Origin of the sequence: Neobacillus sp., from assembly GCF_031988165.1 — a bacterium.
Taxonomy (GTDB): domain Bacteria; phylum Bacillota; class Bacilli; order Bacillales; family Cytobacillaceae; genus Neobacillus; species Neobacillus rhizosphaerae.
Map to the genome: position 1 here is coordinate 1 of NZ_DALZYO010000036.1, position 57,671 is coordinate 57,671.

General features: G+C 38.9%; 52 protein-coding genes, 1 pseudogene and 1 riboswitch (1 of these 54 running past the window's edge). Of the genes and pseudogenes, 20 read left to right on the forward strand and 33 right to left on the reverse strand.

What is annotated here, in order from left to right:
* Window positions 1-612 precede the first annotated feature (612 nt).
* Window positions 613-1,074 carry a DinB family protein gene (locus RTR43_RS19265; RefSeq protein ID WP_312474133.1) on the reverse strand — a complete coding sequence of 154 codons (462 nt, stop codon included), beginning with the start codon at window positions 1,072-1,074 and terminating at the stop codon, window positions 613-615.
* A 224-nt stretch (window positions 1,075-1,298) separates the two neighbouring features.
* Window positions 1,299-2,183 (reverse strand): LysR family transcriptional regulator, encoded by an 885-nt coding sequence (locus RTR43_RS19270; protein ID WP_312474025.1) that lies wholly within the window; start codon window positions 2,181-2,183, stop codon window positions 1,299-1,301.
* A gap of 184 nt (window positions 2,184-2,367) precedes the next feature.
* On the opposite strand from RTR43_RS19270, the pseudogene RTR43_RS19275 reads away from it, so the two are divergent.
* Window positions 2,368-3,101: pseudogene (locus RTR43_RS19275) on the forward strand (SDR family NAD(P)-dependent oxidoreductase).
* A gap of 360 nt (window positions 3,102-3,461) precedes the next feature.
* On the opposite strand, the gene RTR43_RS19280 reads toward RTR43_RS19275, so the two are convergent.
* The 4 genes from RTR43_RS19280 to RTR43_RS19295 form a co-directional block, all read right to left on the reverse strand.
* Window positions 3,462-3,899 carry a YaiI/YqxD family protein gene (locus tag RTR43_RS19280; RefSeq protein ID WP_312474027.1) on the reverse strand — a complete coding sequence of 146 codons (438 nt, stop codon included), beginning with the start codon at window positions 3,897-3,899 and terminating at the stop codon, window positions 3,462-3,464.
* Window positions 3,900-4,314: 415 nt separating this feature from the next.
* On the reverse strand, window positions 4,315-4,788 hold the full coding sequence (locus RTR43_RS19285; RefSeq protein ID WP_312474029.1) for a hypothetical protein: 474 nt from the start codon (window positions 4,786-4,788) through the stop codon (window positions 4,315-4,317).
* Complete coding sequence (locus RTR43_RS19290; RefSeq protein ID WP_312474031.1) at window positions 4,785-4,994, reverse strand: helix-turn-helix transcriptional regulator; 210 nt, start codon at window positions 4,992-4,994, stop codon at window positions 4,785-4,787. Before RTR43_RS19290 ends, RTR43_RS19285 begins: the two co-directional genes overlap by 4 nt.
* Window positions 4,995-5,505: 511 nt before the next feature.
* Entirely contained in the window at window positions 5,506-5,679 is a 174-nt protein-coding gene (locus RTR43_RS19295) for a hypothetical protein (RefSeq protein WP_312474033.1), read from the reverse strand.
* Window positions 5,680-5,836: 157 nt separating this feature from the next.
* Here RTR43_RS19295 and RTR43_RS19300 point away from each other — a divergent pair, with 157 nt between their 5' ends.
* Window positions 5,837-6,766, forward strand: coding sequence for an SDR family oxidoreductase (locus RTR43_RS19300; protein WP_312474035.1), 930 nt, complete (start codon window positions 5,837-5,839; stop codon window positions 6,764-6,766).
* Between the two features lie 446 nt (window positions 6,767-7,212).
* Here RTR43_RS19300 and RTR43_RS19305 read toward each other — a convergent pair whose 3' ends face one another.
* From RTR43_RS19305 to RTR43_RS19315, 3 genes are all read right to left on the reverse strand, one after another.
* Window positions 7,213-7,701, reverse strand: coding sequence for a methylated-DNA--[protein]-cysteine S-methyltransferase (locus RTR43_RS19305; RefSeq protein ID WP_312474037.1), 489 nt, complete (start codon window positions 7,699-7,701; stop codon window positions 7,213-7,215).
* A 66-nt stretch (window positions 7,702-7,767) separates the two neighbouring features.
* The gene (locus RTR43_RS19310; RefSeq protein ID WP_396954601.1) at window positions 7,768-8,295 is read right to left on the reverse strand and encodes a bifunctional transcriptional activator/DNA repair enzyme AdaA; all 528 of its coding nucleotides are present in this window, start codon (window positions 8,293-8,295) and stop codon (window positions 7,768-7,770) included.
* Window positions 8,296-8,350: 55 nt separating this feature from the next.
* The gene (locus tag RTR43_RS19315) at window positions 8,351-9,121 is read right to left on the reverse strand and encodes an isocitrate lyase/PEP mutase family protein (protein ID WP_312474041.1); all 771 of its coding nucleotides are present in this window, start codon (window positions 9,119-9,121) and stop codon (window positions 8,351-8,353) included.
* A gap of 322 nt (window positions 9,122-9,443) precedes the next feature.
* On the opposite strand from RTR43_RS19315, the gene RTR43_RS19320 reads away from it, so the two are divergent.
* Entirely contained in the window at window positions 9,444-10,076 is a 633-nt protein-coding gene (locus tag RTR43_RS19320; RefSeq protein WP_312474043.1) for a histidine phosphatase family protein, read from the forward strand.
* 133 nt (window positions 10,077-10,209) lie between these two features.
* Here RTR43_RS19320 and RTR43_RS19325 read toward each other — a convergent pair whose 3' ends face one another.
* On the reverse strand, window positions 10,210-11,079 hold the full coding sequence (locus tag RTR43_RS19325; protein ID WP_312474045.1) for a thermonuclease family protein: 870 nt from the start codon (window positions 11,077-11,079) through the stop codon (window positions 10,210-10,212).
* A 259-nt stretch (window positions 11,080-11,338) separates the two neighbouring features.
* A complete protein-coding gene (locus tag RTR43_RS19330; protein WP_312474047.1) occupies window positions 11,339-12,208 on the reverse strand; it encodes a cation diffusion facilitator family transporter in 870 nt (289 codons plus the stop codon).
* A gap of 402 nt (window positions 12,209-12,610) precedes the next feature.
* Here RTR43_RS19330 and RTR43_RS19335 point away from each other — a divergent pair, with 402 nt between their 5' ends.
* Entirely contained in the window at window positions 12,611-13,360 is a 750-nt protein-coding gene (locus tag RTR43_RS19335) for an SAM-dependent methyltransferase (RefSeq protein ID WP_312474049.1), read from the forward strand.
* A gap of 195 nt (window positions 13,361-13,555) precedes the next feature.
* Here RTR43_RS19335 and RTR43_RS19340 read toward each other — a convergent pair whose 3' ends face one another.
* The 9 genes from RTR43_RS19340 to RTR43_RS19380 form a co-directional block, all read right to left on the reverse strand.
* A complete protein-coding gene (locus RTR43_RS19340; RefSeq protein ID WP_312474050.1) occupies window positions 13,556-14,158 on the reverse strand; it encodes a molecular chaperone TorD family protein in 603 nt (200 codons plus the stop codon).
* A gap of 15 nt (window positions 14,159-14,173) precedes the next feature.
* Window positions 14,174-17,272, reverse strand: coding sequence for a molybdopterin-dependent oxidoreductase (locus RTR43_RS19345; RefSeq protein ID WP_312474052.1), 3,099 nt, complete (start codon window positions 17,270-17,272; stop codon window positions 14,174-14,176).
* On the reverse strand, window positions 17,265-18,560 hold the full coding sequence (gene nrfD / locus RTR43_RS19350) for an NrfD/PsrC family molybdoenzyme membrane anchor subunit (protein WP_312474054.1): 1,296 nt from the start codon (window positions 18,558-18,560) through the stop codon (window positions 17,265-17,267). Before nrfD ends, RTR43_RS19345 begins: the two co-directional genes overlap by 8 nt.
* A gap of 43 nt (window positions 18,561-18,603) precedes the next feature.
* Complete coding sequence (locus RTR43_RS19355) at window positions 18,604-19,500, reverse strand: 4Fe-4S dicluster domain-containing protein (protein WP_312474056.1); 897 nt, start codon at window positions 19,498-19,500, stop codon at window positions 18,604-18,606.
* A 16-nt stretch (window positions 19,501-19,516) separates the two neighbouring features.
* Window positions 19,517-19,723 carry a twin-arginine translocase TatA/TatE family subunit gene (gene tatA / locus RTR43_RS19360; protein WP_312474058.1) on the reverse strand — a complete coding sequence of 69 codons (207 nt, stop codon included), beginning with the start codon at window positions 19,721-19,723 and terminating at the stop codon, window positions 19,517-19,519.
* Between the two features lie 254 nt (window positions 19,724-19,977).
* Window positions 19,978-22,092: an ATP-binding protein gene (locus RTR43_RS19365; RefSeq protein ID WP_312474060.1), complete on the reverse strand. Its 2,115-nt coding sequence runs from the start codon at window positions 22,090-22,092 to the stop codon at window positions 19,978-19,980.
* Window positions 22,092-23,090, reverse strand: a complete 999-nt coding sequence (locus RTR43_RS19370) for an ABC transporter substrate-binding protein (RefSeq protein ID WP_312474062.1) — start codon at window positions 23,088-23,090, stop codon at window positions 22,092-22,094. Before RTR43_RS19370 ends, RTR43_RS19365 begins: the two co-directional genes overlap by 1 nt.
* 387 nt (window positions 23,091-23,477) lie before the next feature.
* Window positions 23,478-24,302 carry an MBL fold metallo-hydrolase gene (locus tag RTR43_RS19375; RefSeq protein ID WP_312474063.1) on the reverse strand — a complete coding sequence of 275 codons (825 nt, stop codon included), beginning with the start codon at window positions 24,300-24,302 and terminating at the stop codon, window positions 23,478-23,480.
* Window positions 24,303-24,317: 15 nt separating this feature from the next.
* A complete protein-coding gene (locus RTR43_RS19380) occupies window positions 24,318-25,283 on the reverse strand; it encodes a quinone oxidoreductase family protein (protein ID WP_312474064.1) in 966 nt (321 codons plus the stop codon).
* Between the two features lie 298 nt (window positions 25,284-25,581).
* Between RTR43_RS19380 and RTR43_RS19385 the strand changes: the two genes are divergently transcribed.
* The 6 genes from RTR43_RS19385 (at window position 25,582) to RTR43_RS19410 (ending at window position 31,557) form a co-directional block, all read left to right on the forward strand.
* The gene (locus tag RTR43_RS19385) at window positions 25,582-26,172 is read left to right on the forward strand and encodes a guanylate kinase (RefSeq protein WP_312474065.1); all 591 of its coding nucleotides are present in this window, start codon (window positions 25,582-25,584) and stop codon (window positions 26,170-26,172) included.
* Between the two features lie 366 nt (window positions 26,173-26,538).
* Window positions 26,539-28,167 (forward strand): spore germination protein, encoded by a 1,629-nt coding sequence (locus tag RTR43_RS19390; protein WP_312474066.1) that lies wholly within the window; start codon window positions 26,539-26,541, stop codon window positions 28,165-28,167.
* Between the two features lie 47 nt (window positions 28,168-28,214).
* Window positions 28,215-29,312, forward strand: a complete 1,098-nt coding sequence (locus tag RTR43_RS19395) for a GerAB/ArcD/ProY family transporter (RefSeq protein ID WP_312474068.1) — start codon at window positions 28,215-28,217, stop codon at window positions 29,310-29,312.
* A complete protein-coding gene (locus tag RTR43_RS19400; protein ID WP_312474069.1) occupies window positions 29,309-30,601 on the forward strand; it encodes a Ger(x)C family spore germination protein in 1,293 nt (430 codons plus the stop codon). The genes RTR43_RS19395 and RTR43_RS19400 overlap by 4 nt, the downstream gene beginning before the upstream one ends.
* Window positions 30,594-30,782, forward strand: coding sequence for a hypothetical protein (locus RTR43_RS19405; protein ID WP_312474071.1), 189 nt, complete (start codon window positions 30,594-30,596; stop codon window positions 30,780-30,782). Before RTR43_RS19400 ends, RTR43_RS19405 begins: the two co-directional genes overlap by 8 nt.
* Window positions 30,783-31,026: 244 nt before the next feature.
* Window positions 31,027-31,557 (forward strand): phosphatase PAP2 family protein, encoded by a 531-nt coding sequence (locus tag RTR43_RS19410; RefSeq protein ID WP_312474073.1) that lies wholly within the window; start codon window positions 31,027-31,029, stop codon window positions 31,555-31,557.
* 5 nt (window positions 31,558-31,562) lie between these two features.
* Here the strand turns inward: RTR43_RS19410 and RTR43_RS19415 are convergent, their stop codons facing one another.
* Both RTR43_RS19415 and RTR43_RS19420 read right to left on the reverse strand, forming a co-directional pair.
* On the reverse strand, window positions 31,563-32,603 hold the full coding sequence (locus RTR43_RS19415; RefSeq protein WP_312474074.1) for a sensor histidine kinase: 1,041 nt from the start codon (window positions 32,601-32,603) through the stop codon (window positions 31,563-31,565).
* Window positions 32,600-33,274 (reverse strand): response regulator transcription factor, encoded by a 675-nt coding sequence (locus tag RTR43_RS19420; RefSeq protein ID WP_312474076.1) that lies wholly within the window; start codon window positions 33,272-33,274, stop codon window positions 32,600-32,602. The genes RTR43_RS19415 and RTR43_RS19420 overlap by 4 nt, the downstream gene beginning before the upstream one ends.
* A gap of 284 nt (window positions 33,275-33,558) precedes the next feature.
* On the opposite strand from RTR43_RS19420, the gene RTR43_RS19425 reads away from it, so the two are divergent.
* A complete protein-coding gene (locus RTR43_RS19425) occupies window positions 33,559-34,158 on the forward strand; it encodes an NADPH-dependent FMN reductase (RefSeq protein WP_312474078.1) in 600 nt (199 codons plus the stop codon).
* 81 nt (window positions 34,159-34,239) lie between these two features.
* Here the strand turns inward: RTR43_RS19425 and RTR43_RS19430 are convergent, their stop codons facing one another.
* Both RTR43_RS19430 and RTR43_RS19435 read right to left on the reverse strand, forming a co-directional pair.
* The gene (locus RTR43_RS19430; protein ID WP_312474081.1) at window positions 34,240-35,262 is read right to left on the reverse strand and encodes an HAAS signaling domain-containing protein; all 1,023 of its coding nucleotides are present in this window, start codon (window positions 35,260-35,262) and stop codon (window positions 34,240-34,242) included.
* Window positions 35,249-35,596 carry a PadR family transcriptional regulator gene (locus RTR43_RS19435; RefSeq protein ID WP_312474083.1) on the reverse strand — a complete coding sequence of 116 codons (348 nt, stop codon included), beginning with the start codon at window positions 35,594-35,596 and terminating at the stop codon, window positions 35,249-35,251. The genes RTR43_RS19430 and RTR43_RS19435 overlap by 14 nt, the downstream gene beginning before the upstream one ends.
* Window positions 35,597-35,964: 368 nt before the next feature.
* Between RTR43_RS19435 and RTR43_RS19440 the strand changes: the two genes are divergently transcribed.
* Complete coding sequence (locus RTR43_RS19440; RefSeq protein WP_312474085.1) at window positions 35,965-38,004, forward strand: Na+/H+ antiporter; 2,040 nt, start codon at window positions 35,965-35,967, stop codon at window positions 38,002-38,004.
* Window positions 38,005-38,293: 289 nt separating this feature from the next.
* Here the strand turns inward: RTR43_RS19440 and RTR43_RS19445 are convergent, their stop codons facing one another.
* The 3 genes from RTR43_RS19445 to RTR43_RS19455 are packed head-to-tail and all read right to left on the reverse strand — an operon-like array spanning window position 38,294 to window position 41,620.
* Entirely contained in the window at window positions 38,294-39,052 is a 759-nt protein-coding gene (locus RTR43_RS19445; protein ID WP_312474087.1) for a YqjF family protein, read from the reverse strand.
* 44 nt (window positions 39,053-39,096) lie between these two features.
* The gene (locus RTR43_RS19450; protein ID WP_396954600.1) at window positions 39,097-40,488 is read right to left on the reverse strand and encodes an FMN-binding glutamate synthase family protein; all 1,392 of its coding nucleotides are present in this window, start codon (window positions 40,486-40,488) and stop codon (window positions 39,097-39,099) included.
* Window positions 40,489-40,522: 34 nt separating this feature from the next.
* Complete coding sequence (locus tag RTR43_RS19455; protein ID WP_312474089.1) at window positions 40,523-41,620, reverse strand: GerAB/ArcD/ProY family transporter; 1,098 nt, start codon at window positions 41,618-41,620, stop codon at window positions 40,523-40,525.
* A gap of 235 nt (window positions 41,621-41,855) precedes the next feature.
* Here RTR43_RS19455 and RTR43_RS19460 point away from each other — a divergent pair, with 235 nt between their 5' ends.
* A complete protein-coding gene (locus RTR43_RS19460) occupies window positions 41,856-43,475 on the forward strand; it encodes a spore germination protein (protein ID WP_312474091.1) in 1,620 nt (539 codons plus the stop codon).
* A 352-nt stretch (window positions 43,476-43,827) separates the two neighbouring features.
* Here the strand turns inward: RTR43_RS19460 and RTR43_RS19465 are convergent, their stop codons facing one another.
* Together RTR43_RS19465 and RTR43_RS19470 are read right to left on the reverse strand one after the other, a co-directional pair.
* The gene (locus RTR43_RS19465; RefSeq protein ID WP_312474094.1) at window positions 43,828-44,934 is read right to left on the reverse strand and encodes a GerAB/ArcD/ProY family transporter; all 1,107 of its coding nucleotides are present in this window, start codon (window positions 44,932-44,934) and stop codon (window positions 43,828-43,830) included.
* A 66-nt stretch (window positions 44,935-45,000) separates the two neighbouring features.
* Window positions 45,001-45,234: a hypothetical protein gene (locus tag RTR43_RS19470; protein WP_312474096.1), complete on the reverse strand. Its 234-nt coding sequence runs from the start codon at window positions 45,232-45,234 to the stop codon at window positions 45,001-45,003.
* A gap of 219 nt (window positions 45,235-45,453) precedes the next feature.
* On the opposite strand from RTR43_RS19470, the gene RTR43_RS19475 reads away from it, so the two are divergent.
* Complete coding sequence (locus RTR43_RS19475; RefSeq protein WP_312474098.1) at window positions 45,454-46,656, forward strand: Ger(x)C family spore germination protein; 1,203 nt, start codon at window positions 45,454-45,456, stop codon at window positions 46,654-46,656.
* A 154-nt stretch (window positions 46,657-46,810) separates the two neighbouring features.
* Here the strand turns inward: RTR43_RS19475 and guaC are convergent, their stop codons facing one another.
* Window positions 46,811-47,794 (reverse strand): GMP reductase, encoded by a 984-nt coding sequence (guaC, locus tag RTR43_RS19480; protein WP_312474100.1) that lies wholly within the window; start codon window positions 47,792-47,794, stop codon window positions 46,811-46,813.
* Between the two features lie 230 nt (window positions 47,795-48,024).
* A complete protein-coding gene (desA, locus tag RTR43_RS19485) occupies window positions 48,025-49,056 on the reverse strand; it encodes a Delta(5) desaturase DesA (RefSeq protein ID WP_312474103.1) in 1,032 nt (343 codons plus the stop codon).
* Between the two features lie 240 nt (window positions 49,057-49,296).
* On the opposite strand from desA, the gene RTR43_RS19490 reads away from it, so the two are divergent.
* Window positions 49,297-50,742, forward strand: coding sequence for a DEAD/DEAH box helicase (locus RTR43_RS19490; RefSeq protein WP_312474105.1), 1,446 nt, complete (start codon window positions 49,297-49,299; stop codon window positions 50,740-50,742).
* A 79-nt stretch (window positions 50,743-50,821) separates the two neighbouring features.
* On the opposite strand, the gene RTR43_RS19495 is transcribed toward RTR43_RS19490, so the two are convergent.
* The gene (locus tag RTR43_RS19495; protein WP_312474107.1) at window positions 50,822-52,369 is read right to left on the reverse strand and encodes a GNAT family N-acetyltransferase; all 1,548 of its coding nucleotides are present in this window, start codon (window positions 52,367-52,369) and stop codon (window positions 50,822-50,824) included.
* 319 nt (window positions 52,370-52,688) lie between these two features.
* On the opposite strand from RTR43_RS19495, the gene RTR43_RS19500 reads away from it, so the two are divergent.
* From RTR43_RS19500 to RTR43_RS19510, 3 genes are all read left to right on the forward strand, one after another.
* Complete coding sequence (locus RTR43_RS19500) at window positions 52,689-53,654, forward strand: LacI family DNA-binding transcriptional regulator (RefSeq protein ID WP_312474110.1); 966 nt, start codon at window positions 52,689-52,691, stop codon at window positions 53,652-53,654.
* Between the two features lie 468 nt (window positions 53,655-54,122).
* Complete coding sequence (locus tag RTR43_RS19505) at window positions 54,123-54,932, forward strand: Cof-type HAD-IIB family hydrolase (RefSeq protein WP_312474112.1); 810 nt, start codon at window positions 54,123-54,125, stop codon at window positions 54,930-54,932.
* Window positions 54,933-54,980: 48 nt separating this feature from the next.
* A complete protein-coding gene (locus RTR43_RS19510; RefSeq protein WP_312474114.1) occupies window positions 54,981-55,169 on the forward strand; it encodes a hypothetical protein in 189 nt (62 codons plus the stop codon).
* 92 nt (window positions 55,170-55,261) lie between these two features.
* Here the strand turns inward: RTR43_RS19510 and add are convergent, their stop codons facing one another.
* A complete protein-coding gene (gene add / locus RTR43_RS19515) occupies window positions 55,262-56,269 on the reverse strand; it encodes an adenosine deaminase (protein ID WP_312474117.1) in 1,008 nt (335 codons plus the stop codon).
* Window positions 56,270-56,334: 65 nt separating this feature from the next.
* A riboswitch (purine riboswitch) is annotated at window positions 56,335-56,434 on the reverse strand.
* 167 nt (window positions 56,435-56,601) lie between these two features.
* On the opposite strand from add, the gene RTR43_RS19520 reads away from it, so the two are divergent.
* Entirely contained in the window at window positions 56,602-57,297 is a 696-nt protein-coding gene (locus tag RTR43_RS19520) for a response regulator transcription factor (protein WP_312474138.1), read from the forward strand.
* Window positions 57,290-57,671, forward strand: the 5' portion of a protein-coding gene (locus RTR43_RS19525) for a sensor histidine kinase (RefSeq protein ID WP_312474119.1). The gene runs 623 nt beyond the window's last position; 382 of the gene's 1,005 nt are visible here — the first part of the coding sequence; its start codon is at window positions 57,290-57,292; the stop codon falls past the right edge of the window. The genes RTR43_RS19520 and RTR43_RS19525 overlap by 8 nt, the downstream gene beginning before the upstream one ends.

The window sequence follows — 57,671 nt, forward strand, 5'->3', positions numbered from 1 at the left end:
GAAGGACACTAGCCGCTAGGGTGCTGGAGCTAGACAATTCTCGAAGTCGATTCGATATAAATTCTTATATTATAAGAAAATCCTGATTGAGTAAAAAAAATTAAATTCATCGCAAGAGCAAAAACAACCATTCATGCAACAAATGTTCATCTAGGCATTCAAATAACAAAACAGCACCTTTCCATCAAATTAGAGGGTGCTGTTACTTTTTTCGCAAAAACCTCATTTACTTATGATGCGGTTCACCGTAACATAAATAAATGGACCCTATAGAATTAGTAACGTTTGGTGGATCTGTCTTTTAGAACATAAGAAACTTAGGCTATTAAATAAAGAGAGCAGTCCCAAAAACCGTCCCTTTTTGAGGCAGATCTTTACACTGATTGTTTAGTAATCTTTCTTCAGTATAATGGTTTAATTTCTTCGATAAGTTCTTTCTCCTGTAGTACTACCTTTTCTTGCACCTTTGCGGTGAATAGTGACTGACACTGTTCGCTATCAGTTTACTAAAATACATATTTATGGCTTCAAATCATATTTATAGCAGGCATCACCCTCTACTTGCTACTTTTATGTATTCCTCACCGGTCTGTCTCTAAATCTTTTTACTTGTTATTTTTTCAACTTAGTGATCATTTTCTTGATAATGCGAATTTGACCTCTGTGGCTTAGTTCATCCTCGAATACATGAAACCATTTAAAGTAATTGTTTGCGGGACGATCCCACCAAAAAGGAGTTTGTTCAAATAACCATTCATCTGGCAGGGCTTTAAATCTTTCGATTGTAGTGTTTCTAACATCAGCCAATTCCTGGAGATAATAATCTATTGTTTTCCCTTTAAAATGCTCCCTTCCTAAGCTTCCTAATTCCAGCCCCGGATTTAAACGACTGAGCTCATCATTGGTGAAGTCCCGATTTTCAAAGGTTTCAATCTGATACGCCTTTTCTACGGTTGCCATATGAGCAAGCAGCATCCCGATAGAGTTGGCATCCTCATCATAAAGAAAATCCAACTCAGCAACCGTTAAATCTTTAACAGCATTTATTGTCGTAACTCTCGTATAATTCATCATCGAAACTAACTTGCTGAACTCCAAACCTAAGCCATCCTTTTGATCAATTACATATAATCTTTCAATATCTAAAGTCACATCTCTCACTCCTATTTTCCAAAAATAATTCCACTAGTTTTAATTCTGCTAATAAATCGGAAAATCCTTTAAAATGGTCCCTGACCCATTTTGTTTTCAGCAAGGAGCGACGTGTAGTTCCACCTTAATACCGGGAGAAGGAATAATTAAAATTCATTTTGAAGTCTGTGAATAAACCTTTTTGAAATTTGCGAAGGATGCTTTCCCTTATGGAGAACCCAGCCGTAATGAACAGGCTTTAAATCGGGTAATTCCAACTCTATAGGGACAATTTCAGAAAAGTTATCCGTGAAGGAATAATCTAACCCAACTGTAATAGCTAACCCATGCTTCACTGCGTCTTGGATCGCCTTTGTATTGTTGGTTGTAAAAAGAATATTCACATTTCCATATCGAGAAATGAAATCTTTCATATTTGCCAAAATTTGTTTATCATCATACAACACCAAAGTTTGTCCAACTAATTGGTCGGGCGTTAATTTTTTTTCTAAGGCGAAAGGCGATTGTTTATTTACACCTACAACCATTTTCCCTTCTAATAGCTTTTCAAAAGTCAACTCCTCAAATTTTTCCATAAGGTTTTCTGATAATACGATTAACCCAATATCGATCTTGCTGTGTTCTAGATCATTCAGTATTTCTTTAGGTCCCTTTTCAAAAATTTCTATATTCACATGGGGGAAATCTTGTTTAAATTTCGAAACAACATCTACGAGTAAATGCATAGGTCCTGGTATTGTCGCTATTTTTAGTTCGCCACTCAAGGTATTGCTGTAGCTTTGCGCCTCTTCTTTTAGTTCATTCATCTTTAATAAGATTTCATTTGCCTTCTTAATGATCTGTTTTCCTTCTATTGTTGGGATGGCACCCAAACCACGTGAACGAGTAAATAAAGTAATACCTAGTTCTGTTTCGAGTAAGGAAATCGACTGGCTTATTGCAGATAACGTGACGTGAGCATTTTGGGCAGCTTTTGTAAAAGAACCCGTTTTCGCAACCTCAACAATATATTCCATTTGTTCAAAGTTCATTGGTAATACCCCTTATTAAGTAATTCTTAATTATAGATAAATATAACTAAATTTTATTTAAGTTTAAAGCGAGTTAAACTATTACTTGATAGTAGTTATCAACTGAATGGCAGAACCCATTGTGCACTTCCGATTAGGGACTGTTTTTTCAGTGTCATACAACAAGGAATGGGAGGAACAATTTATGAACAATAAAAGAGTGGCAGTTATCACAGGCGGTGCAAGTGGAATAGGTAAAACAACAGCCTTGAAATTTGCAAGTAAAGGGGATCAAGTGGTAGTCGCTGACTTTAATGAAGGGGCAGGCAGCGAAACAGTTGAATTAATTAATGCAAATGGCGGCGAAGCTATTTTTGTCAAAACAGATGTATCAAAATTCGAAGATGTTGAGGCACTCATTGAAAAAACAGTTGCTGTCTTTGGCAGAATTGATGTTATGTTTAATAATGCCGGCATCGGGCGAATTACACCTGTCTTAGATCAAAACTTAACTGACTATCATAGTGTCATTAATGTGAATCAACACGGAGTTGTCCATGGGATTATTGCAGCAGGTAAGAAAATGAGAGAATTAGGAATTAAAGGTGTTATTATTAATACTGCTTCTGTCTTTGGATTTTTAGCATCGCCAGGAACTTTTGCGTATCATGCATCCAAGGGTGCGGTGATCATGATGACCAAATCCGCTGCTTTGGAATTCGCGTCGTTGCGGTTGCACCAGGTGCAGTTGACACCCCTATTATTCAGGGTTATAAAGATCAGGGATTAATCGATTCCATGAAAGCAAAAGTAATCGGAAATAAATTAACACAACCTGAGCAGATAGCAGATACCGTGTATTTACTTTCATTAAAAGAAGCAAGTGCAATCAATGGTAGTGTTGTCATGGCTGATGAAGGATATGCTTCTTTTAAATAAATGCTGGTAATCTTAAAAGACTAACCCCCGTTCAGACCGTTGAACGGGGGTTAACTTTTTTTGTTAATAACGCTGAACCGGAATAAGTATCGGCAACAATGTTTCAAAAAAGCGAAGTGGTACAAAATGCTCCATGAAATCTATTATGGGTATGCTAGCCTAAAGAAAATTTTACTCAGAAAAATAGGTTCATTTGTTTTTTTATAGAACATTGATAGCTGGTGAATGATAGTATAGCCTTTTCTTCTAATTCGATCAGCTTTTAGATATTTTTTGCAACCTCATAAGCATCCAACATTGTGTACATAATATTTTGTATTTATCTTGCATCACCTAATTGGTGATCCACCCTCTGGAACCTCATAAAATGGCTTTTTTAAAAAGCTCTCTAAATTGTTCCCTATCTTCTGATGTAAAAGGCTTTGGTCCCTTTGTACGCTTTCCACTTTTTCGAGCCATTGCACTTAAATAACGAGTTTGTAATAATTGGTCAATGTTTTCAATTGTGTACCTAAACCCTTTATGGTGTAGTACTAAACATCCTTTTGCTAGACCTAGCGATGCAAGTCCATAATCTTGCGTAACAATAATATCTCCTAATGCTGCTAACTTCATGATCCGATAATCCGCAGCATCTGCTCCAGCATCAACATAAATGGTTTCCACTCCAGACGGTTGTTCCGCATTTGAAAAATGAGAAAAGCACGTAACCAGGATAACAGGGATTTCTGCACGTGTACCTTCAGAGATAATAATGTCTTTTACCGGACAAGCATCAGCATCAACGTAAATTTTCATCTTTCGCTCTCCTAAAATTTGTTATTTACATTTTATCATTTCTCTCCCAAAGACGCACATTAAAATCCCCATGCTGGAAACACCAAAAGACGTGGAAAAAGTACATCCTCCACGCTCTATAAAAATTCTTTCATATAAAATCCCCAACACCTGTAGTCTTTAATTATAAATAAATATATTTTTGAATGAATCTACTTTTCAAGAAATAAAGTTTTTCAAATTCTAACTGGTGGTCATCAAACATAATGATAGTTTCTCTCCGTCAACAGCTTATTAATATTTCTCATTATGAATTTCAGCTCAATGCGTTGGGATCAGGAACCATTTTTTTCGATTCGGTGCCTCACACTATTATTCTGATAAAGGCTTTCTCCAAAGGTTTCGGACCTTTTAAGAAAGCCTCTTTTGTCTAAAGCTATTTATAATTTTTCTGCCAAGAAATAATATAGGTCATAATCTGTGTTAAAGGAAGGAGTGTAAATACTATGATGGGATAATACGGAACCACATTGGAAATAAAAGGATAAAGCAATAACAATACGGTTATTAACGGAAAAGCGTATAACATGCTAATGTACGCGGATCTGCAAGCTCGTGCTGTAATCTGTTGCTCACGTTCGTCCTTTTCTTCAAACTCGTCCGGCACCCATAATGTCTTCGCAAAATTCATTTTTTTCCTTTTCTTTTTCTGGTAAGAAACAAAGGTCAAGAAACCGCCAATAACAAAAAAGAGTATAAAAGGAACAATATTTATTTTAAAAATATAATCCCGTGACGTATCTTTGAAATATTCAGCAATATCAACGGATGCATAATAAAATGCTGACATTGCACAGCCAAATAACAACAACATTACAATAATGGCAGACCCCTGGCGAAAAATATTCATAATTCTTCATCCTCCAAATAAAAAATTTCTTCTATTGGCAGCTTAAAAGTCCTGGCAATATTCATCGCAAGCATTAGCGATGGTACATAGCTTCCTTTCTCTAATGCGACAATCGTTTGTCTCGTTACATTGACATGGTCAGCAAGATTTCCCTGGGTTAAATCATGCCTTGCCCTTAATTCCTTTACCCGATTTTTTATCACCATAAAATTACCTCAAATTCCGTTTAATTACACTAATTGTAAAGTAAAGTATTCATTTTGTAAAGTCTACTTTACATTTCTTCCGAAAAAATCTGTTGGGATGATCTGTGTCGTCAGCGGGACAACCGTCTATAGAAAGAGCACTAGCAGCGGGTGTTAGGGTGATAAAGCCGAGTGTTGGCTAAAAGGATTTAGAAGCTATTGCAAGCTTAATGGAGTAAGTGAAAGTAAAAGGGTATGTTGGACAGCGCTTTTCCTTGGATAAAGCAGGAAAAGCTCATGAACTTAGCCAAAGTGGTCATGGACATGGCCGAATTGTTCTTTCCATAGTTGAATGAAATAAGTTATTTTTGATGGCAATCCAATCATGTTGAATTACCATTTTTTAGTCCTATCAATCATCCACAATCATCAGCAATTGCTCCGTCCTCATATACAAAAAGATGCCTAATCACATAACGAAAGGCATCATTTTTTAAATTTATGGACTAGCGCAAGACTATTTGCCTCCTTTCTAGATAACAGGATAGTACTGTTCGTATCTTGGATTACAATAATAGGGCGGTCTCGGCCCTATTTGAGGCATCTGCCAAGTATAAGGATTAGAATTATATAGAATCTCTTCCTTTCCCTCAGATTGATCTACTAATAATAAACTTACTTCGCGGCTAAATTGATAATAGCGCATGACTCATAGCCTCCTTGATGCATTTCATTTTCCTTCACATTATTCAACCTTCGATCGTAATGAGCCCGTACCGCCTATTGTTTTTTCATCACGACAGGCACACTGTTAGCCCAGATGTCATACAGTGCAGGAAAATGTTTTTTCTAGGAGGATTCTCATGGACCACAATAATCAACAGAAACCAACGAATCAAGATTATCCGTTGTATCCCCATTACGGAAAAATAACGCGTTATGAAGACATTCCAATTACTGTTCCAGAACAGCGTCAGCTTCGGCAGCCGGGGGTTGAAAAATTGATGGTTCCAAGGCCGATCATTGAAAATCCGAATTATAAAGGAAGCGGGAAATTAGTAGGGAAGGTCGCACTGATCACTGGTGGTGACAGCGGAATGGGGGCAGCTGCTGCTATCGCATTCGCTAAAGAAGGTGCGGACGTTGCCATTGCGTATTTGGATGAACATGAGGATGCAAACCGAACGAAGACAAGAATTGAAGAACTCGGACAACGGTGTCTATTATTACCTGGTGACCTAAGAGAAAAACAGCAGTGTATCGATATTGTGGAAAAAACGATCCAAACCTTCGGGCAGCTCGATGTGCTATGTAACCATGTTGGTATCCAGTTTCAACAATTAAGCTTGCTTGATATTACGGATGAGCAGTTCGATGATACGTTTAAAGTAAACATCTACTCTCATTTTTACACAACCCGGGCAGCCCTGCCCTACTTAAAAGCAGGCAGTTCCATCATAAATACAGCTTCTGTTGTAGCTTTTTATGGGAATGAACAATTGATTGATTACACGGCAACAAAAGCAGCTAACGTTGGATTCACCAGGGCATTAGCCAATAATTTAATTGAAAAAGGAATTAGGGTAAATGCAGTCGCTCCTGGACGCATATGGACTCCCCTTATCCCATCAAGCTTTTCGGCTGACCAAGTTCCACTAGTAAACAATCCTATGAAACGTCAAGGTCAGCCCTTTGAACTTGCTCCGACTTTTGTTTATCTCGCCTCCGATGATTCTCGTTTCATGACTGGGCAAACACTTCATGTTAACGGTGGGCAGGTGATGTCCTCCTAATATCCTTGCATGCAAAAAAGCACCAGTCACTGTTCGAATCGATTAGGCTGTTGGAAATCTTGAGATCCCAGTGTGCGTTCCTCGCTACTCTTTTAACCTAAATAGGTTTTATAGTTGAGTAGAAACAGGCATGAGAAAACCCAGAGCTTATAGGTATATGAAACAGAGACTGTATCCTTGCTGCCTCTACCGTTGGAGGAGATTAATATTCTCCCAAGAAATTTAGGCAGAGTTTGATGATTTTCGTGAAGAGTCAAAAAACTACCTTTTAGCCAGTTGGAGAGGGTTTTCCGCAAGTTGGAGAGGGTTTTCCGCAAGTTGGAAATAGCTTTCGCAAGTTGGAAACAGCTTTTGCAAGTTGAAGTCTGGTATCCGCAAGTTGAAGACAGTTATCCGCCCATTGAAGACTGCTTTCATTCATGGCTAAATTGAATTTAGTCATGAACTTAAGTAATATCCTTTTTAAATGACCTTTCATGCTGCAGCAGCCATTCCTTTCGCCACAAACCACCTGCATAACCAGTTAATTTCCCATTTGAACCAATAATTCGATGACAAGGAATGACGATACTTAATTTATTTTTGCCATTTGCACTTCCGACTGCTCTGATGGCTTTTTCATTCCCAATTGAAACAGCAATATCTTTATAGGACCCGGTTTCAGCATAGGAGATACCTGTTAAAGCATTCCATACTGTTTTTTGAAAGTCTGTCCCCTCAAAGATATAGGGAAATGTAAATACATGGCGCTCACCTTTAAAATATTCATCTAGTTGTGTACTACAATCCACTAAAACCTTCGGAGTATCGTCTTGGATACTATTTTCGGTTTTATCCCGTTCAGAGAACATTATCGAACTGATGGCATCATCTGAACCCAAGATTTCGATTATTCCAATCGGAGAATCGTAATCTAATTTATGTTGTCTAGTCATATAATAACCTCCATAGATAAAAGGTAGCATATGCTTGCCACTTCTCTAATTCATTACCGTGACTCATTAACTACCAAGGTTTCTATATTCACTAGGTGAACAATTTTTCAAACGACGAAATGCCTTATAAAAATTCGAGGAACTTTGGAAACCAATTTCAAAGCAAATTTCAAGATTTGTTCGATCTGTGCTTCTAAGTAGATATGCTGCTTTATCAATTCTTATTTTTTCCAAATACGTACGTGGAGTTTCTGATGTTTCTTGTTTAAATAGTCGTTCAAGATAAAACGGACTTACACCTACATGGTTCGCAATATCCTGTAATACGAGCTTTTCTCGATAATGATTGACTAAGAAGGAATTGACATTTCTAACAAGACCAATATGAGGGGAATGATCAACTTCTGGCTGACATCTTTTGCAAGCACGAAAACCAGCTTTTTCAACTTCTTTGATATCATGGTAGAATTCAACATTAATTTTTTTGGGCTTTCTAGATCTACAGGATGGTCGACAGTAGATTTTTGTTGTTTTCACTGCCGTGAAAAATAATCCATCATACGTTCGGTCACAATTAATAATTTTCTCCCACATTTCATCAAAAGAAAGATTGATTTTAGTCACTTTTGCTCTTCCCTCACCTTCTAGGTTAGCCCTCATATAAATGTGAGGTATCCTTTAACTCCATTAATTGTTTCGCATTCTTTTCTAAATAAGCAATAATCTTGTCAGATAAGGCATTGCCAAAGCTAAAGCGTTTAACTCCTAATTTTTTTAGTTTATTACAATTCGTTAGTCCAGGTAAAGATAATACATTCAGCGGAGCGGTTATATTCAAAGTAATTTCTTTAATCTCCCCCTCTTCAGTTAAACCAGGGACAAATATCCCGCTAGCCCCACTCTCCACATAAGACTTTGCTCGATCTATTGTTTCGAAGAAAGGGTTTTCCTTTTGAAAATAAGTATCGGTTCTAGCATTAATATAAAATTCTTTATATCCATTATGATCTAACGCAGTCCTTATTTTTGATAAAAGCTTACAATGCTGGGATATCTCTTTTAACCCTTTTTGTTTTTTGAGTGAATCTTCAATATTGATACCAGCAACTCCAACATCTGCCGTCCTTAAAACATTATTAACAATTGTTTCAATTTCTTCACCATAGCCTGCTTCAATGTCTGCAGAAACAGGTATTTTTACATTCTCTGTAATCGTTTTAATGATACCTAAATGTCTGTCAAAATCAATTAATTCACCATCTGCAAATCCAAGTGAATTAGCAATTCCCCAGCTTGTCGTACCAATCGCTTTAAATCCTACTTTTTCAAGAGTTAAGGCAGATAGGAGATCCCAAGCATTTCCTAAAAATAATATTTCCTGTGACGAATGTAGCTCATTGAATTCCTGAATTTTTGTCATAATAAGTTCCCCCTTATGTTTGTTGGAACCATTTTAACAAGGAATCTACCTTCACTTCGTCCTCATTCTTGCTCTTATAGTCTATGGAAACAAAAAAGAGAAGTTATCATTGACTCCTCTTCTAAAACTATATTTCCCTCTACCTTCCTGTACTTATTGAATTTCATGATTCGATATTACTGCCCCTTTTCCACAGACAGGTGTAGGTCGCCTGAACCTATATTTTTAAACATAACATCACTTCTGCTAAACGCAGCGACGGTATCACTCAATTGTGTGATACAATCCTAGTTATAATCTTGAAAAAAGTAGGTGTTTAAGGTTGACTGTACCAAAAAAAGTAACGCTTTATTTTGTCCGTCATGGTGAAACTCAATTTAATGTTGAAAGACGGATGCAAGGATTTTGTGATTCCCCTCTTACCGAAAAGGGAATCGCACAGGCCAAAGCAGTAGGAAGAGGATTAGCAGACATTGAATTCAAAGCGGCATACGCCAGCGAGAGTCAGCGGGTAGTCGATACTGCAAATTATGCTCTTGGAGTTAGGACAATACCTCTATCGACCGATGCACGTCTTAAAGAAATGAACTTCGGTGTTCTAGAATCTTTATTATTCACTGATATTAATGCTCAATATGGGATTTTACTTGAGACTTTATTTAGTCTTAAAGATTTACATTTATCTGCTCCGGAAGGTGAATCTTATGTTCAACTTTTTTCGCGGACAAATATAGCTATTAAAGAGATTATTAAAAAACATGAAAAAGAAGGCGGAAATATTCTCGTATTCTCTCACGGAGTAACGATTGGAAACTACTTAATGCAATTAATGAAAATAAACAAATATCTGCACCATGATAATTGCAGCGTTTCCGTGGTCAGCTACTTGGACGGAAATTTTGAAGTTGAACGTCTGGCGGATACTTCTTTTAGAGAACAAGGAACTAGCTTTTAATTAGGCTCTTTTCAAAGAAATTGTTGCGTTTATTGAGTGAAGATCATTTGACGAGCGAAAAAAGAAAAAAGAGCTGCCTCCAAAAGGTCGTTGATCGTCCCTTTTGGAGGCAGCTCTTTTGACTGTTCTTTTATTATTTTTCGCAGGCATACCCATCGTTATCACGATCCATTTTCGCTTGATAAGCAGGGTGTTCTTTTGCAACACCATCTGGGTATTTTTTTCGAAGTTCAGTACAATTGGCAAAAAACTCGGTCCCACTACTATTAGGCGTATTGCTTGCTTGGGTAGTGGTTTTCGAACTAGAGCTAGTTGAACTAGGCTGATTGGTTGGTTTAGCAGCTGAATTTACACAGCCATTAAATCCACGATCGGTAGCAAAGCCTGGCTGTGACCAGATATTCAGCTTTTTATTTTTTGCTTGATTTTCATCGGCTTGAAATTGCTCCAAATATTTATATGGAGGTTGGTATACATAGGCGATGCGGGCATAGCCTTCTTTTAGCAAGGTTTCTTGAACGGAAGCCCCGTTTACAAACACATAGGCCAACAGGCGACCGTATTTATCTCTTTTGTTTCCATGATCAAATTCAAGAGTTATTTGACCGCTGTTCAATAATTGGTTGTTTCTTTTATACGCTTCTACCGCAAAGGGCTGGACACAAGTATTTGGCTTTTTCTCTTCCGGAGTATCAACCAACAAGTATCGCACCGTCTCTTTTTCTCCATTATAAGTTACTTTAATCGTGTCGCCATCCACTGCTTCTACTAGAGTAACAGGAACCTGATTGCTGTCCTCCTTGGTCTGGGGTTGTTCCTTGCTATTTTCCGATTGGTTAACCTTACTTTTCCCTACTGTATCCGTTTTTTGTTCCTTTACAGAATCCACTTTTTCAGATGTTTGCTCTGCTGTACTTGAGGTTTTTTCAGCACTTCCTTGATTGCAGGCCGACAATCCTAATAAAAGAAATCCAGATACTACTAAATTAAGAACTAACTTCATTTCTTCACACCTTATATTCTTTATTTCTTCAACTAAAAATCACTATTACATTATAAACCTTTTTATAATAGTTTTTAAGGTCAATAGTACTCATTCATTTACGAATCCAAGTTTTTATCAAATTTGAAAGTCGCAAGGATCATTTTAAAAAACACCCAACTCTAATGGGATATTTTCTAAGTTTATTGTTTTGTGTATTCTCGGGGAATATGTAGAACGGGCAATCATTCCTCTATATTCATTTGCTTTTTTGAATAAATTAATTTGGCTCTACATGGACATGAACATCGTATACTCCATAATTTGTTATCATGACTTTTTCAACATGGGTAGCTATGTCATGTGCTTCTCTAATATCTAACGTAGAATGAACAAGAATCACGACATCGATCACTTCATTATTGCCGTAGTTTCTCCCTTTAATTTCTTTTATTCCTTTTACTCCGTCTACATTTGTAATGACTTCCTGATAAAGTTGAATTTTATTTTCATCAAATCCATCTGATAGTTCATGAGAAGCTTGCTTAAAGATATCCCAAGCTGTTTTACATATTAATAGTCCTACGATAATTGCAGTTACTGTGTCTAGCCAAGGCATATTTAATTGAGAACCACATATACCTACAGCTGTTCCTATACTTACCCAAGCATCGGAAAGGTTATCTTTTGCAGCTGCCATCACAGCTTTACTATTAATTTTACCACCTAATTTTTTATTGTACCGATAAACAAAATACATGGCTATTGCTGAAACCATACCTACATATGCAGCTATAATGTCAGGTGACTCTTTCCCCCCCTGAAACATAGAGGCAATAGCATCAATCAATACTTGTATACCAACGGCTATCATAATAAAAGAAGCAACCATTGATGCTATCGTTTCACTTTTCCAATGACCATAACCATGATCTTTATCAGGGGGCCTTTGTGAAAGCTTCAGCCCAATAAGTACAGCAATAGATGCAATGATATCGGTTGTATTGTTTAGACCATCTGCTTTCAAAGCAGCAGAGTCACTCATATATCCAATAACTACCTTTATGATGGAAAGACAAATATAAGCAATCATACTAATGATTGCGCCACGTTCGCCTAATTTAAGATCCTTATATTTTTGATTTTCCATCTTTCTTTCCTCCCACCAAAGTACTTCCCTATGATATCAGTAAAAATATGGGTGGGTCTAGAGCAACCTTTTTGCATCGTTTTATATAAGTAGACTACACATAATAATGTTTCACGCGGGAAAGACTTCTAGGAATATACCATATTTAAACCATTCATTTTGAGACCGTTATCAAACCCACCTTGGAACCACGATTGCCTGTACGAAAATAGAATTTTTCTAACACTATTACGATGATTTCGTTCTCCCCAATCGAACAGCAAGGCAAATAAATAACCGTAAAATTAATGTCTATTAGACATAAAATATATGTTACAGTTTTAATTAGACTAAAAATATTTAATAAATAAGAAGTTTCTGTATAAACCAGATCTTCCTTAAAGGAGAAAAGGAGACAAACATATGGATAGAAACAAATTTTCAGCTATTGCCCACCGCGATCACACATTTTATAATCCTATCAGTGAAGAAAAGCTCATGAAAATGATAGGAATCGTATCTCCTAAACCGCAAGATAAGGTGATTGATATTGGCGCAGGAAAATGTGAACTGTTGATACGTTTGGTGGAAAACTACCAGGTAACAGCTACTGCTATCGAATTGTATGGCGGTGCCATCGAGAAAGGGAAAAGGCATGCAAGCAGCAGAATTCCTGAAGGCAGTATTAAATTTATCGTGGATGATGCAACCATCGCAGTCGAAAGATGTGAGCAAGCGGGATATGATTTAGGAATTTGTATCGGTTCGACCCATGCATTGGGTGGGTTAGAAGCTACATTACAGACGCTTAAGAGCCTCGTAAAGAAAAATGGATACATTCTGATTGGTGAAGGCTATTGGAAACAAACTCCATGTACTGAGTATTTAGAGGCGCTTGGGGGAGCCGACGAGTCCGATTGTAAAAGCCATGCTGAAACTGTAAAGACTGGCGAGGAATTGGGGCTAATCCCGCTTTGGTCTTATGTAGCGAACGAAGATGACTGGGATAATTATGAATGGCTCTATTCCTCATCTATCGAGAATTATTGTCATGAGAATCCAAATGATCCAGATCATGATGCGATGCTACAGAGAATTCGTACTTGGAGACGAACTTATTTGAAATGGGGCAGGGATACTCTAGGATTCGGATTGTATTTATACCGAACCTAAGGTCAGCAATTATACAACTTATTAGTTTAAGAGAACCTACAAAAGGATGCCTGCTTCCAGATGTGTTAACACTTCTGGAAGCAGGCATCCAAATTACTTTCCTACTTTATCACTAAACAACTTATCCAGTTGGCGTCCATCTACACTTCTCTATCCACTATTAAACAAAATTCGAGTATTGCCTGTGGATCGTATTTAAGATAATGACAGGAATTCTTCCTTGTCAAGAGACTGGCAAAAACACTCTAAAAACTCTTTAATAAAAGGATGCTGTACATGGTTAGATACATTTTTCTGCAGTGGCTTAAGCATCGGCTGAATGTAATTGGATAAAATTTCAACCTCAAGATCTACTAATTTATTATAAAGCTCAACATCTGAATCTTGTTTTGCTTTTATTTGTTCTTGTATTAATGAACGAACAAACACCATTAAACAGCCCAGATGATCGGGGTAAAGATTGTTTTCAAGCGGGTAATAAAAGCCTAGTTTTTCATAAATGCCAATTAAACACAGTAAGCTTTTCCTGCTTTCCTCAGCATTTTTTCCGCCATTGCCAGAATAAGAGGAAAAATAAGGAGAGATGAAAAATTCACCGGGAATACAAAAGTGATTTTCATGCCAAACTTCTACTTCTTCACGTTGATAATGTTGATGGAATGGGAACTGATTACTTACTTCAGCCGGTATTTCGGCAAAGATCGTCTCATAACGATCCCAATCTCCAAGCCAAATCACAGACATTATATTCGCTAGCACCATGCTGCCATGAAGTTCTTCTACTGTTTGCATAACCATTTCCCTCTCCTTTTATCATACCTTTTTAATATCGATATAAACATTTTGCTGGGCAGGACCACCTGCAATTAGATCTGCTAGAAAGCCTTCAAAATAACTTGAATCTTTATCGGCTAAAGCATTAACAGAAAATCCATTCCCACGAGCCTTTGCATAGCCGCTTTCTTCATGAAGGGGAACATTGGTTTCAAACGGTAAGTGTCCATAATTCTCAGTTTTCTTCATTATTTTTCCGTCAATCTTTTCATCCTTTACACCATTTGCGAAGTGACCAAAGTTGTAGTTTGCGCCAAGCACACCTGGTTTAATTCCTGGCGTAACCAATGCTGTTCCTTTTACTTTTGCACTAGTAGAAGTAATTAAAACCGTGTCTCCTGTTTTTATGCCTTTCTTTTTTGCATCAAGTGGATTAATCCACAAATAGTTTTCCGGGCGAATTTCTCTTAACCATGCATTGCTTTCTGTTCGATGTGTTCCCACATTTCTAGACTTCCAATTGATAAATTGGTATGGCTTAGATGGCTGATAGATCTCTCCATTATATTGCCTAATTTCGTCAGCGATTGGTACACCTTCAAAGGTTTTACCTGTGTATGCACTCTTAAAGCCCGCTACCTTTTCATCATAAAAGTGTACGAGATTATTAAATTGATATTTAATATGGTTTCCGACATATTCATCACCTTGCGGCTCATATCTTCCTCCACGGTTTAATACATACACAACCTTTTTCCACTCTTCCGGCTTCACCGTACTTTTCAAGACATTGATATCAAAATACTTTCCGAGTGCTTTTTTTCTTGCTTTTTCAAAAATGGCAAGCTCTTCTGCACTCGCATCTTGGACCGGTTTCTTGCCATCAAAGGCAATATTTGCAACACGTCGAACATAGTAATCTTCCGGACAATGAAGATTGGAACCATCTTTAAATGCACCGTCACCTACTCCTGGAAGTCCCATTCCTTTTAATAAATCAATATACACTTGCTCCGTTGACCGTGCATCCGGTACGATGCGCGTAACCGGCTGGATAAGACCAGCAAATTTATATTTTAGGATTGGGAAAATTTCTTCTGCATTCCAGCTTTCAAGATAGGATAAATCAGGCAAGATGAAATCAGCATACTTTGTTGTTTCTCCAATGACAATGTCAGATGAAACAACAAGCTCAACCACTTTTGGATCACGAATGAATTTCAGTTGCATATCTGAACGTGGCCCTGACATAATCGGTGAAGTTCGATTGACGATCATGGCACGTATTTTGTAAGGATACCCTTCAGCTGCACTTGGAAGCACATCATGAATTAATTTATTGCCAATTGGATACCATGGACGCTTTGCTGGATAACCGTCTTTTTTAAATAAGGATGTCTTTTCATATGGTACCTTATGCCGCGTAACGGGTATTCCCCATGAAGTGTTTGCATTTGGCACAGCACTTAAATTATAGCGGCCTTCAGTCGCATTGAATTTTGCACCCAAGGCAGTGTCTCCACCCTTCCAGTCATGATTTCCAACTAGATGGTTTAACATATTAATAGCACGAACACTATAGTAGCCATTGGTATGCATGGCAGGGCCACGGTACGAATGAATCCCTACTTTTTTACCATGTGACGTAAATTCCTTCGCGATTTGGTTTATTTGTTCCACTGGTATGTCACATTGCTTTGCGTATTCCTTTAGTGATTTTTCCATTACCTTCTTTTTAAAAATGGTAAATACTGATTTTACCTTGATTCCGTTAATCTCTGTATCAACCTCTAAATCTCCTTGATGAGCATTTGTATGCAACACTGGCTTGCCATTTTCTAATACAACAAATTCTTCTTCACCCATACCTAAATCACGTGCTCGCAAGAAAGGGCGTTTTTTATCGCCAACATTGACTAAATAAGTCGCATCGCTCCATGTCGCTTCATCATCCAATTTAGCTTCCATCCCATTTGGATTTCGTAAATATTGCTCATCATAGCGATTATTTTCAATAATCCAACGGCACATAGCAAGGGCAAGGGCACCGTCTCCACCCGGTTTAACTGGAACCCACATGTGAGCTTTTTCAGCTGTTTTGCTAAAGCGAGGGTCAATGACGACCATCTTCATCCCCCGGTCAATCGCATTGGTTATTTGTGGTGCAAAGGTTGTTGGACCACGATTGGCTGTTAATGGGTTCGCACCCCAGACAAGGACTAATTCAGCATTTTCATAATCAGGGATCATCCGTTGCTTTTGTTTCGTCGTGTCATGTGAGCGGACATTTCCCATTACACTTGTAATTCCACAATAACCGCCATGGTCGTAATAATTTGCTGTTCCAAGACTGCCGTTGGCAAGTCTTTCAATAAATTCTCGATGTTGGCCGGACATGACCACAATCTGGTTTGATTTCGGACCAAAATCAGGATGATCGGTATTAATTAGGACATCCTTGTATTTCGCATCAAATTCAGCTTTTTTCATTTTATCAGTTTTAAGTTTTTCCCAATCCGCCATGACTGCTGCCTCAGGTGCAAATGCCCAAATCTCCTTTAGGCCTGGTGTTCCGAGATCTTTGCTACCGTCAAGAATTTCCTTGTATGCCTCTTCCCAGCTAATCGATTTCCATACACCGCTGCCCCTCTCTCCAACGCGCTTTAGCGGTTTTTGGACACGATAAGCATCATAGGCAGTTTGGATACCGGCTTGCCCCTTCAAACATGTTCTCGCTCCTCGATGTGAACGCCCTGATTTAGCTACATCTCCTGTTCCCTTTATGGCAGCTTCAAGTGGGGTATTATAATCAATATGACCAAAAGGAACCATCCCAATTGGGCTGTATTGGTTACCCGCTATTTTACGGACGATCGAAGAATAGGGACTATTCGCATTTCCGGCGACAATATATGTTTTGATTGTACAACTCGCATTACATTGCTGACATGATGTAAACAGAATGTCTTCTGCTGTATAATCCTGGTAATCCGTCCCAATCCCATGTCCTTCATCGGTCCATACCCCGTTTATCACTTGCTTTACGGGACCGACAAACGCTGGACCCACGATGGCCACGGCACCAAATGCACCTAATGCTTTTAGAAAACCTCTTCGATTCATTTTATCTTTACTCATATACATTCACTCCATTTTCATGAGAGTCACTTTCCTCAATTGGGAATAGCTTCTCGCCAATGGTATAGATGATTAGACACATTGCAATAAGACCGAATGATGTCAGCCACTCCGACAGGTTTGGATAATAATTCCCAGCAGGCATCCCATCTAATTTAGGCATAATTAATGTCGGGACAACCATATTAAAACGAACCCCAACCACCCCAATGATTGTCATAATAGATGCGGCCAAAATCCAATTAACTGATTCCCTTGTCTTTTTAATAAACAGTATGATTAATGGGAAAAACATCGCCAATCCCATTTGGAAAATCCAGAAGCTCCACCACCAGGCGCTTCCTGTTAAAAGTTTTATCGTTCCAAGTTCCTCATGCCCTAAGCCGTATATGCCAACAAGAAATTCATACCAAACCATGATAAATTCAATTCCTAAAAATAAGGCAAGCATACTGCCCAGTGAACGAACCATCGGCACATCCAATTTTTGTCTTTTTACTTTACATTTAATAACGTAAATGGCAATCGATAAGGCCGTGCCGGAAACTAACGCGGATAAGATGAAAATTAGTGGGAATAACGCCGAATTTAAGTAAGGCTGTGCCTTCGCCACGGCAAAGATGGATCCCGTCCCACCATGCACACCGAAAATGGCTAGTGGAATTCCAATTATCCCCATCACCTTAAGCCTCTTACGATCTCGAGCATGATCGGCCTCTGTGAACTCCTGCTTATTTCCCACAAGCAAACGGTATAGCTTTGCTTTAAAGTTGTCACCTTTTGCTAGTTTAATCAGATCTTTCCTCATCGAAAAATACAGCTCCGTAACTAATAACGCAATGTAGACAATATAAAAATGAATTTCCCATGACATCGTACTCATTACGTTCCAGTAAATCACAGAGTTCATAATATGGTCTGGACGACCGATGTCAAAGAAAATAAATGTAACCGCAGTGATCATACAGACAATGGCTGATAATAACGCCGACCTGCCAATTCTCTCAAACTTCTCCATCCCGAAGCCATAAATGAGCGTAGATAGTAAGAAGGAACCTGCACTCATTCCAATAAAATAAATGTAAAAAGCAACCCATCCACCCCATGGGACAATATTTGATAAATAAGTGGAAGACATTCCTTGTAAGAAATATCCGCTAATTATAGAGTATAAGCCAACACAAAATAAGACGATTAAAAATGACCACCAAATTTTTTCAATCTTCCCTAACCTACTCATTTCTTGAGAGGGAAGCATTTTTCTATCGATATTTGCTTTCGTTATCATGTAAACCACTCCTTTTCAGAAAGCTTTCCTAATTACAATTCCTTTAGCGTAAATAAACCACTCGGGGCTTTGTTCCTAATTCTTCTTTCAGATAAAAAGCTCTTGGACTTGCAGCAAGCTTGGAGACGACACTGTTCGGATCACTCATATCACCAAAGTAGCGTGCATCCCCAATACAGGTTTCAACACACGCTGGCTCTTCCCCCCGCTGCAGACGATGATAGCAGAAGCTGCATTTACGAACAGTTTCTTCAGGAATCTTACCCTTTTTCCTTTCACCCCGCTCGATCCCATATTCCGGACTTGTGACATCGTTATAACCCGTCATTTCCTGGTCATACCCATCACCAAAATCGTAGGACCTTGCCCCATATGGACAAGCGACCATACAATAACGACAGCCTATGCATCGATCGTTATCAATAGCCACAATACCATTCTCAAGCTTAAAGGTTGCTCTTGTCGGACATACCTGAACACATGGCGGTTTATCACAATGCATACAAGGTCTTGGCAGGTTCACTAATGAAATATTAGGAAAATCACCCGATAGTGTCTCGAGTACAACATTATAGGACATTCCTGGTGGTGTTCTATTTTCTGCTTTACAAGAAACAGTACATGTATCACAGCCCACACATTTTTTTAAGTCAATGACCATGCCCCATTTTGGACCTTTTTCTTTCTTCGATTTTATTTTTTCAGGACCACTTGCATATTGATCACCGAATTCCTTGAGAAGAGAAGCGGAGTAAACTGTATGGAAATCTTCAATTTTTAATTTTCCACTTAAAACGTTTCTCGCATCCCTAGCCATATTTAACCCAAGCTTTGTGTCATAGGGACTTTTTTCAAGCACTTTTTCTGCATCTGAGACAAAATTATTGGCTAGCATATCATAATCTTTGGGCTCTAAACTCCCTGTCGCTTTTAGGACCATGATGAAAAACTCCCTCCTATTTTGATAATGTTTCTTTCGCTTCTTTAATCTCATTTTTTACATCTTCTGTTACATCGTTTGTCAGCTCACGTGTTGACTTTTTAAACTCCTTCAATGTCTGACCTACCGCTCTCCCAACTTCCGGAAGCTTCCTCGGTCCAAAGATAATAAGTGCTAACACAAGGATTAATATAAGGCCTGGAACTCCAATATTAGAAAACATTTTGCCACTTCCTCTATAAGTATTTTCTATTCTTTAACCATGCAATTATTGTGCCAAAAAATCACTTACACTTATTTTGCTTAAAAAAACTTTTAAACTATTGATAGCTCAATCTATTTGGATGTTCGTCATACTAAAAAATAAAAAGCAGCAAAAGGATGTTATCCCTTCACTGCTTTTTCACCCTGCCAAAATGTCGTAGCTATGACGTATTGACAGGGATGATCTTATCTTAGTCCCTTTCATTCTCCCACTTAGGATTCTTTCTCTGAAAGATTATATGGCGTTTCCTCTCTAACCCGTTTTTCTGCCGGTATGCTGACTTGTACCGTTGTTCCGGATCCTTCATTGCTTTCCAAATGAATGGATCCGCCAAATTCCTCCACAATCCCATAGCATACAGATAGTCCTAAGCCAGTGCCTTTTCCGACAGGCTTAGTTGTATAAAAAGGATCGAATAGTCTTGGTAAAGCCTTTTTAGGAATTCCGCAGCCATTATCGCTCACACTGAACATAACCGAATCCTTATCCTTTTTTGCTGAGATGTTTATTTTCCCTTCGTTTTCTACAGCATCAATCGCATTATTAATAAGATTCACAAGCACCTGCATGAGCTTTAAGCTGTCTCCAATAAGAATTGGCAGCTCTTCTTCTATGGAAGCTAAAAAAATAATTCCTTTCTTTTTTAATAAATGTTCTACAAGACCAATGCTACTTTGAATGGTTTCTTTTATATTAATTTGCGATAATGTCCAATTGGATTTCCTTGAAAAGTTTAATAGATTTCCTGTTATTCTTTTGCAGCGCTCTGTATTTTCTTTTATTTTGCTTAAATAATAAGCCATTTCCACTTTGTCCAAATCTTTATCATTCTGTTCCAGACGATCGATTAAATCCTCTGCATACACATTGATCGTTGCAAGTGGATTATTCACCTCATGAGCAAAGCCCGATGCCATTAAACCGAGTGCACTAAGCTTATCTGTTTGGATAATTTTTTCTTCCATTTCCTTTTGCTCGGTAATATCTTCAATCATAACCAGATATTCGCCTTCTCCTTCAATCGCATGATTAAGTGGGAACACCCTGTGCCTGAAGAGCCTTTCTACATTTTGCTTATTTTTCATCCTCATGATCATATCAGCACTGCCTGTAAGGCCCGGACAGGTAATTGGGCAATTTTCACAAGGCCGGCTTGTTCCACCAATAAGCGTGTAGCACGGCAATTCGACTTCATCCTTATTAAACCAATTTTCGAGCACCGGATTCATCCACGTCACCTTATAATCCTTTGTGACGAGTGCCAGTCCGGCACCAATGCCATTTACGATAACATTCAGCCGCTCTTTCTCCTGCTTCAGACGCTGGGTTTTTTCCTGAAGCTCTTTACTCATTTCATTAAACGATTGTGACAGTTTGCCGAATTCATCATCTCTGTTCAATTTAATTGGGGCAGCCTGACACCCCGCCTTCAAGTTTTTCATCCCCTTATCAAGGAGGACAATAGGAGCTGTAAAATAAATGCCTGCATAAATGCTAATTATGCTGACAATCAACGTGACGATCGCCACAACCATTAGCCCGTTTCGGACCATTTCATTAATGGGTGCATACGCGGTAGATTTTGACTGCTCCATCACCATTGTCCACCCTAAATCCTTTATTTCAGTCCTTACACCCAGCACATCGTGGTTATCATCCACAAGCTTATTTTGATGGAGTTTGCTGTTGTCCTGATGGGCAATCACCTTCCCATTTCGGTCCAATAAATACAAGTAGGAAAAATGATCTTGTCTTAAAGAAGAAATCTTTCCAATAATCTTTTGCAGCTGAATTGTAGCACCGACTGCTTTTCTTTTGCCATTTTCCAAATAGGGTATGGCAAGCTTCATAACCGGCTGGCCAAACTGATTAAATTCTACTTTCCCATATATGCGCTCCTTTAATTGAAAAGCAGACCACATATCTTCCGAAAACCATTGTTCATTTTCATCGGGTAGGTTTAAACGATAACGGGATACCCTTTTTTCAACGTACCCCTTCTCGTTTGTGATTACAGCTTCCTCTATTGATTCATTTTGTTGAAGCAGTTCATAAAAAACACCTTTTTCTTTTTCCTGTTCCGTTAATGACGCAAACATTTGAACCCGCTGAAACATCTGATTGAATTCAAGTTCAATTTCACCTGATAAGTTATCCAGCATTAATTCCTGTTTATCAAGAATCCTTTCTTTAAGATCCATTTTCACATGATAATAGTAATAAGAGCTGATTAATAAAAGCGGCAACGTTGACATAATGAGACCAAAAACCAGCACCTTAATCCGCATTGGCTGAGCGTGAAGCCATTGAATGATCTTATTAAACATTAAGGGTTCACCTCCCCATCCTCAGAGATAATAAAATCAGGGATATGTATGAGGTTTTTATTAAGTTCTATTCCCAGCTCATTTTTCACGTGCTGATTGACAATAAAGCGGAATCTGTCGGGAAGTTCCACTGGAATTTCCGCAGGTGAATTACCTTGAATGATTAAGCTGACAAACCTTGCAGCCTGATAGCCTTGATCGAAGAAGCTAGCACCATAGCTAGCAAGAACCCCCGCTTCCTGCTCATAAATCCCCATGGCCGGAACTTTATTATCTCTAGAGAATTGTGCCATCTCCTTTGTCAGACTTTCCATCCTAAAACCAGGCAAGATTAATAAGGCATCATTTTTCTGCAAGCTCCCTTTTAGCTTGCTTTTAAAAGAAGGATCGCTCACATTACACGGTAGTATTTTAAGAGAGAGCTTTTCAGAAGCCTGCTTCGTATTCTCCAAGCTCAGCTTACTTACTTCAATATTTTCGTCATAAAGAATATGAAATCTTTGAATGGAAGGCACTAAATCATGAAAAAGCTCCAATCTTTTTCCTGATAAGTTCGTATGGTAATTATTAATACCAGTAAAAAGCCCGCCTGGTAAACGATAATCCTTTATAATTCCCATTTCCTTCGGAGCAGCTACTCCTGCAAAAACAACAGGAATTTTAATATGTTGCTGCTCCATTTTTTCCTTGAGCTTTAATGTTTCTATACCTCCGAGAGTGACAATCAGCGCTGGTTTCCCCTTAATCAATTCATTAATTTTGGTATCGAGCACCTCCTCATTATCATGTGCACTCTTTACCACATACTTTACATCGCCCTTATGATATCCTAGCTCCTGCATCCCTTTTTGCAGACCAGTGAGCTTTTCATGCCGGCCATCTCCAATCATAACCACGCCTATCTTTACTGGAGTCCTATCGTCATTGCTTATAAACGTTAAAAAAATTATCGAAACCGTTAAAATTGTAACGAGGAATAAATAAAGTTTTGTTTTCATAGCAGACTCCCAACCTTTTTCTTTTTCAAATCTATTATAGGGGACTAAACAATGTTATTACATTTGAAAAAAGGAGAATTCTATGAAACTTATAGTTTCTCAGGCTGTCGAAAAACCTTCGACAGCCTTTATTTTTTATGTCAATTTAACCTTCCACCGCGTTAATTTGTTATAGTATTTTTTCATGCAACAGGCCAGTTAGCAGGGCCAATCCATTATTAAAAAATTGCCGAGAAATATACCATTTCTCGACAATCTATGAAACTTATAGTTTCTCTTTCACTTTCACATACTTTGCAAAATTTGGGCTAATGTTAGTGCTATTTATGCGTGCAAGAGGAGGGAACATGATTCCATTTTTGAAAATCTGTGATATCTGGACTTGGATCACGTCCTTTTGGTGTATTCCCGGCGAATGATAGCGATATTTTCCCCATGGCAATGGTTTGTAAACTTTGATGGAAACGGCATTTCCTTTTCCAATGCAGTCAGTGCCGCTGGATCTTCTTTTATAACAGCAGCAATTAGTCGTTCAAGATAATCTTGCGACAATTGAATTCTGCGCTTGATCTCCACCTGACTTGTCGATGTTTGCCCATGACCTGGAACTAATACCGAAACAGCATGTCTATCGAGAATTCGTTCTGTTTTTCGAAGTGTATCCAAATATGCCTTGGCACTGTCGTAGACAAACGGCAGCTCAAAATCGGATAGATAATCCCCAGCAATCCATACCCCAAGCGGTTCAATGATTGTAAATAATCCATCCTGAGTATGTCCCGGCGATAGGTAGAAGGTAATCGTTGTTTCCCCAAGCACAAGCTGCTGCCCGTCTTCTTTTATAACAATATCCACTTCCGGAAAGGCAATCGAATAGGGACAATGAATATAATAATCATTGTAAAACTGATGAATCATCTCAACTTTTCCCACTTTATTGGTATGCTCCTGCAGTCCCTTGCTTCCGATGACCTTCGCACCTGGGAAGGCATGATAGCCGATGATATGGTCGAAATCTCCGTGGGTAAACAGAAGATACAGCTGCTTTTCCCCTTGTATCCGGGCTACATGCTGCTCTATTTCCTCTATTTCATGTGGAAGCCAGTTTGGGTCGACAACGAGAACGAAATCCTTTGTATTTACTACAGTACATGTAGTCTGATATAGTGCACTCTGAAACACGGTTAGGTAATCATTTTGAAATTGGATCATAGCTTCTCCTTTTCTCTAAGGAATTAATAAAATTTTGCCTGTGCTCTTGCGGCTTTCGAGATATTGGTGTGCTTTTTGGCCATCGTGTAGCGCAAATTTCGCCTGCTCAGATACCTTTACTTTTCCCTCTTCCATCCATCGGAACAGCTCATTTGAGCGTGCTACTCGTTCCTCGCGGGAAGTAAGCACATTCCATAGATCTCCTCCAGTCAGGGTTTTTGACGTATCCATTAACATTCTTGGGTCAACAGGAGCTGGGTCTCCCCCTGCCATCCCGTAAAATACAACCGTTCCACCGACACGTGTGGCCGCGAAGCTGTCTTGAAGTGTGGAGCCTACTGATTCATAAACCACATCAGCACCTCTACCGTTCGTCTCCTCGAGCACTTGTCTCTTCCAATCATCCGTGTACAAGAAAACGTTAGCTGCTCCTGCTCTTTTCGCTGCGGCAGCTTTTTCCATGGAAGAAGTTAAGCCAATCGCCTTGCCGCCGAGCAAATTTACCATTTGTACGAGGAGCTGCCCAACACCACCAGCCGCCGCATGAACAAGAACTACATCATTCATTTTCACTGCATAACTATCCCTGGTTAAATAATGTGCGGTCAACCCTTGCAGCAATACCGACGCAGCATCAGCAAATGATATGGGTTCCGGGATAGGTATTGCTTTTTCAAATGGAACAGCAACTAGCTCAGCATTTGCATACGGTACATCAGCAAATGCAATCCGGTCGCCAACATTGATACCTTGGATGTTGACTCCCGTCTTTTCTACAATTCCTGCCCCTTCGTACCCTAAAATATATGGGGGATTTCCCGCCAGATGATAGTTTCCTTTTCTTCTATAAATATCAGCAAAGTTCAAGCCAATTGCTTTCATTCTAACTAGTATTTCACTTGGACCGATAACAGGAGTTGCGATTTCCGTATACTCCAGTACTTCCGGTCCTCCGAATGTATTGAACACAAGTGCTTTCAAATGCATAACCTCATTCTATATTCATTTTTGCAATACGCTTTTATTAAATATGATTGGGAAAAAGAAAGCAAATTACTGCTTCAATCAAAGGGAGTGTGAATATCATCTGGTGTTTAGAAAAAGGATCCTGCTCTATGGGAAAGATGCAAACAAAAACATGACACCCCCCCCCCTGAAAAACCATATATTTCTATTATATTGTCGTTTTGATATAATAATAGTAACCCTTCATCATTTTCCAATAACAGTCCCCACGATAAAAGGATTATTCTTTATCAAAACCAAAAGGAGGCTCTATATGTATCAAATCAAAGGAAAAGAAAAGATTTTTGTTTACACAGGTCCTGATGGCTCTGGAAGAAAAACCATTGCAAAAATGGTTGCTACCGCTTTTGATATGGAAACTGTTCTCTCTTACACTACCCGTTCCCCCCGCCACTATGAAAAAAATGGTGAAGACTACCACTTTGTTAATGAAGAAACCTTCAAACACATGCAAGCACAACAGGCATTTCTAGAAAGTGTTGAAATCGATGGAATTCATTATGGAATTCGTGAACAAGATATCGTTGAAGCATTTCAAAACCATGATTTCGTCTATTTGACGTTAAATCCCGAAGGTACTGAAAAGTTAAAAAAAATGTATGGTGATGGTGTCGTAAGAATTTTTATTTATGCCGATCGTGATACGGTTATCCAAAGACAACAGGAGCGCCAAGATAATGAAGAAGTAATCCAACGCCATATGACCCATTATGATGAGATCTTAAGCTATAAAAACAGCTGTGAACACGCATTTGAAAATTTTGATTCCCCACAGGTTTCTTTTCAAGTTAGTGAATTAATTGAATCCTTTTTGGATAGAAATCTCACTGTAACAGATTATTAAAGAAAACTAACGAAGAAAACCCGAATGAAAGCGAACAGTGCCTGTCACTGTTCGCTTAGTTCATAATGTACGAAAGGATCTCATTGATAGACCAATTACCCTCAGAAATTGGTGCTACCACTACCTTTTTACCTAAATCCTTTATGAAGTCTCTCTGTTTTGTTTTTAATCTCGAACTTTAAAAACCATCCTCTAACTCCTTTTATTTCCACCCCCTATTTCATGATATTCTACCAGCTCTAGTTATTAAAAAAATTCCATTTTCCAATGGGAATAAAAGTAATTTCTCTGCAAATACTATTATTGTATGAAACGTATTTTTTGTATAACCGATAAATGATATTTCATATATAGGAGAATTGTCATATGAGCATCTGGAAAAAACTTAAGAAATACTTCGTGGCAGATTTGACAGTGATGCAGGATTCTTTCTCCTTAGGTAATTGGGCAGAAAATATGGATAATGAAACGAACGAGGAACCCCAAAGGTTCACTGAAGGAATGCCACAGATTGAAACCAAAACCATGGACTATGGAATTCTATCTTTCAACCTCGATCAAAATATTGACTGGATTAAGAAGCACTTTTCGTATCCTCAAAATCATGGACTTGTTGTACGCAGAATGGCGATTGGCCAATCAGATTTACAAGCAGCTATCATTTATATGGATGGGCTAGTAAATTGGGAGCCCTTAAATCGAACTGTGATTACTCCATTAATGGGTATGTACATACCCATTGACGCAGTGTTGAATGAGGAATTTTTAATGGAGCATATTTTAACAGAAGGTGAGATCTCCAAACATGAAAAGCTCGGATTGATCGTCAATGATATCCTGATTGGCAGAGCCGTCGTTCTAGTCGATGGATTGAATATTGCAGTCATAGCAGGGGTCCAAGGATGGGAGAAAAAGGCAATTGATAATCCCAAAACAGAAATGGTGGTTCGTGGTTCACAAGAAGGCTTCACAGAAGATATTCAAACAAATCTGTCTATGATTAGAAGAAGGCTTCGAACTCCTGAACTCATTGTCGAATTAGGGCAAGTCGGATCGATTTCGCAAACAGATATTGCAATAGTCTATATAAAATCGATAGCTAATGACGATCTTGTCGGAGAGGTTCGTGGAAGAATTGCCGCTATCGACTATGATTATATTGGCGATAGTGGGATGGTCGAACAATTTATTGAAGATCATCCAAACTCTTTTTTTCCTAGTGTGTTAAGTACGGAACGCCCTGATCGGCTTTCAGCCCAAATTGCAGAAGGCTACGTTGGGATTTTGGTCAATAATTCACCATTCGGTTTGATTGTTCCAGCCCATTTCCCCCTTTTTTTACAAACAGCAGAGGATGCGAATCTTCGATGGCCATATGGAACCTTTATTCGGATTGTCCGGCAAGTAGGATACTTTATGTCGTTGTATTTGCCCGCCTTTTATGTTGCCATCGCTAATTATCATATGGAAATGATTCCGACTACGCTTATTCTCGCTATTGCAGGTACCCGTGAAACCGTTCCGCTACCAGTTGCGGCAGAGACCGTCCTGCTTGAATGTATGTTTGAACTGATTCGTGAAGCTGGTGTACGGATACCGGGCGTTATTGGTCCAACTATTGGTATCGTGGGAGCATTGATTCTCGGGCAAGCGGCTGTTCAAGCAAATATTGTAAGCCCCATCGTAGTTATTATCACGGCTACCACCGCTTTATCATCATATACGATTCCGAACTACAATTTGCAGTTTGCTACACGTATCCTTCGTTTTGTTTATTTGTTTGCTGCTTCATTTTTTGGGTTAGTCGGGATTGTATTGGTGTGGCTCATTCTCTTATCCAATCGGGTAGCAAGTAACTCTTTTGGAGTTCCGGTTCTTTCTCCAATTACACCACATCTACGAAGCAACGACACGCTCATAAGAGCTGGTATGAAGTTGCAGAAATATCGGTCATTATCGATTCGTCCAAAAAGGGAACGAAAAATGCCCAACTAGAAAGAATGGAGACCAAACACATCTAACAATAAAGGGGAGGTCTAGAAGTGAGAAGGCATCACATAGGAGTTCGTGAGGCGGCATCTGTGGGCATTATTTTTGTTATAACGAAAATATTTCTTCCCTTTCCTCGGTCGATGGCTGAATTGGGTGGTACAGCGGCTTGGATGATTGTTCTCATTGCGATCCTACTTTGCCCGTTGTCATGGTGGGGCATTCGAGGTGTAATAAATTCTGCAAAGCCGGGTTCATCTCTAATTACTGCGACGGAAGAGATAATGGGCCCATTTCTGGGCAGCTTGATCAATTTGTCTTATTTCTGCTTTTTCTTCATGATTACGTTTATCGTGCTTCGTGAATTTTCAGATATGATCGTGACGGATATCCTCCCCAGAACGCCGCTTAGCATCATTTTGATTTCACTTCTTGTCCCCGTTGCCATTATTGCTCGCTCAGGAATTGAAGTTCTGGGGCGCATTTCTTGGTTAACAATCGGTATAATCATTACAAGTGTGGTGGTCTTACTCGTTGGCGGGCTAATGACCTATTCGGATCCCAAAGCGTTAATGCCTATTTGGGGAACCGGAAAATCTCGAGTTATTACAATGGGAATCGTGAAAAGCTCTTTGTTTTCTGAGCTGCTAGTTTTCGGGTTCATCCTGCCAAGAATGCGTAAAGCACAAGAATGGGGACAAGCTGTTTGGTGGTGTTTAGCAATCAGCTCTGTCATTTTATTAAGCACGATCATTACCTACATGTACGTGTTTCCATATCCTACTGCAACCCGAATAAATTTCCCGTTGTTAGAGATCAGTAGAATTATCATTGCCGGTCGATGGATTCAGAGAGTTGAGAGCCTTTTTTTGGTCGTTTGGTTACTCTGCACCGTAATTAAGCTTTCTGTTGGTTTATATTGCAGTGCAGCGACACTGTCACAAATGCTACGTTTACCCAAGGATCAGCTTCTTATCTTCCCATTGACTATCATCGTTTACAATTTGGCCATTCTGCCTACCACTGAGATGACAGCGGTTTCTTGGGATTCAGGAACTTTACGAATGTACGGATCAATCTTTTCTATTTTACTCCCCATGCTAACGTGGTTTGTGGCGATTTTACGAAAAAAATGGAGGCTCCAAATGTGAAAAGGATCCAACAGACTTTAAAAATATTTCTGGCTCTCCTTTTGTGTATTCCATTTTTGTCCGGGTGCTGGGATCGATTGGATCCAGAGAATATGGCTTTCATTGTTGCAGTGGGCGTTGATCCAGGTCCTAAAAATGATTACTTGTTCACCTTTGCCATTGCTGTGCCGAAACCTCTTGGTGTGAGTGGGCCAAGCTCAGGGGGGATAGGCCATAAAACAATAGTTACACATACCGTTGAAGGATCGAATATCATTTCTGCCCTACTGGCTAGTCAAAGTTTTATTGCTCGTCGGCTTACCCTCACCCACTCCAAAGTCTTTATATTGGGAGAAGATCTAGCACGAAAGGGTGTGATGCCTGTACTCGGGGAGGTGGTACGCAGTCGAGAATTCAGGCGTTCCTTTTATGTAATGACAACACGTGGGAAAGCAGAAACTTATATTCATAACATAATACCGACAACTGAAACCGATATTAGCTTATGGTTTGAATTGGAACTGGATCCTAATAATATGGGTGCTGTTCTACCGCGAGAATCCCGCTTTCACAATTTTATTATCGACATGGAAAAGCCAGGAACAGGTGCCATTTCCATTCAAACTGCCCCACGACCAGATATTCGTAAAGGCACTGCAAGCTTTCCTTCTGGAGACGAAAATTCCGAGGCAAAGCAGTCACCTATTGCAAACCAAAATGCCGGGAAAATACGTAGAACTGGAGATACTCCTGTCGAATTTTTTGGGTCTGCTGTTTATAAAAGTGATAAACTGAGAGGTTTTCTCACGGGGGCAGAATCTCGCATTCTTAATATGCTCCGTGGTGAATATACAAGAACAACTTGGGATATTCCGGATCCATCCAACAATAAATTAAATCTAACCATTGATATGAAAGCACAAACGAAGTCTGAAATGAAAATAAAACGAAAGAAAGATAAAGTCCTCGTCGCATTTCGTGTGGCCATGGAAGGAGATTTGATCAGTGTTCAATCCCAAGTAGATTTTACGAAACCGAAAAACAGGAAAAAACTCGAACAAGCGGTCCAAAAGCAATTAGAAGAACAGTCAAAAAAAGTGCTTGACAAAACACTACACAAATGGAAAGTCGATTGTTTTCATATTAACAACCGGGTTAAATCCACATTTTCCACATTAAAGGAATGGGATGCATATAAGTGGGAGGATCATGTAAAGGATGTAGAGTATAAATTAGAGATTACATTTAAAATGCGCGGGCATGGTGATCAGGTAGGGCCTGCCATTGGAGGGAATAAAATACATGATTGAACAAATAGCAAAGTGGGTGCTCATAGCCTTTGTTTCCATTTGGGCAAGTGTTTATGTCGGAAGTCTTGCACCGCAGCTTTGGCGTCAACGAAATTACAGGGGAGCGATAGGGGTCATTATACTTGCAAGCATTGTCCTAGTGTTCCCTTTAGTCCTTTCCATCTACCGTAAAGGTAATTAAAAACCATAAATAGATGAAATAGGGTGAATGATGATTTCTGGGACCATTTTCTGAACTTTAATGAACTCTTTACACTCTTTTTACACTAGGTTAAGAAAGGCTCCTTATTTTTCTATTACAATAGTAGTAACCTACCTATTGTAGGAAATGGATGAACATTACCGTTGCTGTGCAGGATAAGTGGAATCAGTAGATAGATGGAACGATGAGTTGAAAATAATTCATTAGTAAAGGAGAGCTGAGAATGATCAGGATGCTGCATGTTTTTTACGGCTTCGAATGTCGTTTATTTCAGAAGGTAAATCGCCATTTTGATAGTAAGCTTTTAAATCTTTTTTTCCGCTCAATCACACACTTAGGTGGAGCAGATATTACCATCGCTGCTACTTTTATCCTCATTTTCGTATCGACAGGTGAAGTCAGATTGACTGCTATCGCCAGCGCACTCGCTTTGGCAGCAAGTCATATACCGGTCCATTTTGTTAAGCGACTGTTTCCCCGAAAAAGGCCTTATATGAAGATAGAAAAAACAAGAACTCATGAGAATCCCATAAAAGATCATTCATTCCCTTCAGGGCATACAACTGCGATATTTTCCGTCGTGACTCCATATATTTTATTCTTGCCACAACTTGCTTATGTGCTAATCCCACTAGGACTTTGTGTAGGACTATCTAGAATTTACTTAGGTCTTCACTATCCTTCGGATGTCATTGCTGGCGGAATCCTTGGTACGTTAACTGGGAGTTTATGCTTTTGTTTATTCTTTATTTGAGAGATTCATAGCGGGATTGATATCGTAAAAGAGGTGCCTTCCCCTTCTTTGCTTTCAACAAAAATGGCCCCATCGTGCATATCAATGATTTTTTTCACGATAGAGAGCCCTAAACCACTGCCGCCTTTTGAACGTTCTCTAGCCTTATCTGCTTTATAGAAGCGTTCAAATACATGTATTTGGTCATTTTTTGAAATACCAATTCCCGTATCAGAGATTTTTATGATGGCTTTGTTCTCGACCTGCTGAAGATGAATTCCAATCCTCCCTTGGTTGGGAGTAAATTTAATACTATTATGAATCATATTTGTCCACACTTGACTCATTAAATCTTCATCTCCAACCAACACTACCTTCTCTAGCGAAACATCCATTTCAATTCCCTTGTCTACCCATTGCACTTCACAGGCTAAAATAATATTTCTTATTTGCTTGTCTAGACGATAGCTTTTTTGTTCAAAAGGATGATTGCTTGATTCAAGTGAGGTTAATTTCAGGAGGTTATCACTTAATTTTGACAACCTCTTACTTTCTGTTTCAATGATATTGAGAAAGTGGGTTCTCTCCTCCTGACTAAGATGATCATTTTGCAGAGCACGTGCGAATCCGCTGATGGATGTTAGTGGTGACTGGATTTCATGTGATACATTTGAAATAAACTCTTGGCGCATGTCTTCCATTTCCTTTAATTGTTTTGCCATATGATTGAAATGATCAATAAGTGTTGTAAAGTGATCATCTTTTTTCAGCGTTTCCAACTGCACATTAAAGTCTCCACTCGCAATTCTTCTTAGTGCATCAATGACTTCTTGAAAAAGATTACGCTGCTTGGAACGGATGAGTAAAGAAATACAAAACCCAACACCACCAAAGATAAAAAAGCCAAGAATGGTCGTAATTAAATGCTGAAGATAATCTGATGGATGAAAACGAAACAAGTAAAAAATATGGGACACAAGAAAGTAAGCTGCTGAAAAACTAACAGTAATCATCATTAAAAAGATGAAAAAACCAAATATATGTCGAAAAAACTTTCTTCTTTTCATGGTTTCACCTCAAGACGGTAACCTAGTCCCCATATTGTTTGAATACGGAAAGGGAACTCTGATTCCGGAAATCGCTCTCTCAGCCTTTTTATGTGAACATCCACCGTGCGTTCATCCCCTTCATAATCATAGCCCCATATATCGTCAATTAGCTGTTCTCTAGAAAATGTTTTTCCCGGATAACTGGCCAATTTGAACAACAGCTCGAATTCTTTCAACGGAATCGTGATTTCCCGGCCTTTAAAAGAAATTTCATGTGTTTTGCGATTTAACTTAAATTCCCCCATCTCAATGGTTTGTGAGGCTGTAATGTTATACCTTTTCAGCAAAGCTTTGACCCTTGCCACTAATTCAATCGGGTCAAATGGTTTGACCAGATAATCGTCAGCTCCAAGTTCAAATCCCTTTACCTTTTGTGCTGTTTCTCCTTTGGCGGTTAACATTAATATGGGGATATCACTGAATTCTCGAAGCTCGCGGCATAACTCCCAACCATCCATGTTCGGCATCATGACATCGATGCTGACAAGGTCCATCTTCACTTTTTCCATTAACCTTAATGCCAACATTCCATCTGACGCCTCATAAAGTTCGAATCCCTCCTTTTTTAGAAATAGGAGAACAAGTTCTCGAATATTGACATCATCATCGACAATTAATAATTTCGCCATTGGTCCTCATCCCTTTCAAACCATTTCTTTCATCCGTAATTGTTGCTCTGCAAATTCACGATACAAGGAGTGAGTTTGTAAAAGTTATTTCGTTGCATCATGTTCACTTTCCATATTACATCCAAGATTATACAAAGAATATATGAATTGAATATGAACTTTCAACATCATTCATTATCCTTGACAAAATAAATCCAGTATATTATTATTTATCTTGAATTAATAATATTTTAATTCGAGATAAATAAATTGAATAGAATTTACATCATAGAGGTGGTAATAATATGGGCTTTTTCAACAATCTATTTAGCAGTTCAACGAAGGAGGACGAGACAATGACAAAGGAAAAATTAACAATAGGAATTATCTTAGGAAGCACACGTCAAGGCCGTGTAAGTCCACAAGTAGGAGAATGGGTAAAAGGAATTGCCAACCAACGCGGAGATGCCAATTATGAAATCGTGGATATTGCTGATTTCAAATTGCCATTTTTAGGAGAAGGTACTGGTGCAGAACCAGGACTACAAGCTTGGAATGAAAAACTAGCTAGCTTAGATGGATTCGTATTCATTGTTCAAGAATACAATCACAGCATCACTGGGGCATTAAAAAATGCTCTTGATTCAGCACGTGAAGCATGGAACAACAAGGCTGCTGGAATTGTCAGCTATGGTTCAACAGGTGGCGCTCGTGCTGCTGAACATTTACGTGGAATCTTGGGAGAATTAAAAGTTGCTGACGTTCGTGTACATCCCACCTTGTCACTATTTACAGACTTTGAAAATGCAAGTGTCTTCAAACCAGCTGAATTGCATCTAACTAATGTTAATGCCATGCTTGACGAAGTAATCGCTTGGAGCGGTGCCTTAAAAACATTAAGGTAAGAAACCATTATAAATAGTAAGAAAAAGGGGGAATAATGATTATCCCCCTTTTTTGTGTGAGTCATACCTATCCCAGTCACTTTAAATGGACTGTGATTTCGCAGGTCCTTTACGAATATTAGCTTTTCGAAAGCCTTTGTAGGAGTCGATGGCTGCAAATATAACGAATATGATCATTGCTCCCCAATAAATTGAGTTTTTTGGATTATAGCTGAAACTGAATAAATCATTTAGATACTGGACGAATGCTATGTTGAATAAATGGGGATTACTGAAAATAACAATAAATACAATTGAAGATATCAACTGGAGAATCATATTTAGACTAGCTACTTTTTTTGTCCATTGAGCTGTTATCCATTTGTAGATGGCGGTTGCAACCTCCAGGCCGATCACCATCACCACTAAGGGCCAATAGGAATGTAAAACTTCCTGATTGAATGTAGGTGCTACAAGTTCAAGGCCTTCTCTCCCTTTTTCATACACACCAAGTAGATTAGCAGCGTAAAAATAACCGGTTGCCCAGATCGCCGTCCAAAGTAAGCTACCAAACACTTCGACCTTGGAAATCACCTTTTCCTTGGGGATATAGGGTATATTCTTCAAGTCATCTGGTGACCATTCTTTACAGCTTTGTGTTAATGGAATTGGAGCTTTTGCATGATCCGTGCGTTCGAGAATGGCAAATACCAAGGTTAGCCAAAAAAACACTTGTATACCCGTACTTAGAATGCCCCAAATACCCTCACCAAGAACATGTAGAATAAGATTTAGCACTGCTCCCTCTCCACCATAAGACAAAATATTATTAGCCGCCAATGAAAACAGTGAAATCGCTGCAGCTATTGGTATAATCATTTTTAACAGCTGGATATAGAGATCAAAGTAACGGGGGCCAATTAGATGCATCGGTCGATCTCGATACCCACTTGCAAGGATCGCGGGGTTACCAAGTTGTTCAAGGATCGACTTAACGTCCTGCTCCGAGTAATCATCTGGCAGCATATCCTCAATGGTTGACTTTAGCTCAAGAGCAATGTCCTCCCTGTTTTTTTCTGGCAGCCTTCTCGTTACCTCCTGTATATAAAGCTCAATCAACTTCATCTTCTCCCTCTCCTTTCAATAGAGTGTAAAGTTCCTGGGACGTCTTTTCCCACTCATTCTTTAATTGTTGAAAAATCACTGTGCCGAATTCGCTTAATACATAATATCTTCGCGGCCTGCTTTCAGATGTATCCCAACTACTCGTCACTAACTCTTGTTTTTCTAAACGACGAAGCAATGGATATAACGTACTCTGTTCAATCGTGATACCACTCTTCTCCAATAACTGGACAAGTGAATATCCATATTGAGGAGTTCTAAGCTGACTTAACACAGCTAATGTCAATGTCCCCCTTCTTAACTCCGTCGTCAAAGAATTCAATAAAGAACTCATCTATTCACCTCATTTGTTTTATACTATGCATCATACACTATATCTTATACTATGTATGATACACTATTATTGTTCCTACATCAATTATTTTTTACAATATATGAGAAAATTGGTGCCTAAACCCCATGTGTTAATGCGTTAATGATTTGGGTCAGGCACGATGTCTTAATTTCTAACTTTTTTATTCCTTGCTGTTCTTATGTTAAAATTTCTTTTATTACAAAAAAATTCTTTTGTTTCAAAAAACGGGACTCATTACTTTGTTCAATATGGTGAATCTTAATGTAATGAAGAAAACGGAAACAGGAATCCTTTACTTCCCAACTCACATGGTTATTTCACACTACATATAAAAGAGGAGACATGCTATGGAATTATTTCTAATCATACTTTTATTACTGGCCCTCATCGGGCTGTCTAATTTCGTCAATCATTTTATGCCATTCATACCGGTGCCGCTTATTCAAATTGCCTTAGGAGTTTTGCTTGCGTCACTACCACTAGGAATACACATTCCAATGGAGCCTGAATTGTTTTTCGTTCTATTTATTGCCCCTTTACTTTTTCATGATGGAAAAAATGTTTCACGGCAGGCCTTATGGAAATTACGAAAACCGATTTTATTTCTTGCTCTCGGTCTTGTATTTGTTACCGTATTCGCTATTGGATACTTAATTCATTGGCTTATCCCGTCGATTCCATTGCCTGCATCTTTTGCGTTGGCAGCCATTCTTTCTCCTACAGATGTTGTAGCCGTGGGCGCTATTTCAAGTAGGGTGAAGATACCAAAAACGATTATGCACATTCTTGAAGGGGAAGGACTAATGAATGATGCTTCTGGTCTAGTTGCCTTTAAATTTGCCGTAGCAGCAACAGTGACCGGTGTTTTTTCATTGGCAGAAGCAAGCTGGAGCTTTTTAGTCATTTCGATTGGCGGTTTGGCAGGAGGAGCCATTCTTGCTTATCTTATTATTCGGTTGAAAATTTTCATTCGACGGCTAGGTATGGAGGATGTAACCATTCACATGCTCATCCAGCTCCTCACTCCTTTCGTCATTTTTTACATAGTTGAACATTTTCATCTCTCAGGAATTTTATCAGTTGTAGCAGCTGGTATTGTCCATGCTATTTATCGGGATCGTGACCAATCACCTGCAATGCAGCTACAAGTGGTATCTCAAAGTACCTGGAAAGTACTTATTTATATTTTGAACGGTTTGGTGTTTGTGCTGTTAGGCTTGCAAATCCCAAGTGTAACGAATGAAATTTTTAAAAACCCGTTATTTAACAATTTTGAAGTGAGCAAATATATTGTCATCATTACAGCTGCCCTTATACTTTTTCGTTTCTTATGGATTTGTGCATCATGGTGGGGCGGATGGAAACTTAAAAAGCAGCAATTCCAAAAGCCTTCGATGAGATCTATCGGCATTACGACCATTTCCGGTGTACGAGGGGCTGTCACACTGGCCGGTGCCTTTACCATTCCATATGTTCTAGCAGATGGAAGTCCCTTTCCCGAACGCTCGTTAATCATCTTTATTGCGGCTGGGGTTATCTTGGTCACACTACTTGTTGCGAGCATCTTCTTGCCGATACTTGCAAGGTCGGAAAAAGGGAACACGGAAGAATTGAGAGAGGAAATGGTAAGGATTGCTACAATTCGGACGATTGATGCTGCCATCAGCTCGATCCGCGAATTGATGAATGACGACAACCGTGGAGCTGCAGTATCGGTCATCGCGACTTACAATCAAATTCGCAATCGCCTTAAGAATGTAAGTGAGGAACACTCTGAACGCCAAAAAATAGCGGAAACTGGCATTCGCATGAAGGCCTTAGATGAGGAAGCCCACTACATTGAAAGATTGAAAAAAGAAGGACAAGTTGATCGGGAAACCACTTATTTGATGGAAGAACATATTCATCGGATGAGGCTCGCCGTAACAAATCGTCTACAGTATCGAAGATTGTTCTTTTGGACCATCCTTAAAAGAAGTGTATACAAGCTATTGCACCTGTTCGTGCCGAAAAACCAGGATTGGCATAAGCATCACAAACTAAAAACGAAAAAAATCATTCAACTAAAAGTCAGCATGGCCAAAGCCGCGATTCGGTATTTGAACGATCATATGACTCCTGAAAATGAAGATATATATTTATTATTAATTGGGGAATACAATGAGATGGTCATGAAGTTTAAGCTAGCGAAAAAAGGCGCTGATCCTATTCATTACACACAAATGCAACGGGAGCTTCGTAGTAAAGCATTCCAAGCAGAACGGGATGAAGTCCAGAATTTGTACGAAGAAGGAGAAATCACGATTGATGTTATCCGTAAAATTCGTAAGCAGATTAATATTAGGGAGGCATATTGGATGGAAGAGACTAGTGTCCATTCTCATTAAAGCATAGTAATGGTAGAAAAGTGAAAGGTGCCTGTTTAGCGGCGATTGGACTATAGGAGTAGTAGGAACCTCCTTTAGTTATCGAGCGAGCGGGTGCCTTTTTCTCTTTTCGGTCAATTGGGTACTCTCCCTATTCACAACTAACCGATTTCTGTTGCCAACAGGTGTCCATTACTGTTCTACTGAAAGTAAATCCAACCCTTTCTGACAGTAATCCAACCCTTTCCGACAGTAATGCCACCTTATCCGACAGTAATTCCACCCTTTCCGTCAATAACCATAACCCACCTTATTCGGCAGCAAATTTTCCCACCCTCTTAATATTGGAAATAATAGAATCAACTCCTTTTGAATAGTGAAGGAATGGTTTCATTTCCGGCAGTTGAATATTAAATGGTGTGGTGAGTGTGTTGTAGTAAATTTCTGCTTCTGCCTTTTGTAATGTCCAGCGGTGATGGTCAATTTCACTGCAATATATATGACCATTGGCATCGACACTGTAAAGGAAATATCGTTCGGTCAGCCAATGATCGATGGTTCCTTGTTCGGCAAAATAAACCTCTGGTGAAGCAATAAATTTTCCGTTGAACTTTACGGAAAAAGCGCTTGTCTTGTCTTTTCTCAAACTGCTGTAATGGTATCCATTATGATCTTTCAGAGAATCAATTTGCGAATAGTAATAAGGTAATCGATACCATTTCTTTGCAACTGTGTAAGTGACCCAATGCGGGGCATCAAGTGAAAGAAAATAGACTCCAGGTTTTCCGTTGTAATGGACGTAGGTTCTTACATTTATTTCAGGAAATTTTGCAAACAATGGAAGCCTTGATAAGCCCCGGAGGTAAATCCCATCCATCACAAATACAACAATGCCAATCCATGCATAACGATCGAATGTATCAATCAGTAACGGATTAGGTACAAAAGGGCGAAGCGATTCCACAGGGACCGGCCAATGAGCAAATAATAAATTCCTCCATGATTGCTTCATTATCCATGCTTTTGATAGCGGAGAAGAATTCTGATGAAAGTGCTGCAGAAATCCCATGAATAATTCACCCCCCTGAATTTGTGAAGAATGTCGTTTACATACTATTTTTTTTTATAGACTAAGGGAATATTTGTTACGTTACTTGTCACTTCATCAAGAGCCACAAGGTCGTTTCGGTCTACCTCATGAACGGAAGTTTTTCCCAAAGCAATAACAGCTACTTTCATTTCTTCAGAAAAGGATGTTAAAAAATTGGCTAAATAATAGGCCGCCTCTACTTCATCAAATTCTTCAGCAAATCGACCTGGGTAAAAAGCTAAAGTTGTCGGCGGTTCAAACGGAATGGCTTTTGTAACTTGGGAGTGGGTCATGGCCCATAAGGCAGCAGTTCCTAAATATACAGCATCAGCCCCTAACGCAAGTGCTTTTAAACAGGTTCCAGGCGTAGAAAATCCACCTCCGACTAGCAAACTGATCTGCTCTTTCACACCTCGCTCGTTTAAATATTGCACTGTACGAGATAGTGCATAAATGGTTGGAAGACCGAAATCATCCTGGATGATGGGAGCAGACCCTTTCGTTCCAGCCTGTCCACCATCAAGTGAAATAAAATCGACTTCCGCCTGAATGCCAATTTCTATATCCTCTTCAACCCTGTTTCCTGCACAGATTTTGATTCCAACTGGAATGCCATCTGTCCATTTTCGTATTTTTTGTATTAATTTTTTTAAATCATCCGGATGATTGATTTCATCCAACCTTCTAGGAAGGGTTGCTGTTTCATCAGGAGCGAGTCCCAGTACGTCTCTAGCCTTTCCTTGTAAGGTTTCAGGAGGGATTCTCGCCGGTGCTGCTCCTGACGCTCCTTGTCCTATATGAATTTCGATGGCATCAGCCTGCTTTAATACCTCTGGGTCCTTGCCCCATTTGGCTGAATGATATTGAATGATCATAAATTTCGCTCGTTTTCTTTCTTCTGGTAAAAAACCTCCTTCGCCAATATTACAAGCAGTGCCTGCAACTGCTGTGCCCATCGCTTGAGCAAGTCTCACTTTTTCACTAACACCGATTCCGTATCCCATACCACCAAGCAGAATGGGCATTTCAAGAGTCAAAGGCTTTTTAGCGCGTTTTCCAATTACGGTTTGCATTTCTACTTGAGTATCCTCATGAGAAGGAAGCTTAGCCAATTGCGCAGGCGAGAATATCAGCCCATCGAAAGTAAGGAATTTTTTCGGCGTTCCAAATGGCCGCTCAATCACTCCCCCATTTGTTGCCCGCAAACTATTTTCTATAACCATTCTAGGATTTATACGAGTCATAGCGGTGACCATTTCCCAAATGTTTTCCGAATAAGGATCCTTCATAAGTATATTTGTAAATGCCGCAACAAATCTTTTGATCATGGGACGGGCAAATAACAGAAGACATATACAAGTCAATATCGACCCCAACAATGATGCTGCCATTAACATGAACCAATTTATAACCATAATCAATCTTTCCTTTTATACATTCGTTTTTAGACTACGATTTCCTTAAACCTTTACGTACCCATAAGGTAAAAAGTACTATGAGTGGTATTCCGATAAGAAGTGGCAGCTCAACCATATACGGAAGCTTTTCTAATCTAAATCTCGAATATTCAACATTATTTTTCCCTATAAAAAAGGTAGAAATAAAGATAAGAGATGCTGCAGGGATAATAAAGCTCTGATACCTTTTCAATTTAAAAACATTGGTTAACCCAATAACAACAGCATAAAAATAAAGACTAATTTTTATAAAAAAACCGACAACAAACGTTCCAACAACTATCGAATCCATTCGCTGAATAATATGGCCGACATTAATTTTTCCAACCATACTCAGCAGCGGAATATTGTTAATTTCTGCCCCTAAGGGTCCAAGAACCGTAATGATAAGTAGAAACGTCCAAGTAAGACTAAACCCACTGAATAAAATAGAAATTGAACCTGTCTTTTTTGCCAATTCAGGTCTATTTAAATACGGAAGGAACATTAAAAACAGAAAAATTTCCCCAAAAGGGTAGGAGAAAGATAATGGGATAGCTTGTTTTAGAACAGGCAGCCAGCCTTTTTCTAAAATTGGCTGAAGATTATTTATTTTAATGATTCCGGAAGCTACAACTGTTAAATTTCCGGTTAATCCAAAAATAAACATCCAGATAAGTAAAATTTCAGCCGTTCTTCCCAATACTTCAATTCCTAAATAGCAGCCATAAGAAATAAGTAACAGCACGATAAAATTAACAACGGGTATTGGTGTTTCCGATAAAATTTGGGTGGTAATCGTATCCCCTAAATGACGTGTAGCGATGGAGGTAAGATAGAAAAAATAGCCAATATACACAAGGGATAATGGCACGCCGATATATTTACTAAATACTTTGGCTAAAATTCCTGTAAAAGGAAGAGTAGGATAGTGGTTGAAAATCTGGCAATAAACAAAGAAATATAAAGCAAGACTACCCAACATACCGATGAAAATGGATATCCATGCATCCTGTTTAGCATTCGACGCCAAATCGGTAACAATGGAACTTAAAATAAATAAAAACATCAGAGAAAACAATTGCTTTTGATCGATCTTTGTTTTTTCCATTTGTTAAGGTACCCTTCCTGCTCGTACAACGATTTCCATATTAACTATTTTTAACATTTATCTCCTACCTTAAACCCAATCCACCCTTTTCAAGATAAAATGCCTTGTTAACACTCCTATCTGGAATTTCTATTAGGACCATTTACTGACTTCTAGCAACTAATAATTCTGGGAATATACTCTATTAAAGTGGAAATAATAACCGTAAATAATAAGGAATAAGAGGGATCCTAGTTTGAGCTTTTTTAAAAGTAAAAATAAACAGGCAATTAAAACAAAGTGGGAGGATTTACAAAAAAACGCAAATAAAAAAAATAGTCAAAACAGCCAAACCCAAGCAAAAACCGATGCGATCGAAGTAAGTTTAAATGAAAACATTAACAAGATAAAAGAAATGGTTGGAAACAGTGACGATATTATAACAAGAGAAATCCGGATTGGAAAAGAAGGAAAGGTTAGGTGTTGCCTCCTTTATATAGATGGCTTGATTGATAGCCAAGCGCACCAAAACTTCATTTTGGAATCGTTAATGATCGATTTACGAACGACGGATATCCAAGCAGAACAAGACTCTACCGGTTTACCACTATTATCCTATTTAAAGGAAATGGTGTTAACTGTTGGTGATATTCAGGATGTAATGGATATTTCGGTACTGATAGATTCCCTCTTATCTGCTAAAGTAATTCTTTTATTTGATGGATATCAACAGGGTTTTGCAATTGAGATGCAAGGCGGAAAAGAACGATCCGTTGAGGAACCTGCTACGGAAACCGTGGTCAGAGGGCCTAGGGAGGGATTTACAGAAAATTTACGCGTCAACACCTCGTTGCTTCGAAAAAGAATCAAAGATCATAACCTTTGGTTTGAAACTAGGAAAATTGGAAAAGTAACGAAAACCTGTGTAACCATTGTGCATATAAAAGGAATTGCCAATGATAAGGTTGTGGAAGAAGTCCGAAAGCGTCTTGATCGAATTAGTATTGACAGTATTTTAGAATCTGGCTACATCGAAGAATTAATTCAGGATAAAACCTGGACACTTTTTCCTACCATGTTCCATTCTGAACGTCCTGATTCCATCGCTGCCGATCTTTTAGAGGGACGTGTTGCCATTCTTGTTGATGGAACACCTTTTGTGATGACCGTACCAGTCGTATTTCCTCAATTTTTACAATCACCTGAGGATTATTATAACCGTGCAGACATCGCTACTCTCCTTCGGTTTTTGCGATATATTGGTCTTTTTATCGCATTACTAGCTCCATCATTATATATTGCGATTACAACGTTCCATCAGGAAATGCTGCCAACCCAATTACTTATCTCACTTGCTGCCCAACGGGAAGGTGTTCCATTCCCTGCCTTTATTGAAGCGCTCGCCATGGAACTCACCTTTGAAATATTACGGGAGGCTGGGTTAAGAATGCCGAGAGCAATTAGTCAGGCAGTATCTATTGTCGGAACATTAGTCATAGGAACAGCAGCGGTAGAAGCTGGATTTGCCTCTGCTGCCATGGTCATTGTGGTGGCGATTACCGCTATTTCAAGTTTTACCGTGAATAATTATGAATTGGCAATTGCAATAAGAATATTACGATTTCCTTTTATGGCACTTGCTGCCTCTTTCGGATTATTTGGAATCATTGTGGGGTTAATTGCCATGGTTCTTCATATGTGCAGTTTACGTTCCTTTGGAGTCCCTTATATGGCTCCATTTGGCCCCTTTATTAAAGATGATCAAAAGGACGCAATTTTCCGATTTCCCAGATGGGCCATGTTTTCACGCCCTCGTTTAATTAGTCAGTTAAATATGAAACGTGAAGACTCTCCTGCACCAAAACCAGAATCATAAGAAAAGCGGAAGCGGCCGTTAAGCGGCGTATGGACTGGAGCACTTTGACTGAGATAAATGTAAACTCGCCGACTGGCAAGCCGTTAGGCGAAGACAGAGGCGTAGTTGAATTTATGCGTTCAGAATTTAGGAAATAAATTCTGATTAGCTAAAGGAAACACGGAGAGCGATAGCGATCCGATGTTGACTTATCGTAGGGAAAAGGGCGAAGTACACTAGCCGCTGGGCGCTGGAGCTGGACAATTCTCAAAGTCGAAAATTTTATACTCTTATCTTTTAAGAAAAGCGGAAGCTTCCTTTGCGCGGCATATGGATTATCAGTAAAGCAACCCTTAATCCTATATAGGAAGCTTTACTGATTTTTATTTCCCTGGATAATTTTTCGTAATATCTGACCTGTTAAGAGGAGAAAAGGAAGAACAAGTCCGTATGATAAAGCGTATACTATCCATACTTCTTTATCATAGGCACTCTCAAAGGCAACATTAGGATTAATCATAAAGGAAAGCAAAACTAAGATCATCCCTAAAGGCAGTGTAAGGGGAAGGTAATCGTTTAAGCTCAATGTTTGGGCAAGACCAATCACAGCTGCATAAAAATAAAGCACAAATTTAAAATAAAGCGTGATAAACCACATAGCGGCCATGATGGCTTCTACCCGTTGCAAAAAACCCCCAACTTCTATTTTTCTAGCCAATGAATAACTTGGGTACATCTGAGCAGCACTTAGATCAGCGCCTAAAACCATAATCGTTAATACAATCAAAATTGTTAAACATGTTCCACCAATTAGGACCCCGAAAAATAATTTTTTCTCAGCATTTTTCGGCTGATTTACAGAAGCAGGAAAAATCATTAAAATAACCACTAATGGAAATGAAAAAAAACTCATAAACAACAAAGATGTCCGTACTAAAGGTTTTATCCCTGATTCAAAAATAGGTTGGATGTTTTTAAGCTCAACATGAGGAAATAATGAGACCACAAAAATAATAAAAAGCACAATGAAACAGGAAAATAATATCTCTGCAGAACGAGCTAACGTTTCGAGTCCAAGGCGAATTCCCATGATCACAATGCAAGCAAAAAGAATTTGGGTAACTTCACTTGGTGTCTCTGGCATCATCTGTATCGCTAGGAAATTTCCAACATCGGAAAGCAGTAATGCCGCGGTAGAAAATGAAAAGAAAATAAAAGAAAGAGAAACCAACTTGCCGATCCACTTGCCAAAAACTTTTTCATTCATCATGACAAGTGTCATATTCGGGAAAATTCTCCCAATTGCAAAGTATAGAAGCATTAGCAATAAACTTAGGCCAGTGCCAATTGCAGCTCCAATCCAAGCATCTTGGCTTAATTCTTGAGACATGCTGCTGGAAATGTATAATATCGTCGACCCTATAGAAAATAATATAACAAATATTGCAAATTGACGCGCACTAATTTTTATATTATTCACCTAATTCCAACTTCCTATCAAAGGTTAAATCACCTTATTTGTTAGAATAACTCATCCCCATGCACCTCATTTTAGCCATTCATTTAATATTTTGCTAAGTGGCTTAAAAATAAAGGTAAGTCCGTTTAGAGGGTTCGGAATGTTTAGATGCAAACTTTGGGCTATGCCTAATCCTACGGCAAATAGCAGTAAAATCGAAAATGTCCACCCTTCTCTTTTCAGCTTCTTTTTTTTAAGGTACGGGATTTCCTTCACTAGTATAATGATAGCTACCACTAACACTCCTACAACACCCAACATTTGGATTTCTCCTTCTTTTTTTTACGTCACTCTTATCTAATCCATTATTCACCATAAGGAATAGGGAATAAACCTTCTAGAACAATCAAATTCGATGGGATTTATGAAACGGGAAGTTACCCCTTTATACTCTACAATATTTGGTACTTTATTCGCGTAATGCAGCCACTTTTTGGGGATAATAAAACGTATATAAAAGAATCAAAAAAGGAGTAGTGAATGAAACGGATATTCGTCATCATACTTTCTATTAGCTTTCTCATCCTTCTCACGGGGTGTTGGAACAGAAAAGAATTAAATGAACTCGCCATCGTGGTAGGATTAGGGATTGATAAATCAGATGATCAATTTATCGTAACAGTACAAGTGGTAAATCCGGGGGAGATCGCTACCAAGCAAGGAACAAGCGGGAAAGCCCCCGTTGTCGTTTATCAAGACAAAGGGGATACCTTATTTGAGGCAATTAGAAGAATTACAACGATTTCGCCAAGAAAACTGTATTTTTCTCATCTTCGTTTTCTCGTGTATGGTGAAGAGTTAGCACGAGAAGGAATCGGTGAGACATTAGACGCTTTAACAAGGGATCAAGAATTTCGAACAGACTTTTATATTACTGTAGCTAAAGAAGCAAAAGGTGGAGATATTTTAAGAGTATTAACGGCCTTAGAAAAAATCCCAGTCAATCAACTATATGATTCACTAGAGGCATCACAGAAATCTTGGTCACCTACGATCACGATAACATTGGACCAACTGATCACGGAGTTGGTTAGTCCTGGAATTGATGCCAAATTAACTGGAATTACATTAAAAGGCGAAGAACAAACAGGCGAAGTAATAGAAAATGTTCAACGAACGGAGCCTTACACAAGATTGAAATACCAAGACATTGGTGTTTTTAAGGGAGATAAATTGATTGGTTGGTTAAATGAAGAGGAGAGTAAAGGCCTTAATGAAGCTTTAGGGAATGTAAAAAGTACAATTTTAGAAGTCCCCTGTACAAAGAAAGGAAAAACTGCCATTGAATTGATACGGACAAAATCTGATATAAAAACAGTAGTCGCAAAAGACGGACCGAAAGGCATTATTAAATATAAGGCAGAAGCAAATATTGGAAATGTACAGTGTAAGACACTTGATTTAATGAAACCAGAAACCATTAGCGATTTAGAAACAAAAGCAGAGAATAATATTAAAAAAATGATTCGAGAAACCTTAAAGGTAACCCAAGAAAATTTTGAAACAGATCTATTTGGGTTTGGTGAAGCCCTCCATCGTTCCAATCCTGATTACTGGAAACAGGCAAAGAGCAATTGGAATCAACAATATAAAGAGCTACCGGTAGAGTTAAAGGTTGACGTAAGGATAAAGAGGATTGGTACGATTAAAAACTCTCCTCTTAATAAAATAAGCAAACAATAGCATTCATCTCCATGGGTTGTCGGAAAAAGAAGGATTCCTGATAAACTTTCTAGAACCCTCAAAAACATTGCCAAAAAATATTTACAATCAATGGATGGTGCCTCGCACCATCCATTTTGGTCAACGCTTTATCTAGCAATTCCAAATTAAATCATTAATAGACCTTATCACCGTTAAAGATGGAGTTCTTAACAACGACATAATCTACATTACGGATGGCTTCTAGCTTATTGCCTCCTGAATATGAAATAGAGGATTGAAGATCCTGTTCCATTTCTATCAATGTATCTGTTAATGAACCTCTGTACTCCACAAACATTTTTTTGCCTTCTACATTTTTCTTTTCACCTTTTTGAAATTCCGAAGCTGATCCAAAGTATTCTTTATAGAGCTTTCCATCTTTCTCAATGGTTTCTCCTGGAGATTCTTCATGTCCGGCAAATAACGAACCAATCATGACCATCGAGGCACCAAATCTGACAGATTTTGCGATGTCACCATGTGTACGAATCCCTCCGTCTGCAATAATCGGCTTACTCGCAGCCTTTGCACACCATCTTAGGGCAGCTAATTGCCAACCACCCGTGCCAAAGCCCGTTTTAATTTTCGTGATACATACCTTTCCTGGTCCAATGCCTACTTTTGTCGCATCAGCACCAGCATGTTCTAATTCTCTTACAGCTTCTGGAGTTCCAACATTTCCGGCAATAACAAAGCTTTGTGGTAAGTGTTTCTTGATATGCTGAATCATCTCGATCACGGCATTGGAATGACCATGTGCGATATCAATCGTAATGTATTCCGGTGTGAGCTGTTCATCTGCTAATTGTTGGATGAAATGATATTCTTCCTCTTTGACACCGACACTAATAGATGCAAATAATCCACGTGATTTCATATCTTTAATAAAAGAAAGTCGCTTCTCTGGTTCAAAACGATGCATTACATAAAAGTAACCATTTTCCGCTAAGTAAAGGGCTATCTTTTCATCAATAATCGTTTGCATATTGGCAGGTACTACAGGCAACTTAAAGGCATGTCCGCCTAAGGTTACAGATGTATCACACTCAGATCGGCTATTTACTACACATTTAGCTGGAATCAATTGAATATCTTCGTAATCAAACACATTTTCCATGAATCGCACCCCTAAACACGAATATTTAATAATAATTTTATAAAAACGTTCGTACATTTGGTAATGTACCTCATTTTTAACAGTATGTCAAAGTTTTAACTATTTATGTAGTAAACAGGACGCGATAATTAAACGAAAAAAAACTCTTTCCCGTATTAGAAAAGAGTTTTTAAGATTGTTTTGATTTGCTGGTACCGAAATTTAGGGGGACCAGCTATTTTTGGTGACGTTTATAGCTCAGGTTTAACTTGAGGTGAAATATAATTTTTAGCAATAGCTTTAACCTCTTTAAAGCTGACAAAATTCTTGTTTTTCTCATCCCATAAACGGAAACGAAGTGACCGCAAGCTTGTTCCAAGGGTAATGGTTGGAACGTTCTTTAATGGTGGCGTATGTTTATGCGCCTCTTCCAGTTTATAGTTTGGCACCCTAGGGCTTAGATGGTGGACATGGTGGAAGCCAATATTTCCTGTAAGCCATTGCAAAACTTTTGGAAGCTTATAGAACGAACTCCCTTCCACTGCTGCCTTCACATATTCCCACTCTTTATCTTCTTCAAAATAGGAATCTTCAAAGGTATGCTGTACATAAAACAGCCAAATACCTGCTGCTCCTGAAATCATGAAAATCGAGCCTTGTACTAAAAGAAACGTCTGCCAGCCGAGTGCCCAACAGAGTAATCCAACCAACGTGACAATTAGAACATTCGTCAAATAAGTGTTATTTCGTTCCTTCTTCTTGGCACCTTTACGGTTAAATCTATTTTTTAAAAGGAAAACATAAATTGGGCCTAGTCCAAACATTACCAATGGATTGCGATAAAAACGATAAGCTAGTCGAAGTCTAAGTGGTGCTGCTAAATATTCATCTACTGTTAGGGTCCAAATATCGCCTGTACCCCGCTTATCCAGGTTACCGCTTGTTGCATGATGAACGGAATGCTCATGTCCCCATTGATCAAATGGGAAGATCGTTAACACACCCATAGCAGTTCCAACTATTCGATTGGCACGGCGGCTTTTAAAAAAGGAATGATGGGTACAATCATGAAAAATGATGAAAATCCTTGTTAAAAACCCGGCAGCAATCACAATGGGAATTAGCGCCAACCAATAGGAAACGGAAAGGCTGAAATAGGCAAGTGACCATAAAATAATAAATGGCACGACCGTGTTAATAATCTGCCATACACTTTCTTTTGTCGTTGATTTTTCAAAAGGAGCCACTTGTTTTCGCAAATTTTTCGTATTTTCTATTGTCATTTATTTGAATTTCCCTTCAACTTGTGTCGTTAATCAAAGTATAGTGGAAAGGAGATCAACTTGTTAGTAGCAGGTGTCATGTGCTGGGCATGATAAATGTCATGTACTCCTTTTTAAAAATTCGAGCCGAATTGTCGGGCTTTTCCTGTATAATGAACCATATTCGGATATTGCATATGATATTTCTTTGAGAGAAATCCTATATAGGAGTCGGATAATACAAAAAAATGAGGTACTTACATGAATGAAAAAAATTTTGCGGATTATCATTTAAGCGCGGAAATAATGAGAGCACTTGCTGTGTTAAAATACGATACTCCCACAGAGGTTCAGGGCCAAGTCCTACCATTTGCATTGAAAAATCAAGATTTGGTCGTGAAATCGCAAACAGGCAGCGGCAAGACGGCATCTTTTGGCATCCCCATTTGCGAATTGATAACATGGGAAGAAAAAAAACCACAGGTATTAATACTGACACCCACCAGGGAGCTTGCTGTTCAAGTTCGTGAGGATATCACGAATATTGGCAGGTTTAAACGGATCAAAGCGATGGCCGTTTATGGAAAAGAACCTTTTTCAAAACAAAAGGAAGAACTGCAGCAAAAGACTCATGTCGTTGTTGGGACACCAGGTCGAGTCATCGACCATATTGATAGAGAAACGCTCGCTTTAGACGGAGTAAAGTATCTAATTATTGATGAGGCGGATGAAATGCTGAATATGGGTTTCATCGACGACGTTGAAACGATTATTAATGCTCTCCCTGCAAACAGAGTAACGATGGTATTTTCCGCCACCTTGCCTAAAGATGTTGAAAATCTTTGTCATAAATATATGAAAAACCCTATTAATATTGAAATTGCCTCTACCGGGATCACTACAGATACCATTGAACACACTTTAATAGAAGTGAAAGAAGAAGATAAACTATCTCTTCTTAAAGACGTAACCGTCGTTGAAAATCCAGACAGCTGCCTTATTTTTTGCCGAACAAAAGAACACGTCGATACCGTGTATAGCGAATTGGAAGCATCCAATTATTCATGTGAACGGCTCCATGGTGGATTAGAACAACAGGACCGGTTTGCCGTGATGGATGGTTTCAAAATGGGGAATTTTCGTTATTTAGTAGCCACCGATGTTGCGGCACGTGGAATTGATATAGATAATGTGACACTTGTCATCAACTATGACGTTCCCATGGAAAAAGAAAGCTATGTCCACCGAACAGGAAGAACTGGCCGTGCGGGCAATACAGGAAAAGCGATTATGTTTGCGACACCTTATGAAGGAAAATTTGTTAAAGCAATTGAAAGGTACATTGGCTTTGAGGTACCTAAAACAGAAGCCCCTTCGCCACAGGAAGTTGCAAATGGAAAGGACGCATTCGAAGAAAAAATCAGTGGCCGGCGAGTGGTCAGAAATAATAAAACAGCCCGAATCAACCAAGGTATCATGAAACTCCATTTCAGCGGCGGGAAGAAGAAGAAGATTCGTGCGGTGGATTTTGTTGGAACAATCGCAAAAATACCTGGAGTAACAGCAGATGATATCGGCATTATAACGATTCAAGATCATTTGTCCTATGTTGATATTCTTAATGGCAAGGGTTCATTAGTCCTTCAGGCCATGGAAAATACACCAATCAAAGGAAAGAAGTTGAAAGTTAGCAAGGCGAATAAGTAAATAACTTCAGCAAGGACGATTATGCCAACCATAATCGTCCTTTTTTCTCTTCCAAAAATAGACGAAAAGCTTTCCTGATTTAATCCGACATTGCCTGGTTCCATTCAATTCGATATAAATCATGCCGCCTGTCGTGCAATTGGCGCAATGAACCGGAATTTCGGGAACGTCTCAACTTTTCAAGGTCAACATCACCTACAACAACCGTATCAATATTGGCATCACATTCCCCAACAATCCCATCCCTTGCAAACTCAAAATCAGAAGGTGAGAAAATTCCAGACTGGGCATATTGAATATCCATATTCTCTACATGTGTTAAGTTGCCTACGGTTCCAGCAATACAGGTGTAGACGTGGTTCTCAATCGCTCGTGCTTGGGCACAATAACGAACACGAAGGTAGCCCTGACGATCCTCCGTACAAAAAGGAACAAATATTATGTTTGCCCCTTTATCAACAGCAATCCTTGCGAGTTCGGGAAATTCGATATCGTACGAAATTTGAATCGCTATCTTTCCACAATCTGTGTCAAACACATGTATTTCGTTTCCCTCGGCAATCCCCCACCACTTGCGCTCATTGGGTGTTGCGTGAATTTTTGTTTGTTGCTCAATTGTGCCGTCACGGCGGAATAGAAAACCTACATTGTATACATCCCCATTCTCTTCGACGAAATGGGATCCCCCGACAATATTGATGTTATAACGGACAGCCAGTTGGGTAAACAACTCAACGTATTGATTTGTATAAGTCGCAAGCCGGCGAACGGCCCGATCGGGGCGTTTTTCTTCGAGAAATGACATCAATTGGGTTGTAAATATCTCCGGGAATACGGCAAAATCCGATTCGAAATCTGCAGCGACGTCGACATAGTACTCGACCTGTCTCTTAAAATCCTGAAATGAGTCAATTTTTTTCATCATGTACTGGACAGCGCAAATTCTAACTGGAAAAGCTGTCCGATAAATACGCTTATTCTTGGGACGATAATCGACATTGTTCCATTCCATTAAGGTCGCTACTGAAGCAGATGCCAAGTCATCTGGGAGGTACCTTGTGTTGATCCGTTTAATGGTAAATCCCTGCAGGAGCTGGAAGGACAACACGGGGTCATAGATGCTGTGCTTCTCAACCGCTGCCACATATTCGCGAGCCGTCATTTCATCCTTGTACTTGTGGTAATTTGGGATCCTTCCGCCGATGATGATGCTTTGTAGATTTAAGCGAACGGCTAGTTCCTTGCGGGCTTCGTAAAGGCGGTGTCCTAGTTTCATCCGCCGATATTCCGGATCCACCATCACTTCAATCCCGTATAAGTTGAATCCATCGGGGTCATGATTAGTGATAAAGCCATTATCCGTGATGCTGTCCCACGTGTGCTGATCGTCGTATTCGTTAAAATTAACGATAAGACTTGAACAGGAACCTACTATCTTGTCCTCATATTCGACACAGAATTGACCCTCAGGAAATATTCGAATGTGACTCACCAATTGCTCTCGCTTCCATGGATCCATGTTAGGGAAGCAAGTTTTCCCTAACGTAATAATGGCATCAATGTCTTCAAGGCGGATGTTACGGATGATTATTTTCTTCTCGTATTTCGACATATCGGTCTCTGACATTTTCTCACACCCTTACTTTTTCCAGCTCTGGCACAACGCTATTTTTTCGGATAGAATGATTCCTAGGTTGGGTAGAAAACATTCAACGTTGTCTCTCTTAGATTGCCTGTTTCCATGGAATAATATGAGAAATACCGGTAAAACATAAAATGTACATTTTATCCCGAAATAACGGGCGATAAGCCCTCCACTTCCTCTCTTTCATGCAGGATCTACGCCAAGATAGTGCTCCCTTTTTAGCTCTTCTAAATAATCTTGATTCATTTATTCCACATGTTCATGTAAAGTAAAAGCAAAGAAAGGGAGAAGAGGTTATTGGATGACAAACATTAAAGATTTAGCGAAGATGGCCGGCGTTTCTGTAACCACGGTTTCTCGTGTGCTAAATAATCATCCTTATGTGCGTGAGGACAAAAGAAATGCTGTTTTAGAAGCCATTAATCGAAGTAATTATCAGCCCAATATGAATGCCGTCCACTTAAGTACGGGGAAATCCTTCCTTGTGGGTGTGGTTGTTCCTTACATCGATCATCCTTATTTTGCTTTGTTAATAAAAGGGATGGCCAGTGAAGCATTAGAAAACAACTACAAACTGGTATTATTCCAAACCAACTACTTGGAAACTAGAGAAATAGAAGCTCTACAAATGTTAAAACAAAAGCAAATTGATGCCTTAATTATCTGTTCGAGAAAATGCAGTTGGGGGATAATCGAAGCGTATATGACTTATGGCCCGATTATTTTATGTGAAGATACGCGCGGGAAAAGGGTGTCCTCAACATTTGTTGACCACTATAAAAGTTTCATGATTGCATTAGAATACCTTTATCAAAAAGGGCATCGCCAAATTGGTTATTGTATAGGCCGGAAATCAGGGACAAATAGTAGACAGCGAGAATTGGCGTTTAAGGATTTTGTTGAAAACTATCATTTGCCCTATGAACCTGCATACATTTTTGAGCACTACACTCATTTTGAGGACGGGGAACAAATAATCGAGCGAATACAACAAATGTCTAATCCTCCATCGGCCTTGCTAGTGACAAGTGATGAGGTTGCTGCCGGGATAGTGACCTGTGCGCAAAATCGAAATATTTCGATACCGGGTGACCTCGCCCTAATAGGTTTCAATAATCAACCCATCGCGAAGATGATGAATATCACGACAATTGAAATTCCTCTTGTGGATATAGGCAGGAAATTATTTCTTCAAGGAATAAACATTAGCAAAGAAGCTACCTATCAAGAAATACCCGTTACATTGATTGAACGTGAATCTGTCTGAAATTTAGTGGTGCCTGACACCAAAATGAATGGATTACCAGACTTGGGGGTTGAATTGATCACCAAGTCTTTTTGCTGGCTTAGATTCTTTGCATCCGAGGGTAACAGGGACTTAGCCGACAGTCTCAATGGGTTATTCGATTGTTTTAGGCTCTTAGCCGACAGTTACTGGCCCTTATATGACAGTTACTGCCTCCTATCCGACAGTTACTGCCTCCTATACGACAGTTAATAACCCCTATACGACAGTTACTGCCTCCTATCCGACAGTTAATGTCCCCTATACGACAGTTACTAGCTTCTATCCGACAGTAAGTCATTTACTCAAACCAAAAACTTTCATCAAATCCCTTGACCTGAAACGCGTTTCATAAAATATGCTAGTTGTGCAAGACGACACAACACCTAGTCGGCGTAACCGGGAAACTGAGCGTAACGGCTGTGTTGTGTTTTACTGGGGGTATGGAAAATGAAGAAAACAATTGTGTTTTTTGATATTGATGGAACACTTTTAAATGAAGAAAAAATAATTCCTGATTCCACGAAGAAAGCTGTTCGTTTACTGCAGGAAAAAGGAATTCACACCGTGATTGCCACTGGGAGAGTACCGAAGATGTGTTATTGGATTCAAAAGGAATTAAATATTGATTCTTATGTATCGATGAATGGGCAATACGTGGTGTTTGAGGGAAAAGAAATTTACTCAAACCCGATTAACTCTGAAATAGTGCAATCTCTTACTTCGGTTACTACAAGCAACGGTCATGCCTTAGCTTATTGCAGCCACCACGACTTTAAGGTTAGCAAAAGAAACCATCCATATATCGAGACAAGCTTTGATTCATTGATGATGCCCTATCCTGAAGTGGACGAAGAATTTTATAAAAATAGAGCTATTTATCAAGGACATCTCTACTGTGGCCGTAAAGATAAACAAATGTATGTAGACCAGTTTCCTGATCTTAGTTTCATCAAATGGCATGACTATGCTTATGATATCCTTCCAAAGGGGGCTTCCAAAGCAGTCGGCATCCACAAGCTTCTTGAGGTGTTGGATATTAACATAGAGAACAGCTTTGCATTTGGAGATGGTTTGAACGACTTAGAAATGCTGACGTCCATTGGAACGGGAATCGCAATGGGAAATGCGGTTCCCGAAGCAAAGGCCGCAGCAGATATCATCACTACTTCTTCTTCTAACGATGGGATTCTTAACGGGCTCATACAGGTTGGCCTATTGGAGAAATCCAAAATCACGGCAAGCATAATACCTGCTTAACACAAATATGATAAAGGTAAGAATCCTAATAAAGGGGGTTGTTATCGAATGATATTTTTTAATAAAATTGCCTTATTTTTTGTTGTTTTATATTCTTTTACGATAATCATAAATACTTATTTAGGGGAAAACGAACGGGTACAATCCAATGTCATTTACTTTTTATTGAATGGGTTTGCCTATATTGTATCCGCAATGGAAGTCGAAAAAGAAAAACAAATAGTTGTAGAAATTTAATGTTAATTTCAATTTATTTATGTTCAATACAGATTTAATTATTCGTTTATGAGATCCTACTTTCGATAAACAACATATGGCGAACAGTGATGTCACTGTTCGCCATTATATATATATTTCTTCAGCTTTTCTTTTGTTTCTCCATCAGCAAAACATGCTTGCACACTCGTAAGATAAATTTGCTGATAATCCTCTTCACTTATATTAAATTCATTAAAAACAACTGTACATTCATTCGCCATCGTTGTATCCGATACAGTTCTGTTGTCTGTATTAACCGTTACTTTTATGCCATCCTTATGAAACTGATAGATTGGATGTTCACTATATTGAGGGACTGCTTTTGTTTGGACATTACTTGTTGGGCACATTTCAAGCACCACTTGCTTTTCCTTAACGACATCATACGCCTCCACACAGTCCTTAATAAAGACGCCGTGCCCAATTCTTTCAGCACCAAGAAGTTCAACAGCTTCTAGAACATTTTTTCCAATTCCCGTTTCACCAGCGTGGATGGTGACTCGGTAGCCATATTCTCTAGCTAAGGCAATCGGTTCAACAAATTTTCCGCAAAAGCCTTCCTCTTCAGATGCACATAAGTCGATGGCCACAACTCCTTTTCCAAGGAATTTCTTACCCTCTTCTACAACCTCAAACGCACTTTCCACTGACATGGTTCTCATACATGATAGAATGATATTCCCTTTTATATCGAACTGAGCTTCTGCGTCCTTCATACCATCTATGACGCTCTCGATGATTTCATCGACAGATAACCCCTTGACAGTGTGAAGTAACGGAGCAAATCTTACCTCCATATATTTCACATTTTCCTGTGCTGCATCCTCAAAAAGTTCAAAGGAAATTCTTCTTAGGTTTTCTTTTGACTGCATGACTAAATTGGGAATGGCAAACCTTTTCAAGTATTCATCAAGGGATTCACAATTTAATGGAGCAATGAGTTCTCTTTCTAACGCTTCTATTTCCACGGACGGTAACCGGATACCCTCTTGCTTTGCGATATCAATAATGGTTTCAGGTCTAAGACTGCCATCTAAATGGCAGTGAAGTTCAATTTTGGGTAAAAGTGAAAAATTCATAGTTGTCCTCCTCAAATTATCTTATAATTTTCTAAAAAAAAAATTCCTGATTACGAAGAAAATACAAGTCCATGTACTTTCTTCGTAATCAGGAATTATTGGTTCCTGGTAGAGACCTCCAAACCATATCATTGGAGTTATACGAAATTTTATTATTTAATTGCTTTTGTAAAAGGATAATAAAATTTAGGTTTATTGTCAAGCGGATTCATTTTCCAAAATCGCTGGATTCCTTCTATAAGTTAGTGGAAACAACCACTTTCCCCTATAGCACAGAAATAGGATATACTATACAATTATTTTAAAGTAGATAAAAAAGTATGGTGAATCCATTGTTTAAACTCTTGTTAATTGAAGATGATGTAACATTATTTAATGAAATGAAAGAACGGTTAACTGGCTGGTCTTATGAAGTGTACGGGATTACTGATTTTAGCCAGATCCTGCAGGAATTTACGGCGGTAAAACCTGACTTAGTTGTGATTGATATTCAATTGCCGAAATTTGATGGCTTTCATTGGTGCCGGATGATCCGCTCCCATTCAAATGTTCCGATTCTATTTTTGTCCTCACGTGATCATCCTACTGATATGGTGATGTCAATGCAGCTTGGTGCGGACGATTTTATTCAAAAACCGTTTCATTTTGATGTGCTGATTGCGAAAATACAGGCCATTCTTCGCCGTGTCTATAATTACAATACCGAGCAAATTACACTCAAAACATGGAGTGGTGCCACGGTGGACTATGAGAAAAATACGGTCAGTAACGCTGTGGGTATAGTTGAACTAACAAAAAATGAAACGTTTATCTTAAAAAGGCTAATTGAGCAAAAAAATAGGATCGTCAGCCGAGAAGACTTGATTAAGAGCCTGTGGGAGGACGAGCGCTTTGTCAGTGATAACACCTTAACGGTCAATGTTAATCGGTTGCGAAAAAGATTGGACGAACTTGGTTTAGGACGTTATATCGAAACGAAGATTGGGCAGGGTTACATCGCGATTGAAGAGGAAAATAGTTATGATTAAGAAATATTTAGTTGAAAGGCGAAGCTGGATTTTTCTATTCTTATTTATTCAAGTACTCATTCTTTTTGTAGCTTATCTCGATAGGGCGCTTCCCTTGATGCCATTCTTCTATATTATCTTCCTATCCATGCTCGTTTTTAGTATCTTTTTGATTTTCCGCTATCATAAGGAAACAAAGTTCTACAAAAGTTTAGCGGAATGGGAGAACAATCTTGATTTAACCAATATAGCGCAGCCTGAAAGCCCCTTTGAAAAAATGATCGAAAGAAGTATCGTGAAGCAAACAGAATGGCTTAAGCAGGAAGCATCGCAAAACTTTCTGATATTAGAACAGGAGAAGGATGACCTATTAGCCTGGATTCACGAAGTCAAGA

What these genes read in the sequence shown, in the direction of transcription:
- RTR43_RS19500 (WP_312474110.1), top strand. Translation starts at nt 52,689, where the DNA reads ATGACAAACATTAAAGATTTAGCGAAGATGGCCGGCGTTTCTGTAACC.
- RTR43_RS19415 (WP_312474074.1), bottom strand. Translation starts at nt 32,603, where the DNA reads ATGAAAAGAAGAAAGTTTTTTCGACATATATTTGGTTTTTTCATCTTT.
- RTR43_RS19410 (WP_312474073.1), top strand. Translation starts at nt 31,027, where the DNA reads ATGATCAGGATGCTGCATGTTTTTTACGGCTTCGAATGTCGTTTATTT.
- RTR43_RS19295 (WP_312474033.1), bottom strand. Translation starts at nt 5,679, where the DNA reads ATGCGCTATTATCAATTTAGCCGCGAAGTAAGTTTATTATTAGTAGAT.
- nrfD (WP_312474054.1), bottom strand. Translation starts at nt 18,560, where the DNA reads ATGATAACGAAAGCAAATATCGATAGAAAAATGCTTCCCTCTCAAGAA.
- RTR43_RS19425 (WP_312474078.1), top strand. Translation starts at nt 33,559, where the DNA reads ATGGGCTTTTTCAACAATCTATTTAGCAGTTCAACGAAGGAGGACGAG.
- RTR43_RS19345 (WP_312474052.1), bottom strand. Translation starts at nt 17,272, where the DNA reads ATGAGTAAAGATAAAATGAATCGAAGAGGTTTTCTAAAAGCATTAGGT.
- RTR43_RS19450 (WP_396954600.1), bottom strand. Translation starts at nt 40,488, where the DNA reads ATGGTTATAAATTGGTTCATGTTAATGGCAGCATCATTGTTGGGGTCG.
- RTR43_RS19390 (WP_312474066.1), top strand. Translation starts at nt 26,539, where the DNA reads ATGAGCATCTGGAAAAAACTTAAGAAATACTTCGTGGCAGATTTGACA.
- RTR43_RS19490 (WP_312474105.1), top strand. Translation starts at nt 49,297, where the DNA reads ATGAATGAAAAAAATTTTGCGGATTATCATTTAAGCGCGGAAATAATG.
- RTR43_RS19335 (WP_312474049.1), top strand. Translation starts at nt 12,611, where the DNA reads ATGGATAGAAACAAATTTTCAGCTATTGCCCACCGCGATCACACATTT.
- RTR43_RS19365 (WP_312474060.1), bottom strand. Translation starts at nt 22,092, where the DNA reads ATGTTTAATAAGATCATTCAATGGCTTCACGCTCAGCCAATGCGGATT.
- RTR43_RS19470 (WP_312474096.1), bottom strand. Translation starts at nt 45,234, where the DNA reads ATGTTGGGTGTTGTAGGAGTGTTAGTGGTAGCTATCATTATACTAGTG.
- RTR43_RS19325 (WP_312474045.1), bottom strand. Translation starts at nt 11,079, where the DNA reads ATGAAGTTAGTTCTTAATTTAGTAGTATCTGGATTTCTTTTATTAGGA.
- tatA (WP_312474058.1), bottom strand. Translation starts at nt 19,723, where the DNA reads ATGTTTTCTAATATTGGAGTTCCAGGCCTTATATTAATCCTTGTGTTA.
- RTR43_RS19280 (WP_312474027.1), bottom strand. Translation starts at nt 3,899, where the DNA reads ATGAAAATTTACGTTGATGCTGATGCTTGTCCGGTAAAAGACATTATT.
- RTR43_RS19430 (WP_312474081.1), bottom strand. Translation starts at nt 35,262, where the DNA reads ATGAAGTTGATTGAGCTTTATATACAGGAGGTAACGAGAAGGCTGCCA.
- RTR43_RS19270 (WP_312474025.1), bottom strand. Translation starts at nt 2,183, where the DNA reads ATGAACTTTGAACAAATGGAATATATTGTTGAGGTTGCGAAAACGGGT.
- RTR43_RS19315 (WP_312474041.1), bottom strand. Translation starts at nt 9,121, where the DNA reads ATGACAAAAATTCAGGAATTCAATGAGCTACATTCGTCACAGGAAATA.
- RTR43_RS19310 (WP_396954601.1), bottom strand. Translation starts at nt 8,295, where the DNA reads ATGTGGGAGAAAATTATTAATTGTGACCGAACGTATGATGGATTATTT.
- RTR43_RS19440 (WP_312474085.1), top strand. Translation starts at nt 35,965, where the DNA reads ATGGAATTATTTCTAATCATACTTTTATTACTGGCCCTCATCGGGCTG.
- RTR43_RS19355 (WP_312474056.1), bottom strand. Translation starts at nt 19,500, where the DNA reads ATGGTCCTAAAAGCGACAGGGAGTTTAGAGCCCAAAGATTATGATATG.
- guaC (WP_312474100.1), bottom strand. Translation starts at nt 47,794, where the DNA reads ATGGAAAATGTGTTTGATTACGAAGATATTCAATTGATTCCAGCTAAA.
- RTR43_RS19290 (WP_312474031.1), bottom strand. Translation starts at nt 4,994, where the DNA reads ATGGTGATAAAAAATCGGGTAAAGGAATTAAGGGCAAGGCATGATTTA.
- RTR43_RS19505 (WP_312474112.1), top strand. Translation starts at nt 54,123, where the DNA reads ATGAAGAAAACAATTGTGTTTTTTGATATTGATGGAACACTTTTAAAT.
- RTR43_RS19265 (WP_312474133.1), bottom strand. Translation starts at nt 1,074, where the DNA reads ATGATGAATTATACGAGAGTTACGACAATAAATGCTGTTAAAGATTTA.
- RTR43_RS19455 (WP_312474089.1), bottom strand. Translation starts at nt 41,620, where the DNA reads ATGGAAAAAACAAAGATCGATCAAAAGCAATTGTTTTCTCTGATGTTT.
- RTR43_RS19495 (WP_312474107.1), bottom strand. Translation starts at nt 52,369, where the DNA reads ATGTCAGAGACCGATATGTCGAAATACGAGAAGAAAATAATCATCCGT.
- RTR43_RS19420 (WP_312474076.1), bottom strand. Translation starts at nt 33,274, where the DNA reads ATGGCGAAATTATTAATTGTCGATGATGATGTCAATATTCGAGAACTT.
- RTR43_RS19370 (WP_312474062.1), bottom strand. Translation starts at nt 23,090, where the DNA reads ATGAAAACAAAACTTTATTTATTCCTCGTTACAATTTTAACGGTTTCG.
- RTR43_RS19300 (WP_312474035.1), top strand. Translation starts at nt 5,837, where the DNA reads ATGGACCACAATAATCAACAGAAACCAACGAATCAAGATTATCCGTTG.
- add (WP_312474117.1), bottom strand. Translation starts at nt 56,269, where the DNA reads ATGAATTTTTCACTTTTACCCAAAATTGAACTTCACTGCCATTTAGAT.
- RTR43_RS19475 (WP_312474098.1), top strand. Translation starts at nt 45,454, where the DNA reads ATGAAACGGATATTCGTCATCATACTTTCTATTAGCTTTCTCATCCTT.
- RTR43_RS19435 (WP_312474083.1), bottom strand. Translation starts at nt 35,596, where the DNA reads ATGAGTTCTTTATTGAATTCTTTGACGACGGAGTTAAGAAGGGGGACA.
- RTR43_RS19340 (WP_312474050.1), bottom strand. Translation starts at nt 14,158, where the DNA reads ATGGTTATGCAAACAGTAGAAGAACTTCATGGCAGCATGGTGCTAGCG.
- RTR43_RS19405 (WP_312474071.1), top strand. Translation starts at nt 30,594, where the DNA reads ATGATTGAACAAATAGCAAAGTGGGTGCTCATAGCCTTTGTTTCCATT.
- RTR43_RS19285 (WP_312474029.1), bottom strand. Translation starts at nt 4,788, where the DNA reads ATGAATATTTTTCGCCAGGGGTCTGCCATTATTGTAATGTTGTTGTTA.
- RTR43_RS19305 (WP_312474037.1), bottom strand. Translation starts at nt 7,701, where the DNA reads ATGACTAGACAACATAAATTAGATTACGATTCTCCGATTGGAATAATC.
- RTR43_RS19330 (WP_312474047.1), bottom strand. Translation starts at nt 12,208, where the DNA reads ATGGAAAATCAAAAATATAAGGATCTTAAATTAGGCGAACGTGGCGCA.
- desA (WP_312474103.1), bottom strand. Translation starts at nt 49,056, where the DNA reads ATGACAATAGAAAATACGAAAAATTTGCGAAAACAAGTGGCTCCTTTT.
- RTR43_RS19510 (WP_312474114.1), top strand. Translation starts at nt 54,981, where the DNA reads ATGATATTTTTTAATAAAATTGCCTTATTTTTTGTTGTTTTATATTCT.
- RTR43_RS19375 (WP_312474063.1), bottom strand. Translation starts at nt 24,302, where the DNA reads ATGATCCAATTTCAAAATGATTACCTAACCGTGTTTCAGAGTGCACTA.
- RTR43_RS19445 (WP_312474087.1), bottom strand. Translation starts at nt 39,052, where the DNA reads ATGGGATTTCTGCAGCACTTTCATCAGAATTCTTCTCCGCTATCAAAA.
- RTR43_RS19385 (WP_312474065.1), top strand. Translation starts at nt 25,582, where the DNA reads ATGTATCAAATCAAAGGAAAAGAAAAGATTTTTGTTTACACAGGTCCT.